Annotated in this window: 67 protein-coding genes, 1 tRNA gene and 1 pseudogene (1 of these 69 cut by a window edge); 2 read left to right on the plus strand and 67 right to left on the minus strand. The window is 50.4% G+C overall.

Annotation, left to right across the window (positions count from 1 at the left end; all coding sequences use genetic code 11):
- The 21 genes from PHH49_03515 to PHH49_03615 form a co-directional block, all read right to left on the minus strand.
- Window positions 1-420, minus strand: a 420-nt coding sequence (locus PHH49_03515; GenBank protein MDD5488017.1) for an FAD-binding protein, incomplete at its 3' end; no start/stop codon positions are given.
- The gene (gene murC, locus PHH49_03520) at window positions 407-1,783 is read right to left on the minus strand and encodes a UDP-N-acetylmuramate--L-alanine ligase (GenBank protein MDD5488018.1); all 1,377 of its coding nucleotides are present in this window, start codon (window positions 1,781-1,783) and stop codon (window positions 407-409) included. The genes murC and PHH49_03515, both read right to left, overlap by 14 nt.
- A complete protein-coding gene (gene murG / locus PHH49_03525; protein ID MDD5488019.1) occupies window positions 1,780-2,904 on the minus strand; it encodes an undecaprenyldiphospho-muramoylpentapeptide beta-N-acetylglucosaminyltransferase in 1,125 nt (374 codons plus the stop codon). Before murG ends, murC begins: the two co-directional genes overlap by 4 nt.
- A gap of 2 nt (window positions 2,905-2,906) precedes the next feature.
- A complete protein-coding gene (gene ftsW, locus PHH49_03530; protein MDD5488020.1) occupies window positions 2,907-3,992 on the minus strand; it encodes a putative lipid II flippase FtsW in 1,086 nt (361 codons plus the stop codon).
- 21 nt (window positions 3,993-4,013) lie between these two features.
- Window positions 4,014-5,381 (minus strand): UDP-N-acetylmuramoyl-L-alanine--D-glutamate ligase, encoded by a 1,368-nt coding sequence (gene murD, locus PHH49_03535; GenBank protein ID MDD5488021.1) that lies wholly within the window; start codon window positions 5,379-5,381, stop codon window positions 4,014-4,016.
- A 17-nt stretch (window positions 5,382-5,398) separates the two neighbouring features.
- Window positions 5,399-6,487, minus strand: coding sequence for a phospho-N-acetylmuramoyl-pentapeptide-transferase (gene mraY, locus PHH49_03540; protein MDD5488022.1), 1,089 nt, complete (start codon window positions 6,485-6,487; stop codon window positions 5,399-5,401).
- Window positions 6,460-7,848, minus strand: a complete 1,389-nt coding sequence (locus PHH49_03545; GenBank protein MDD5488023.1) for a UDP-N-acetylmuramoyl-tripeptide--D-alanyl-D-alanine ligase — start codon at window positions 7,846-7,848, stop codon at window positions 6,460-6,462. The genes mraY and PHH49_03545 overlap by 28 nt, the downstream gene beginning before the upstream one ends.
- Window positions 7,849-7,885: 37 nt before the next feature.
- A complete protein-coding gene (locus PHH49_03550; protein ID MDD5488024.1) occupies window positions 7,886-9,340 on the minus strand; it encodes a UDP-N-acetylmuramoyl-L-alanyl-D-glutamate--2,6-diaminopimelate ligase in 1,455 nt (484 codons plus the stop codon).
- A gap of 14 nt (window positions 9,341-9,354) precedes the next feature.
- Window positions 9,355-11,064 carry a penicillin-binding protein 2 gene (locus PHH49_03555; protein ID MDD5488025.1) on the minus strand — a complete coding sequence of 570 codons (1,710 nt, stop codon included), beginning with the start codon at window positions 11,062-11,064 and terminating at the stop codon, window positions 9,355-9,357.
- A gap of 27 nt (window positions 11,065-11,091) precedes the next feature.
- Entirely contained in the window at window positions 11,092-11,454 is a 363-nt protein-coding gene (locus PHH49_03560) for a hypothetical protein (protein MDD5488026.1), read from the minus strand.
- The gene (gene rsmH / locus PHH49_03565; GenBank protein ID MDD5488027.1) at window positions 11,451-12,362 is read right to left on the minus strand and encodes a 16S rRNA (cytosine(1402)-N(4))-methyltransferase RsmH; all 912 of its coding nucleotides are present in this window, start codon (window positions 12,360-12,362) and stop codon (window positions 11,451-11,453) included. The genes PHH49_03560 and rsmH overlap by 4 nt, the downstream gene beginning before the upstream one ends.
- Window positions 12,359-12,541: a hypothetical protein gene (locus PHH49_03570; protein MDD5488028.1), complete on the minus strand. Its 183-nt coding sequence runs from the start codon at window positions 12,539-12,541 to the stop codon at window positions 12,359-12,361. The genes rsmH and PHH49_03570 overlap by 4 nt, the downstream gene beginning before the upstream one ends.
- Before the next feature lie 34 nt (window positions 12,542-12,575).
- The gene (locus tag PHH49_03575; protein MDD5488029.1) at window positions 12,576-12,767 is read right to left on the minus strand and encodes a hypothetical protein; all 192 of its coding nucleotides are present in this window, start codon (window positions 12,765-12,767) and stop codon (window positions 12,576-12,578) included.
- A 19-nt stretch (window positions 12,768-12,786) separates the two neighbouring features.
- Complete coding sequence (gene mraZ, locus PHH49_03580) at window positions 12,787-13,224, minus strand: division/cell wall cluster transcriptional repressor MraZ (GenBank protein MDD5488030.1); 438 nt, start codon at window positions 13,222-13,224, stop codon at window positions 12,787-12,789.
- 263 nt (window positions 13,225-13,487) lie between these two features.
- Window positions 13,488-13,925, minus strand: a complete 438-nt coding sequence (locus tag PHH49_03585) for a PilZ domain-containing protein (protein ID MDD5488031.1) — start codon at window positions 13,923-13,925, stop codon at window positions 13,488-13,490.
- Between the two features lie 38 nt (window positions 13,926-13,963).
- On the minus strand, window positions 13,964-14,200 hold the full coding sequence (locus tag PHH49_03590) for a transcriptional coactivator p15/PC4 family protein (protein MDD5488032.1): 237 nt from the start codon (window positions 14,198-14,200) through the stop codon (window positions 13,964-13,966).
- A gap of 255 nt (window positions 14,201-14,455) precedes the next feature.
- Window positions 14,456-16,018, minus strand: coding sequence for a sodium-dependent transporter (locus tag PHH49_03595; protein MDD5488033.1), 1,563 nt, complete (start codon window positions 16,016-16,018; stop codon window positions 14,456-14,458).
- Window positions 16,019-16,035: 17 nt separating this feature from the next.
- Entirely contained in the window at window positions 16,036-16,284 is a 249-nt protein-coding gene (locus PHH49_03600) for a Smr/MutS family protein (GenBank protein ID MDD5488034.1), read from the minus strand.
- Window positions 16,285-16,311: 27 nt separating this feature from the next.
- Window positions 16,312-16,722, minus strand: coding sequence for a peptide chain release factor-like protein (locus PHH49_03605; GenBank protein ID MDD5488035.1), 411 nt, complete (start codon window positions 16,720-16,722; stop codon window positions 16,312-16,314).
- An 89-nt stretch (window positions 16,723-16,811) separates the two neighbouring features.
- A complete protein-coding gene (locus PHH49_03610; protein MDD5488036.1) occupies window positions 16,812-17,798 on the minus strand; it encodes a glycoside hydrolase family 130 protein in 987 nt (328 codons plus the stop codon).
- A gap of 140 nt (window positions 17,799-17,938) precedes the next feature.
- The gene (locus PHH49_03615; protein MDD5488037.1) at window positions 17,939-18,982 is read right to left on the minus strand and encodes an AAA family ATPase; all 1,044 of its coding nucleotides are present in this window, start codon (window positions 18,980-18,982) and stop codon (window positions 17,939-17,941) included.
- Window positions 18,983-19,231: 249 nt separating this feature from the next.
- Between PHH49_03615 and PHH49_03620 the strand changes: the two genes are divergently transcribed.
- Window positions 19,232-20,095: a hypothetical protein gene (locus PHH49_03620; protein ID MDD5488038.1), complete on the plus strand. Its 864-nt coding sequence runs from the start codon at window positions 19,232-19,234 to the stop codon at window positions 20,093-20,095.
- A 21-nt stretch (window positions 20,096-20,116) separates the two neighbouring features.
- Here the strand turns inward: PHH49_03620 and PHH49_03625 are convergent, their stop codons facing one another.
- The 17 genes and pseudogenes from PHH49_03625 to PHH49_03705 all read right to left on the minus strand — a co-directional run bounded on the left by PHH49_03625 (window position 20,117) and on the right by PHH49_03705 (window position 36,187).
- Window positions 20,117-21,124: an HD domain-containing protein gene (locus PHH49_03625; protein ID MDD5488039.1), complete on the minus strand. Its 1,008-nt coding sequence runs from the start codon at window positions 21,122-21,124 to the stop codon at window positions 20,117-20,119.
- Window positions 21,125-21,158: 34 nt separating this feature from the next.
- Window positions 21,159-24,347, minus strand: coding sequence for an ATP-dependent DNA helicase (locus PHH49_03630; GenBank protein MDD5488040.1), 3,189 nt, complete (start codon window positions 24,345-24,347; stop codon window positions 21,159-21,161).
- Between the two features lie 25 nt (window positions 24,348-24,372).
- A complete protein-coding gene (metW, locus tag PHH49_03635; protein ID MDD5488041.1) occupies window positions 24,373-24,978 on the minus strand; it encodes a methionine biosynthesis protein MetW in 606 nt (201 codons plus the stop codon).
- A gap of 24 nt (window positions 24,979-25,002) precedes the next feature.
- Window positions 25,003-26,124: pseudogene (locus tag PHH49_03640) on the minus strand (homoserine O-acetyltransferase).
- Between the two features lie 42 nt (window positions 26,125-26,166).
- Window positions 26,167-27,096, minus strand: coding sequence for a cysteine synthase A (gene cysK, locus PHH49_03645; protein ID MDD5488042.1), 930 nt, complete (start codon window positions 27,094-27,096; stop codon window positions 26,167-26,169).
- Between the two features lie 25 nt (window positions 27,097-27,121).
- Window positions 27,122-28,423: an O-acetylhomoserine aminocarboxypropyltransferase/cysteine synthase gene (locus PHH49_03650; GenBank protein MDD5488043.1), complete on the minus strand. Its 1,302-nt coding sequence runs from the start codon at window positions 28,421-28,423 to the stop codon at window positions 27,122-27,124.
- A 25-nt stretch (window positions 28,424-28,448) separates the two neighbouring features.
- Window positions 28,449-28,880 carry an Rrf2 family transcriptional regulator gene (locus PHH49_03655; protein MDD5488044.1) on the minus strand — a complete coding sequence of 144 codons (432 nt, stop codon included), beginning with the start codon at window positions 28,878-28,880 and terminating at the stop codon, window positions 28,449-28,451.
- Between the two features lie 116 nt (window positions 28,881-28,996).
- Window positions 28,997-30,013 (minus strand): metallophosphoesterase family protein, encoded by a 1,017-nt coding sequence (locus PHH49_03660; GenBank protein MDD5488045.1) that lies wholly within the window; start codon window positions 30,011-30,013, stop codon window positions 28,997-28,999.
- 7 nt (window positions 30,014-30,020) lie between these two features.
- Window positions 30,021-30,587, minus strand: coding sequence for a flavin reductase family protein (locus PHH49_03665; GenBank protein ID MDD5488046.1), 567 nt, complete (start codon window positions 30,585-30,587; stop codon window positions 30,021-30,023).
- A complete protein-coding gene (greA, locus tag PHH49_03670; protein ID MDD5488047.1) occupies window positions 30,584-31,060 on the minus strand; it encodes a transcription elongation factor GreA in 477 nt (158 codons plus the stop codon). Before greA ends, PHH49_03665 begins: the two co-directional genes overlap by 4 nt.
- The gene (locus tag PHH49_03675; protein ID MDD5488048.1) at window positions 31,060-31,548 is read right to left on the minus strand and encodes a hypothetical protein; all 489 of its coding nucleotides are present in this window, start codon (window positions 31,546-31,548) and stop codon (window positions 31,060-31,062) included. Before PHH49_03675 ends, greA begins: the two co-directional genes overlap by 1 nt.
- A 48-nt stretch (window positions 31,549-31,596) precedes the next feature.
- Window positions 31,597-31,773, minus strand: a complete 177-nt coding sequence (locus PHH49_03680) for a hypothetical protein (GenBank protein ID MDD5488049.1) — start codon at window positions 31,771-31,773, stop codon at window positions 31,597-31,599.
- Between the two features lie 32 nt (window positions 31,774-31,805).
- Window positions 31,806-33,128: a PhoH family protein gene (locus PHH49_03685; protein MDD5488050.1), complete on the minus strand. Its 1,323-nt coding sequence runs from the start codon at window positions 33,126-33,128 to the stop codon at window positions 31,806-31,808.
- Window positions 33,129-33,177: 49 nt separating this feature from the next.
- Window positions 33,178-33,654, minus strand: a complete 477-nt coding sequence (locus PHH49_03690; protein ID MDD5488051.1) for a flavodoxin domain-containing protein — start codon at window positions 33,652-33,654, stop codon at window positions 33,178-33,180.
- Window positions 33,655-33,761: 107 nt separating this feature from the next.
- Window positions 33,762-34,604: a M48 family metalloprotease gene (locus PHH49_03695; protein MDD5488052.1), complete on the minus strand. Its 843-nt coding sequence runs from the start codon at window positions 34,602-34,604 to the stop codon at window positions 33,762-33,764.
- Window positions 34,579-35,346: an ATP-binding protein gene (locus tag PHH49_03700; GenBank protein ID MDD5488053.1), complete on the minus strand. Its 768-nt coding sequence runs from the start codon at window positions 35,344-35,346 to the stop codon at window positions 34,579-34,581. The genes PHH49_03695 and PHH49_03700 overlap by 26 nt, the downstream gene beginning before the upstream one ends.
- 4 nt (window positions 35,347-35,350) lie before the next feature.
- Window positions 35,351-36,187: a DUF3108 domain-containing protein gene (locus PHH49_03705; GenBank protein MDD5488054.1), complete on the minus strand. Its 837-nt coding sequence runs from the start codon at window positions 36,185-36,187 to the stop codon at window positions 35,351-35,353.
- 60 nt (window positions 36,188-36,247) lie between these two features.
- Between PHH49_03705 and PHH49_03710 the strand changes: the two genes are divergently transcribed.
- Window positions 36,248-36,796 (plus strand): nitroreductase family protein, encoded by a 549-nt coding sequence (locus tag PHH49_03710; GenBank protein ID MDD5488055.1) that lies wholly within the window; start codon window positions 36,248-36,250, stop codon window positions 36,794-36,796.
- A 43-nt stretch (window positions 36,797-36,839) separates the two neighbouring features.
- Here the strand turns inward: PHH49_03710 and PHH49_03715 are convergent, their stop codons facing one another.
- The 29 genes from PHH49_03715 to ppdK form a co-directional block, all read right to left on the minus strand.
- Window positions 36,840-37,133 (minus strand): hypothetical protein, encoded by a 294-nt coding sequence (locus PHH49_03715; GenBank protein MDD5488056.1) that lies wholly within the window; start codon window positions 37,131-37,133, stop codon window positions 36,840-36,842.
- An 88-nt stretch (window positions 37,134-37,221) separates the two neighbouring features.
- Complete coding sequence (locus PHH49_03720; protein ID MDD5488057.1) at window positions 37,222-37,731, minus strand: NUDIX hydrolase; 510 nt, start codon at window positions 37,729-37,731, stop codon at window positions 37,222-37,224.
- A 130-nt stretch (window positions 37,732-37,861) separates the two neighbouring features.
- The gene (locus tag PHH49_03725; GenBank protein MDD5488058.1) at window positions 37,862-38,230 is read right to left on the minus strand and encodes a hypothetical protein; all 369 of its coding nucleotides are present in this window, start codon (window positions 38,228-38,230) and stop codon (window positions 37,862-37,864) included.
- A gap of 245 nt (window positions 38,231-38,475) precedes the next feature.
- Window positions 38,476-39,270, minus strand: coding sequence for an inositol monophosphatase family protein (locus tag PHH49_03730; GenBank protein ID MDD5488059.1), 795 nt, complete (start codon window positions 39,268-39,270; stop codon window positions 38,476-38,478).
- Window positions 39,271-39,933, minus strand: a complete 663-nt coding sequence (locus PHH49_03735; protein ID MDD5488060.1) for an endonuclease III domain-containing protein — start codon at window positions 39,931-39,933, stop codon at window positions 39,271-39,273. It lies immediately after the preceding gene.
- Window positions 39,930-41,060, minus strand: a complete 1,131-nt coding sequence (locus tag PHH49_03740; protein MDD5488061.1) for a M48 family metalloprotease — start codon at window positions 41,058-41,060, stop codon at window positions 39,930-39,932. The genes PHH49_03735 and PHH49_03740 overlap by 4 nt, the downstream gene beginning before the upstream one ends.
- A 64-nt stretch (window positions 41,061-41,124) precedes the next feature.
- The gene (locus PHH49_03745) at window positions 41,125-41,460 is read right to left on the minus strand and encodes a hypothetical protein (protein MDD5488062.1); all 336 of its coding nucleotides are present in this window, start codon (window positions 41,458-41,460) and stop codon (window positions 41,125-41,127) included.
- 53 nt (window positions 41,461-41,513) lie between these two features.
- Window positions 41,514-42,305 carry an acyl-ACP--UDP-N-acetylglucosamine O-acyltransferase gene (gene lpxA / locus PHH49_03750; GenBank protein MDD5488063.1) on the minus strand — a complete coding sequence of 264 codons (792 nt, stop codon included), beginning with the start codon at window positions 42,303-42,305 and terminating at the stop codon, window positions 41,514-41,516.
- Window positions 42,306-42,746 carry a hypothetical protein gene (locus PHH49_03755; protein MDD5488064.1) on the minus strand — a complete coding sequence of 147 codons (441 nt, stop codon included), beginning with the start codon at window positions 42,744-42,746 and terminating at the stop codon, window positions 42,306-42,308.
- Window positions 42,736-43,584 (minus strand): DUF3047 domain-containing protein, encoded by an 849-nt coding sequence (locus tag PHH49_03760; protein ID MDD5488065.1) that lies wholly within the window; start codon window positions 43,582-43,584, stop codon window positions 42,736-42,738. The genes PHH49_03755 and PHH49_03760 overlap by 11 nt, the downstream gene beginning before the upstream one ends.
- Before the next feature lie 20 nt (window positions 43,585-43,604).
- On the minus strand, window positions 43,605-43,940 hold the full coding sequence (locus tag PHH49_03765; GenBank protein ID MDD5488066.1) for a hypothetical protein: 336 nt from the start codon (window positions 43,938-43,940) through the stop codon (window positions 43,605-43,607).
- A 309-nt stretch (window positions 43,941-44,249) separates the two neighbouring features.
- Window positions 44,250-45,677, minus strand: a complete 1,428-nt coding sequence (locus PHH49_03770; protein MDD5488067.1) for an alginate export family protein — start codon at window positions 45,675-45,677, stop codon at window positions 44,250-44,252.
- 361 nt (window positions 45,678-46,038) lie between these two features.
- Window positions 46,039-46,689 carry a histidinol phosphate phosphatase domain-containing protein gene (locus PHH49_03775; protein ID MDD5488068.1) on the minus strand — a complete coding sequence of 217 codons (651 nt, stop codon included), beginning with the start codon at window positions 46,687-46,689 and terminating at the stop codon, window positions 46,039-46,041.
- A complete protein-coding gene (locus PHH49_03780; GenBank protein ID MDD5488069.1) occupies window positions 46,686-47,183 on the minus strand; it encodes a hypothetical protein in 498 nt (165 codons plus the stop codon). The genes PHH49_03775 and PHH49_03780 overlap by 4 nt, the downstream gene beginning before the upstream one ends.
- Window positions 47,184-47,378: 195 nt before the next feature.
- The gene (locus tag PHH49_03785) at window positions 47,379-47,657 is read right to left on the minus strand and encodes a hypothetical protein (protein ID MDD5488070.1); all 279 of its coding nucleotides are present in this window, start codon (window positions 47,655-47,657) and stop codon (window positions 47,379-47,381) included.
- A gap of 19 nt (window positions 47,658-47,676) precedes the next feature.
- Window positions 47,677-48,909, minus strand: a complete 1,233-nt coding sequence (locus PHH49_03790) for a U32 family peptidase (GenBank protein MDD5488071.1) — start codon at window positions 48,907-48,909, stop codon at window positions 47,677-47,679.
- Complete coding sequence (locus PHH49_03795; GenBank protein ID MDD5488072.1) at window positions 48,887-49,147, minus strand: GIY-YIG nuclease family protein; 261 nt, start codon at window positions 49,145-49,147, stop codon at window positions 48,887-48,889. Before PHH49_03795 ends, PHH49_03790 begins: the two co-directional genes overlap by 23 nt.
- A gap of 89 nt (window positions 49,148-49,236) precedes the next feature.
- On the minus strand, window positions 49,237-49,395 hold the full coding sequence (locus tag PHH49_03800; protein ID MDD5488073.1) for an anaerobic ribonucleoside-triphosphate reductase: 159 nt from the start codon (window positions 49,393-49,395) through the stop codon (window positions 49,237-49,239).
- A gap of 80 nt (window positions 49,396-49,475) precedes the next feature.
- The gene (locus PHH49_03805) at window positions 49,476-49,907 is read right to left on the minus strand and encodes a hypothetical protein (GenBank protein ID MDD5488074.1); all 432 of its coding nucleotides are present in this window, start codon (window positions 49,905-49,907) and stop codon (window positions 49,476-49,478) included.
- A gap of 29 nt (window positions 49,908-49,936) precedes the next feature.
- Window positions 49,937-50,416 carry a hypothetical protein gene (locus PHH49_03810; GenBank protein MDD5488075.1) on the minus strand — a complete coding sequence of 160 codons (480 nt, stop codon included), beginning with the start codon at window positions 50,414-50,416 and terminating at the stop codon, window positions 49,937-49,939.
- A 32-nt stretch (window positions 50,417-50,448) separates the two neighbouring features.
- A complete protein-coding gene (locus PHH49_03815) occupies window positions 50,449-50,853 on the minus strand; it encodes a PilZ domain-containing protein (GenBank protein MDD5488076.1) in 405 nt (134 codons plus the stop codon).
- A 48-nt stretch (window positions 50,854-50,901) separates the two neighbouring features.
- Window positions 50,902-51,666 carry a response regulator gene (locus PHH49_03820; GenBank protein ID MDD5488077.1) on the minus strand — a complete coding sequence of 255 codons (765 nt, stop codon included), beginning with the start codon at window positions 51,664-51,666 and terminating at the stop codon, window positions 50,902-50,904.
- 19 nt (window positions 51,667-51,685) lie between these two features.
- Window positions 51,686-51,904: a hypothetical protein gene (locus PHH49_03825; protein MDD5488078.1), complete on the minus strand. Its 219-nt coding sequence runs from the start codon at window positions 51,902-51,904 to the stop codon at window positions 51,686-51,688.
- Window positions 51,885-52,541: a protein-L-isoaspartate(D-aspartate) O-methyltransferase gene (locus PHH49_03830; protein MDD5488079.1), complete on the minus strand. Its 657-nt coding sequence runs from the start codon at window positions 52,539-52,541 to the stop codon at window positions 51,885-51,887. Before PHH49_03830 ends, PHH49_03825 begins: the two co-directional genes overlap by 20 nt.
- Before the next feature lie 56 nt (window positions 52,542-52,597).
- Window positions 52,598-53,035, minus strand: a complete 438-nt coding sequence (locus PHH49_03835; protein MDD5488080.1) for an STAS domain-containing protein — start codon at window positions 53,033-53,035, stop codon at window positions 52,598-52,600.
- A gap of 24 nt (window positions 53,036-53,059) precedes the next feature.
- Window positions 53,060-53,233 carry a hypothetical protein gene (locus tag PHH49_03840; protein ID MDD5488081.1) on the minus strand — a complete coding sequence of 58 codons (174 nt, stop codon included), beginning with the start codon at window positions 53,231-53,233 and terminating at the stop codon, window positions 53,060-53,062.
- Between the two features lie 422 nt (window positions 53,234-53,655).
- Window positions 53,656-53,732 (minus strand) — tRNA-Arg (locus tag PHH49_03845).
- 54 nt (window positions 53,733-53,786) lie between these two features.
- Window positions 53,787-54,644 carry an RNA polymerase sigma factor RpoD/SigA gene (locus tag PHH49_03850; GenBank protein ID MDD5488082.1) on the minus strand — a complete coding sequence of 286 codons (858 nt, stop codon included), beginning with the start codon at window positions 54,642-54,644 and terminating at the stop codon, window positions 53,787-53,789.
- Between the two features lie 135 nt (window positions 54,645-54,779).
- A protein-coding gene (gene ppdK / locus PHH49_03855) for a pyruvate, phosphate dikinase (GenBank protein MDD5488083.1) crosses the window boundary here: on the minus strand, window positions 54,780-56,662 show its 3' portion. 871 nt of this gene lie beyond the right edge of the window; 1,883 of the gene's 2,754 nt are visible here — the last part of the coding sequence; its start codon lies beyond the right edge, outside the window — the gene reads right to left on this strand; the stop codon is at window positions 54,780-54,782.

Raw genomic sequence — 56,662 nt, forward strand, 5'->3', positions numbered from 1 at the left:
AAGCGCCCCGCCTATGGTCCCGGGTATCCCCGCCAACCCCTCGAATCCTGTAAGCCCTTTCCTGCAGGAGAACGACAATAACTCGTTCATCCTGAGCCCGGCACCCGCGCGGACAAGACCGTTCTCCAGACATATGTCCCTGAATGACGGGAAAGAAAGGCTGATAATGGCCTTTTCGACATCTTCATCCGGAAAAAGGATGTTACTACCCATTCCAACGACCTTGTACGGTACTGCGTAAACCGTCAAGGCGCGCCTGATCCCGGCAAGCGCGTCCACGTTCTCCGGGACACACCAGGCCATAGCCTTTCCACCTATACGTATGGTGCTGTTACGTGAAAGTTCGTGCCGCAGATGGACCCCGCCTCCTTCCACACAACAGACATCCTTTATAAAACTTTCCAGATCATGCCCCGGCACTTTTCGCCCCCAGACTTGTCAATATATGCGCGGCCACTTCACGTATGTCCCCGGCTCCCAGTACAAGCACCACATCCCCTTTTCCAGCCATACCGGAGACCACATCCGGGATCTCATCCTTCCTTACGACGACAAGTCCCTTCCTGAATCCGGCCCTCTCGATAGTCTCTTTCAATCTATATACGTTCACATCGGCCAATATATCCTCATCGGCCGAATATATATCCGTAAGCACCAGACCGTCCGCGTCGTCGAAGCAGGTAGAGAACTCATCCATAAGGTCTTTTGTCCGGCTGTACCTGTGCGGCTGAAATACCGCTATGACCCTCCCGGAGGCATATTCCCTGGCGGCCCTTATCACCGACCGTATCTCCGTTGGATGATGCGCGTAATCCTCGTAGATCTCCACACCACACATTTTCCCGACAAGTTCGAACCTTCTCTTGACGCCGCGAAAAGAACCCACGGCATTTATGGCGTCCTCCACAGGTATCCCCATCTCGCAGACCGCCCCCAAGGCCCCCAGGATATTCATCACGTTATAACGTCCCTTGAGAAGGCTTTTCACCTTTCCCGCGCTCTCGCCATGGATAAAAAGCTCGAACTCGATGCCCCTCGCCCACGACGGGGATTTGCATGAATAATCGAAGTCACCTTCTATCCCGAAACTTACCCTGCGAGCCCCGGAATGCCTGGCTATCCCGTCAAGCACACTATCTTCCCCGTTGTATATAAGCGTACCATCCCGGCTGATCCTTGAGATGAATTCGGAATAAGCGTCCACCAGATTGGTAAAAGTCCCGTAAAACTCCAGATGCTCCCTTTCTATGTTCGTAATGACCGCCAGGTCCGTGGATATGTTCCTGAAATAGCCGTCGCTCTCATCAACCTCGGCCACGACCAGCTCTTCCCCTCCATAACCCGCGTTCCCCCCCAGGGACAACACTTCTCCCCCGACTATGAATGTAGGGGACGATCCGGCGACACTGGATATATGCGCTACGAGCGAACTTGTGGTCGTCTTCCCGTGCGTTCCCGTAACGGAAACTGACATACCGGCCGCTGAAAGGAACCTGTTGAGTAATTCCCCCCTGGATATTACCGGTATCCCACACCTCTTTGCCGCTAATATCTCCGGGTTGTCATCCCGTATACAGGTAGACCTGACCACAAGGTCCGTACCTTCCGCCAGGTTCTCATCCTGGTGCCCTTTGGATATCATTGCGCCTTCCCGGGCGAGACGATCCGTTATGCTATTCGGCCTGAGATCCGAGCCGCTTACTTTATCCCCCTTCGACATGGATATCCCCGCCAGAGCACTCATGCCGATACCTCCGATACCTATGAAATGTATGTTCATCATCGATCATTTCCTTTTTTCCCGGGCAAAGACATAACCTCCCTGGCCAGGCTCCTGGCCGAAAAGGGGTTAGCCAGCCTCGTAGCCGCCCTTGCGAGCAGCTCCCTCTTCATGTTGTTCGAGAACAATTCGTATATACATCCAGCCAGATCATCCGCGGATATATCCTTCTCTTCCATACATATCGCGGCGCCTGCCTCACTGAAATAACGCGCGTTATGTCCCTGGCTGTTCCTCGGATTGGGATATGGCACCAGTACCATGGGACGACCGAAACACGCCAATTCGAAAACGGCCGCGGCACCCGCCCTGGAAACGGCCAGATCACATAAAGAATAAGCGTCACTGATCCTTTCCAGGAACGGCATGACCTTACCGGGAATGTCGTTCTCCCGGTAGAACTTCGAGGTCTCTTCTATATCCGACCTTCCCGCCAGATGGAGGAACTGTATGCCGTCACCCTGTGGCATACCCTTTATCATAAGTGCCGCACGGGAAGATATCCGGTTAAGCGACGTCGCCCCCTGGCTACCACCCATTATAAGCACCGTGAACCTGTCCATCCTGAGACCCAGCCTTTCGCAAGCCCCGTTCCTGTCCCCGTAAAGAGAGTCCTTGCGCAAAGGATTGCCGGTATATACCACCTTCTCCTCGCTCCCGGGGAAATACTGCTCCGACCCCTTGAAGCTCACCGCTATAAGCCTCGCGATACGACTGAGCATCTTGTTGGCCCTGCCAGGTACGACATTCTGTTCGTGGATCACCACAGGTGTCCCCATTATATAGGAAGCGATAGAGATCGTCCCGGATGAATATCCGCCGAATCCCACTACTACGTCCGGCCGGAACATAAGTATGGATATGAGCGAGCACACCGAATCACAGGACAGTTTCCAGGCAAAGACCACCCATTTGATGATATTGTGGCCTCTGGGCATGGGATTGGCCGAAAGATGCTCTTTCCTGTACTTGTACCCGCTCAATATATTAACATCCAGTCGTTTCTTGCTGGCCACGATCATGATATCTGTTCCCCGGACTCCTTCACTTTCAAGGGCTTCAGCCAGAGCTATCGCGGGATATATATGCCCGCCGGACCCGCCCGCGGCAAGTATCACCTTCATATTTACTCCGCCTCTCTGGACAAATTGAATATTATCCCCATTACAGCCATATGGCACACCAGGGAACTTCCGCCATAACTGATGAACGGTAGGGGAAGCCCCTTGGTCGGTAACATACCGGTAGACACCCCGATATTAACTATCGTCTCAAAAGCTATCATGAGGGCTATCCCAAGAACTACCCTGGAAGAAAAAACATCATTTATCCTCAAGGCTATCCTGAACATATACAGGACAAGCAGCGCGAAAAGAAGCAGAACGGATAGGGCCCCAACCACTCCCAGTTCCTCCCCGATTATAGCAAAAATGAAGTCGGTATGTGACTGTGGTAAGTAGAATAATTTCTGTTTGGACTGGCCCAGCCCTACTCCCAGGAACCCTCCCGATCCTATGGCGATAAAGGATTGGTAAAGCTGGTATCCGGCTCCTTCCTTATACTGGAAAGGATCAAGAAAAGCCATTATCCTTCGCACACGGTAAGCTTTCAACCTGACAGCCGCGTACAACGCCGGAAGCATACACATGATGAGCGCTCCGATGTGGGTCATCCTGGCGCCGGAAATAAAAAGTAGCACCCCGGAAACGAAAAGCACCGATACCGCGGTCCCCATATCCGGCTCTATGAGTATCATGCCTGCTACGAACCCGGATACAATAAGCGGAGGAAAGAACCCATACATCAGGTCCTTCATAAGATATCTTTTCCTGGACATAAGGTCCGCCAGGTATATGATTATGGCGAATTTAGCGAATTCCGACGGTTGTATACTAAGACCTGCTATCCTAAGCCACCGTTTAGCGCCGCCTCCCGCCACTCCTATGCCCGGGACAAGGACAGCAACCAACAACAATACGGCCAGACACAATATCCATCTGGCGTTATCTTCGAGCCACTTCCGTTGTGTCATCATCATGATCACGCATGCCGCGACACCTCCCGCCAGATACACCAGGTGTCTCTTAACGAAATACATGCTGTCACCATAGTTATCATAAGCATAGACTGCGCTTGAGGAATATATCATGACGATCCCGGTCATAAGAAGGGCCGCAACTATTATCAATACTTTTCTCGCGTCTTTGCTCATTTATTCTTCCGTAAGGTCATCCTATACTCCGCCCTTGGTCACCGGGATACGCGTAACGGTATCAACGGCCTTCCTGAAATCCAGGCCTCTTTCCTTGTAGTTCTTATACATATCAAAACTCGAACACATTGGGGAAAGCATCACCACTTCGCCGGGCCTGGCCAGCGTCGCGGACCTGGAAACCGCGTCGGCCATATCCCGGGCGAAATAACACGGCACCGTTTTTTCGAAAGTACCGGATATACGTTGTGCCGCCTCTCCGATCAGGACAAAAGCGCTGACCTTATCCCCCACAAGTCCTTTTATGGCGGCATAGTCCCCGCCCTTGTCCCTTCCTCCGGCGATAAGCACAACCTTCTTGTCAAGCGATCCGAGCGCCCTGGCGGTCGCGTCTATGTTCGTCGCCTTGGAATCATCGATAAAATCCACACCTCCGTATGTAGCGACCGTCTGGAAACGATGCTCAAGCGGATGGAACGACTTTACCCCCTTAATTATGGCCCCGCTATCCACTCCCAGTATCTGGCACACCATCGCGCTCGAGGCCACATTCTCAAGGTTATGCTCTCCGCTCATGGGCATATCCTCTCCCTTTATGACCGCATCGGCCAATCCTTTGGTCAATATGTGCACGTCCCGTCCGTGGATCGCCACACCGTCTCCCTCCCTGCCGAAAAACCTTACTTTCGCTTTTACTCCGGAAAGGAGAGGGTCCTCCCTCATCGATCCGTTCATAATAGCCCAGTCCGCCCCGGATTGGTTCATGAATATCCTGAATTTCGCGACCCGGTACTGCTCCATATTCACGTGCCTGTCGTAGTGGTCCTCTGTTATATTGAGAAGTAACGCTATATAAGGCTGGAAATCCTTTATGGTCTCAAGCTGGTATGAACTTACCTCTACGACCGCCACGCTCTTATCTCCGAGCTTATCGACCTCCCCACTCAATGGGTTGCCGATATTCCCGCATACTATATTATGCACACCCGCTTCCGTGAGCATGTTCCCTATCAGCCGACAGGTCGTGCTTTTCCCATTAGTACCCGTAACCGCCACTATGGGCGCTTTACAAAACAGGTATCCTAGCTCCAGTTCCCCGATAACGGGGACATCCCGTTCGATCACACCGCGCTCCCGGAGGGCCTTAATATCCACACCCGGGCTTGTCACCACGAGTTCCGCGCCGGCGCAGAAAGCGGACGTATTCGCCCCGATCTCGATGTCGATCCCCAGGTCCTGCAGTTCTTTCTTCTTGAGCTCCATCCCGGGACCGGCTGAGGACTCACTCACGCGCGCGATCGCGCCTGCGGCCCTCAAAAGGGCGGCCGAAGCCTTACCGCTCTCGCCCAGCCCAAGAACAAGTACTTTTTTGCCGCTAAAGTCCGGCATATACATCCTCCCAGAGCCTAACGTACTTTGAGTGTCGCCATGCTGAGCATCGCCAGTATGGCGGCTACTATCCAGAAACGCACGGTTATCTTGGATTCATGCCACCCTTTCATCTGGAAATGATGGTGTATCGGCGTCATGAGGAACATCCGTTTCTTCCTGTATTTACAGGATGCCACCTGCAGCATAACAGATAACGTTTCCACAACAAGTACTCCCCCTACAATGAAAAGCAATACCTCTTTCTTGATGAGAACGCTCACGGTGGCGAGAGCGCCCCCAATGGCGAGAGAACCCGTATCCCCCATGAACACCGTCGCGGGATGGCAATTGAACCAAAGGAACCCCAGACCCGCGCCGGTAAGCGCGGCGCAGAACACCGTGAGCTCGCCCGCCCCGGGCAGGTAGAACACCTGGAGATATTCGCTCATGGCGGCATGGCCGGTTATATAACTCATGACAGAATACGTGATAGATATGAAGATCACGCACCCGATGGCCAGCCCGTCCAGGCCATCCGTAAGATTAACAGCATTGGAGGTCCCCACAATGACAAAGAACACGAATACGATGTAGAATAATCCCAGATTGGCTATCGCGTTCTTCATGAAAGGAATATAAAGTTCCGTACCGATCGCGGCATTCCTGTAGACAAAAAGGCCTACAATAAGAGCGAAAACGGTCTGTCCGAACAGTTTGGTTATAGCCCTTACGCCTTTCGAGCTTTTATTTCGCAATTTAATACCGTCGTCTATCACCCCGATAATACCCAGCCATACCATAGACCCGGCTGCCAGTATAATAAGGTCGTTATCCGGCCTGCACCACAGGAAAGTGGATAAAAGCACAGCCATGATTATGAGCACTCCTCCCATGGTCGGAGTGCCCTCTTTATGTTTGTGATGGTCGTATATGCCATCTACGTGCTCTTTCCTCACATATTGCCCCACCTTAAGTCGACGCAACATATCTATTACATATGGCCCCAGGATAACGCAGATAAGGAAAGATGTGATCGCGGCCATGCTCGCCCTGAAAGTTATGTACCTGAACACATTGAAGCCGAACCATATCTCCCTCAGCGGATACAGTAAGTAGTAAAACATTTGATCACTTCCTCCATTCTGGCGCCACGCGACCCTTTTACGAGAACGATATTCCTGCCGCCCCCGAGCTCCATCAAGGTCCGGGCCGCATCAGCATGTCCGGGAACAGCGAATACCCGATCCGGGGCCATACCTCCCACGCGAGCGCCCTCGGCTATATACCCGGCTTCTTTCCCGACCGTAATAAGAAAATCCACTTTTCTCGCCGCTACGTTCTCTCCCACCTCAGAATGCATCCTGCGGCTACCTTCCCCCAGTTCCAGCATCTGGCCGGCTACTACCCCCTTGAGACATCCCTCGCATTCCGTGTTTTCCAGCACATCCAGGGCTGACATGAAAGAATCCGGGTTGGCGTTATAAGCGTCATTGATGAAAAGAGCCGGGCCGACCCGCATCCTTTCAAGCCGCATACCGGGAAGCCTTACGTCCTTAATGGCCGCCCTGGCCGCCTCGCAGGTAACTCCCAGGCTCATAGCGACACTTATCGCGGCGGCTGCGTTATATATATTGTGACGGCCGAACACGGGAGCGGAAAAATCCATCCCATTAAGTTTGAACATACATCCTTCAGGGGTATGTTCCACGTCTGATATGATAAAGTCGTTATTTTCTTTTTCACCAAAAAAATGCATGGTGATCCCGCCTGTTCGAGAAGGCACTTTGCCCAGAAGATCGTCATCCCCATTAATAAAAGCCTCCCTGCGGCCGGCAAGATGGCGCAGGATAGATATCTTTTCCTCAAAAACACCTTTCCTGTCACCGAACCCCTCGAGGTGCCCCCTCCCGATATTGGTAATGACCGCTATGTCCGGTTCGGCTACGTCCGCCAGGGCGGCGATCTCACCCTTATTATTTGTGCCTATCTCACAGACCAACACCTCGCACCCTTCGTCAAGATCGAACAGGGTACGGGTCACTCCTACGATGTTGTTATATGAAGCTTTGCTTTTTTCCGCGCGGAAAGACGTACTTAAGATCCCATGTATCATATCTTTAACGGAAGTCTTTCCGTTAGTACCGGTGACCGCGATGACCAGCGCCTTTGCCCTGCTTCGTACATAATGAGCAAGCCGGGACATGGCTTCGAGGGTATCATCTACTATTAATATCGGGATAGAGGTCCGGCTTTCACAGGATAACCGTGGTACTTCCTCCGCCATGACACATCCGGCTCCGGAAATAACGGCCTCCCCTATAAAATCATGCCCATCATAGTTCCTGCCGCGAATAGCTATGAACAGGTCCCCGCGTCTTACCGCCCGGGAGTCCGTGGAAACACCTTTTATTGCCAGATCATCCGTTCCGGATAAAATCCGGCCCCCGGCAATACTGGCTGCCTCTTTTAAGGAAATGCCTATCATATGATCGAAGATCTTTCTAAAAAGGTCAGAAAACCCGTCAAAAACCCATTTGTCCCAATATCTTCAGGGCTGTTTCCTTGTCATTGAAATAGCGTACTTCCCGGCCTATTACCTGATAATCCTCGTGCCCTTTACCCGCAATAAGCACAACATCGCCCTGAACGGCCATACCTAAAGCTTTTCTTATGGCCTCTTCCCGCTCCATAATTATACTATAATTACCATGTCCAATCATACCCTTTTCTATATCCATTATTATGTCATGCGGGGCCTCTTCCCTGGGATTATCGTTAGTGAGCAGTGTATGGTCACACATACTGACAGATATCTTTCCCATTAACGGTCTTTTCGCCCGGTCACGGTTCCCCCCGCATCCGAAAACACAGTATACCTTACCCTTATTCAGCCCCTTAAGCGTCCCTATCACTTTTTCCAGGGCGTCAGGCGTATGGGCGTAATCAACAAAAACGGTGAACGGTGCCTTTGACACGACTATGTCGAGCCGCCCGGGGACCGGAGGCATTTCCTCCACAGCTTTTTTAACAAGCGCGAGGTCCAGGTCCTGGTCGGACAAAGCGGCTGTAGCCGCGAGTATGTTATAAATATTATGCCTGCCAATAAGCCTTGTCACAACGTTAACACGCCCAATGGGCTCCACCACTATATCGAACCGGCTACGGTCCGGGTAAAGTTCAATATTTTCCGCCATGATGTCAGCCTTGTTCTCCACCCCGAAGGTCTTGGCCCTGACCGGGCCTAGACCGTTGAATGCCGTCGTGACAAGAGGCGTGTCCATATTGACCACCGCGATGCCATCGGGTTTTAAATATTTGAATATCTTCATCTTCTCTTTCAGGTAATTGTCCATGGATATATGATAATCCAGATGCTCCGGGGTAATGTTGGTAAATACAGCGGCATCGAGATCGATACCACTTAATCTTTTCTGGCTAAGCGCGTGGCTGGACACTTCGATAACAGCGGCCTTTTTTCCGGAATCTATCATTTCGTTAAGTAACCTGTTAAGACTGATCACATCAGGGGTGGTCAGGGAAGAGCGCGTCACTTCGTCGCCCCTGGTCTTGTTAAAGACCGTACTTATGAACCCGGAAGGCATCCCGTGGCACGCGAGTATCCTGTCGACAAGAAATGTGGTCGTCGTCTTTCCATTGGTCCCAGTAATACCGAACGTCCTGAGATAATCGGACGGCTCCCCGAACACGTGCCTCACTATCTGACCAAGCGCTTCCCTGGCATCCTTGACGATAATAAGTTTTTCCATATCACTATCGGACATCCCCAAGGGTACCTTCTCGCAGACAACCCCCGCGGCCCCTTTGGCGAGGGCCTCGCGTATGAAATCATGCCCGCTATTCACGGTCCCGTCTATTGCCACGAACACATCACCATCGGATACCATACGGGAATCCGCTTTGATGTTCCTTTCGGTAACATTAGTTCTGTAAAATAGTATCTCTAATCCCCTGTCCATCCCATTCCTATCTGTTATTTGCCGACCGGACCGGACTGCCCTCCCGCGCGCGAGGCCGGACCCTTATTGGACCATATATACTGCATGGTCCTCTCCGATATGTTCTTGAATACCGGGCCCGCGACACTCCCCCCGAAATGGACCGGTTGCGGGTCCTTGACCACCACCACGATACTTATGACCGGGTCCTCCATCGGAGCGAAGCCGATGAACGTAGCGTTGTATTTATTGTCATAGTACCCTCCCGCCGGGTTCACCATCTGTGCCGTCCCCGTCTTGCCACATGAACTGAAGAATTTCGACGCCGCCTTTTTTCCCGTACCATCCGTGACGACCCGATTAAGTATCTTTTTCATCTCTTTCGAGGTTTCTTCTGATAATACCCTCTTTTTCACCCGCGGAACGTTCTTTCTGACCTCTCCGCCCTCCCAGGTAGTTACCCTGTCCACGATATATGGCTCCATCAACTTACCCCCATTAGCTATAGCGCTTATCGCGCAGGCAAGCTGCATGGGCGTTACGGCTATGCCCTGGCCGATCGGTATGGTGGTTATATCACTTTTCGACCAGGTGGCGGGAGCCCTGTTTATACCTGCCACTTCGCCGGGAAGATCAACTCCCGTATTCTCCCCGAACCCGAACAACCTGGTATAATCATAAAGCTTCTCCTTACCCAGTTCGTGCGCCGCTTTTACGGTACCTATATTACTGGATTTGGCTATCACATCCGAAAAGGACAGTTTTCCGTAAGCGTGGTAATCATGAAGTATACGTCCGCCGACCGCGTATTCCCCGTTCTCACAGTCAAACATATCATCCGGCGAGATCTTTCCTTCGTTCAGCACCGCGCTCGCGGTCACCACCTTGAAAACACTGCCCGGCTCGAACACGCTGGATACAGCGTCATTCTTCATTATGTCGCGCGGGGTCTGGCCGGAAAGATTGAGGTCATATCCGGGATAATTAGCTAACGCCAGGATCCTGCCGCTATACGGATCCATGACAATGACCGTGCCGGATGAGGCTTTAGACCTGTTGACCCCCGACTTAAGCTCCTCTTCAGTTATGTATTGTATGACCGCGTCTATCGTAAGGATGATATTATGCCCGTTCTTCGGCGGGATGGACTCGTCCTCCTTCAAAAGGACCGTATTCCTCCTCGCGTCCTTTATCATGTGGCTATATCCGGGCTCCCCCCTGAGATCAGCGTCAAAAAGCCTTTCTACCCCCTCAAGCCCGGCATTATCCATGCCGGCAAAGCCAAGGACATGGCACGCCATACTGTCGTTCGGGTAGTTCCTTTTACTTTCTATGCATATGTGTATCCCCGGAAGTCCCGCACGCTTTATGTTTTCGGAGACATCTCTATCTACCTTCCTGGAGAGCCAGGAGAACCGTCCAGACCTGGTCACCCGTGACAGTATGGTGCCCTGGTCAAGTCCAAGTATCTCCGAAAGTACACGCGCTGTATGTTCCGGATCCTTGACGAACTTTGGGTCGCAGAAAATACTGGGCGCGTCCAGGTTGATGGCAAGCGGGTCCATATGGCGGTCGAATATAGTACCACGTCGCGGTTCCACTTTTACTATGCGGTTGTGCTGGTTATCCGCGAGTTCCGAGAATTTATCGGTATCGACCACCTGAAGCTGGAAAAGACGCAGCGACAGCGCGGAATAGGTCATTATCAAGAGTAACAGAACGACAAATTGGCGTTTTTTGAGCATTGTTACACATTTTGTGTTTTAATACGGTCATTCCCGGGATTTAGCTTCGGCGTATGGAGCGAGCAGGTCCATCATGCGACCCAAGACCGTGTTACTGCCATATTCTCTCTCCGTACCCGCATAAGCCAACTGGGTCCCCCCATAATGCGAGGTCCTCCGGCTGGCGAACCTCACCTCTTCCGGATCCAGTGAGGCAAGCAAATATCTGGGTGATTCCATTTGTGATAGATTATACATTAACGCGGAATTCTGGTCAATCAGGGTCGAGAGCTCACGATCGTTCTTCTGGAGGGTATAGCCCGCCTTCACTATCTCTACCTGCTGATGCACGTAACCGACGGCCATCACGGTAATAAATACGCCTGTTAACAACATTTTCGACATATTCATATCACCTTCTCCGCCACTCTGAGTTTCGCGCTCCTGGACCGGGGATTGGCGGTTGTTTCTTCGCGTGAAGGCGTTAAAGGTTTTTTCGTAAGCACCTTGAACGACCCTTCTCGCATCCTGGCGCGAAAAATATTCTTAACTATACGGTCCTCAAGAGAATGGAAAGATATTACGGCTATCCTTCCTCCCGGGTTCAAACGCGGCATTATAGCGTCTAATCCCCTCTCAAGTGCCCCCAACTCATCGTTGACATAAATACGCAGGGCCTGGAACGTTCTAGCCGCCGCGTGCAATCTTTGGCCCCTATACTTGCTCCCGATAGCCTTTTTTACGACATCGACCAGTTCGTACGTTGTCTCTATCTTCTTCCGGCCCCTGGCCCTGATTATCTCTTTCGCTACGAGCTTCGCGTGCCTTTCTTCACCATAGGCACGTATGACTTCCTCCAGTTCATGCGTGCTGGACGTGTTCACCACATCCCGGGCAGTGAGCCGCTGGGTTTTATCGAATCGCATGTCCAGCGGCCCGTCTTTGAGAAAACTAAATCCCCTCTCCCCCTCTTCCAGGTGGTATGATGATACCCCCAGGTCCAGTACTGCCCCGTCAATACAAGCATCATGCTGCGCGCCAAGATGGTCCCCGATATTCCTGAAGTCGTCATTTACGAACGTTACCGCTTCCCCGTACCCCTTCAGTCTTGCCTTAACACGTTCTATAGCGTCCCCATCCCTGTCAAACCCTATTAACCTTCCTCCCGGCATTATACGCTTCAATATAGCTTCCGCGTGTCCTCCCGCCCCAAGCGTACCATCCAGCATCGTCTCTCCCGGGACGGGATCCAGATATCCGACCGTCTCCTCTAAAAGGACCGGGATATGCACCTCATCTGTTCGGTGATGGATGCTCATTTATCCCGTTTGAATATCCTCTCCATAGCCGATATCTGGTACCGGTATAGCCTGTCATATTCTGTCATCGCATCTGTCTTGTTATATTTGGTTCCCTTGCGTGGGGTATTATTCTTCGAGGTTTTCTTCTTTCCGTATATCGATCCGCCCATCTCACATGCTTGTAGGAATCTTTTCATGGTCCCCATTTATCCTCCCCTTAGAGGCCGCGAGTTAATCGCAGTTCTTCACGATCACGCATTTCTTGTCGCCGAACCCGGATGTCGACACCACGTACCTGGTAACACCTAAATGAGAAAGCCCTGAAGGCAGCGCCCTTGCCTTCTTTATCCTCTCGACCATGTTCACGCAATTAACGAATTCCCTCTGTTTTTTGTTGAATTTAAGAGCGTATCTTCTGTACATATCCTACCCCCCTCTGTCGCTATAACTCTATAAGACCTTCGGCTATGCCCTCATAATTATCTTTTGAGGTGTCATAGAAATCTTTCCACTTTTTGGCGTCCCATATCTCTATCCTATTGGACACACCTATGATCATTATGTCCCGGCTAAGCCCCGCGTAATCCTTCAGATAATCCGGGACCAATACACGCCACTGCTTATCAGGCTCAACAGGTGTGGCACCAGAGAAGAAAAGCCGGTTGAATTTTCTGGATTCGCTTTTAGTGAAGGACATGTTCCGGAACCTGTTCTCCTGAACCTTCCATTCGCTTTCAGGGAACATAAAAAGACATTCATCGAGCCCCCTGGTCAGATAGAGTTTCTCTATACCGGCGTCCTTTATCGGATCGCGGAAACGCGCCGGTATTATAAGGCGGCTCTTTTTATCAAGGCTATGCTGGTATTCTCCGTAAAACACTCCACTTCCCTCCACTTTAATCCACTATACAATAAAAAGTATACATAAACCGTAACACTTTGTCAAACATTAGTTTAGCAATTAAAAATGGGCGCGTAGGACACATTATGTTGTGCTTAATGGAAAGTGGGCATATACATATTGTGTGTCTTCGGGAATTGAAAAAACAGGCAGGTCCTTTGGATATCAAGGGACCTGCCTGTGTGGGTTCCGGGATAAAAAATAAGTGATATATGACTTGGTCAGACGGGACCTAACGGGCCTTACCAATAAAGTTTCTGGAATCTTTCGGAGTACTTTTTGACCCACTCTTCCGAGGCTTCTTTCAGGGTCATGTCCCTGCCTAGCTGCAGGGAACGCAGGACGCGGTACTCTTCTATGAGGTATATCTGTTCAATGAGTTTAACCTTGAAGGCATCACTGAAATTTACAAAAACAACACCTACCCGGAACAGTCCTGACTCTTCGTCTTTGGTGGAATGTACTACCCTTGCCCGGATCTTGAATACCTTATCATAAAGCGGCATCTGCAGGCTTATCGTGGTCCCGGACGCTACCTCTGTCTTAGAAAGGAACAGAAGCCCGCCTTCACTGGTGTCAAGCGTGTTCGTCTTTTCGTATCCCCTGTCCTCTTCTATCCGGAACTCAACCGGGTTAACGAGAAGATGCCGTATAAAACGTCTTCTTTCCTGATGCTCCATATCAGCCTGTTCTGAAGGATTGTTGGGAAAATTACTACCTATGATAGCATATTAGCGGCTTTCAGTTCCTCCTCAAGTTTATTCACAGCTTCCTTGAGCTTTGAGAAAAGCCTTACATTGATATTGATCCCCTTACCCGTGGGCACTTTCTCATCCCCCTGAGGAGGCTGGGTCCAGATACGTATGTCAATGACGTCATTGCCCTGATATTCGGACAAACGTATTTTGACATCCTGATACTTGTTCTTCTCAAATACGTATACGTCTTTTTCCATGTGCGCCCCCTTTTTGCGCGTATTAATTATATAATATTATTCCTATGTATCCTTATACATATAATATACAATGACAGGCGAAAAAGCAAAATTTTATGTTTTTTATTTATAAAGGGGTCTTTGGGGGAGATGTGCCGGTCGGTCTCGACACCGGTCAATCCACCTCTTTCTTCCGGAATATCCTCACGAAACAAAAGAGAACCAGCGTCAAAATGGCGCTCCATGACAGCAGAAGTAATACCCATCCATAATAGCTCATTTCGTTCTCTCCTGGTATCTTCGTTTTTTCCACGCTATCTTGACCAATACAGCCAACACGGCGAATATGAGCAGCAGGCCTCCCCGTGTAGCCAGGATGACCCCCCTGTCGGCCGCCGCCACCTTATCCATCCGCATTACCGGCAACCACTCCTGGAAAAGCCATGCCCCAAGTACTATTATCAGGAATACCGGTGTGACATATTTCATTATGTATTTATAAGGCAGAGGAATACGCATATCCGCCCCGTGATGTACTTCCTCCCATGCCCTGTTAACACCGAATACCCATGTGAAAAGTATCACCTCCACGGTCGCGAAAAGCACAAGACAGAAAGTGCCTCCCCAGAAGTCCAGTTCATCCACTACGCCACGGCCGAGAAAAAATATCGCGGCGTTACAAAGAAAAAAGGTCACGGCACCGAATATCGCTACCGCGCGCCGGCGGGATATATTGAACTCGTCCTCAAAAAACGCTATCGCGGGCTGCGCCATGGACACCGATGACGTTACTCCCGCGAGGAACAAAAGCCCGAACCACAGGAACCCCAGCACTTCCGAGAAAGGCATCCTGGTAAATATCAGCGGCATAGTGACGAACCCAAGGTTGAAAGCGCCCGCATTAGCGATATCCCCGATAGCCGCCGGGCCGAAAAAAACATAGGCCGCGGGGATCACGATACTCCCGCCCAATATCACTTCCGCCACTTCATTCATGCTCACCGCCGTGAGCCCGGACAAAGCTACGTCATCACCTTTTTTCAGATAACTCGCGTAAGTAAGTATGACCCCCAACCCGACACTCAAGGTAAAAAACACTTGTCCCGTGGCGGATAGCCATATCTTGGCGCTTTTTAACTGGCTGAAATCCGGGTTCCATAGATACCCCATACCGTTCATTACGTTCCACTTCGGGAGTAACGGGTCCGGTGCCCCCAAGGTCAGTACCCTGACGGCCAGGGCTATCCCGAAAACAAAAAGCACGGGTATGGCTACCTTGCAGAACCGCTCTATCCCTCCCTTTATGCCGTGATAAAGGACTATCATGTTGGCCCCGAACGTGATAAGAAAGAACACATAAGCGGTCGCTATACTGGAAAAATATGAATTCTTCTCCAGCCCCTGGAAAGCCCTCAGGAAAGCCTCCATCTGGACCTGGTCGGTTATCCCGGAATACTTCTGCACAAGAGAAAAGAAACTGTACGCCAGTGTCCAGGATTCTATATAAGTGTAATAGATCATGATCACAAGCGGACCGAAGATACCTATAATACCGAAATATTTTATGAACCGGTTCTTTTCCCAGAGAGAATGGAATATGCCTGGCGCGGAAGAATGCCCAAAGCCCCCGCCATACCGTCCGATCGACCATTCTATCCACATAAGCGGTATCCCGACAAGAAGAAGCGCCGTAAAATACGGGATAAGGAACGCCCCGCCGCCGTTCTTGGCCGCTTGAACGGGAAACCTGAGAAAATTACCCAGGCCTACGGCGGACCCAGCGACCGCCATAATGATCCCCAGCCGGGATCCCCAGCTATCCCTTTTTTTCTCCGGCATGGCACACTTTCTTCGGGTCAGGTCTTGAACCTCACAATTATCTTTCCCCAGTTATCGGGCGGCTTTTCCACCCTGTCAAAAAGGGACTTATTCCGTTCCAGGAACTTGAGCACACGCTTTTTGAGCTGCCCCGTCCCTTTCCCTGGGATTATTTCCAGCATACGCGCGTGGATACGACCGGCCTCTTCCAGCGCGCCCTCAAGGGCCCTCTCGATCTCGTTCCCCTTATTGAATATATCGTGCAGGTCCAATACGATCTTTTTCATAGTTCGCTATCCCCGGAGTGAACACGCCTATTCGCCCTCGACACGTCTTCTGGTCCTCTTTTTATCGCTTCTCAGTTTCTTGTCCCGGAGCATCTTCTCTTTGGCCCTCCTGGACCTTTTCCGTTTTTGGCGCCTGATCTTCTCTATTTTCTTTCTGCGTTCCGACAAGACCCCCTGGACACTCTGCTCTATCTTTTCCACCAGAAGCCTGCGGGCCATGAACCTGTTCAGCACCTGCGATCTTTCGATCTCACACTTCACCTCGGTCCCGGTAGGCACATGTTTGAGATAAACACAGGTCGACGTCTTGTTGGCGTGCTGGCCCCCTGGTCCGCCGGACCTTATGAACCTTTCGACGATGTCAGTTTCATCAACGCCCGCGGCTGACATACGCCTTACAAGTTCCTGTTCCTTTTTTTTTGATACGCCAAAGTCCATGACAAGAAATACCGGATTAAAGAACACGCGGCCCCAGATAGGCCCTGGCGACCGTGCGTCCCTGTATATGCGACATGATAAAGCCGTGCTTAACGGTTAAAACAGGCATCGACCAGATCGTCGAGTTTGGCCGTGGCGAGACATTGCACCGTATCCGCCCCCCCGTAGTATATCTTCACCTCTCCGTCATTTTCCAGCACTGCTCCACAAGTGAACACCACCGCGTAAGTAAGCCCGCTGAGCTCATAATCCATCAACGGCGAAAGTATCGGGGCCTTGGCCCTGGCCACTATTTTCGAGGGGTCATTAAGATCCAGCATCATCACGCCGATATGATATACATATTGCGCGGCACACTGCACATTGACCGCGTGATATAGGACCAGCCATCCCTTATCCGTTCTTATCGGCACGGCTCCAGGACCGTTCTTCTTCCATCCCCACTCATCCTGGGCATACGCGACATAACGGGATCGCCCCCAATGGATAAGGTCCGGCGAATAAGAAAGCCACATATAACCCTTGCCGTCACCGGTATTTGGCCGGTCAAGCCGGCAATATGACCCATTTATCTTCTCCGGGAAAAGTACCCCGTTCCTGTTATCCGTCTCGGAGATAAAATCCTTGAACTTGAACTGTTTCATGTCCGGGGACTCAAGAAGACCCAGTCGACATGAATGCCCACTATGACAAGCGAACACCACATAGTACTTACCCTCGATCTCCGTAACGCGCGGATCATAATACATCCCGGTGGTATATTCATTAAAATAGTCCGTTTCCGGCATCTTGATGGGATCCGGGCGAAGCTTGAAATCAATGCCGTTATCCGAATCAGCCGGCCATATGAGCTGTTTCATCGAAGGGGTCTCCACGCGGCATAACATCACATATTTCCCATCACGCGTCTTTATGCACCCTGAGTTATAAACACCCTTAGCGGCGGCGGGGATATCATCCCTGGTAAGTATCGGGTTGCCCGGATAACGCACCACTATATGCTCTTTACTCTTAGGGTAAACTACTGATCGAGACATCTCTATCATCCTTTCCTGGTATCGGTCCTTTATCGACAATGTTATTTGAGAATGTATTAAACAATATTTCCGGCGTTCGTGCAAGGGTTTTTTGCCAAGGACGGATAAAGACAACCACGCGCCCCCCGACGGGTGCTCCCTCCGGGAACGTATGGCCGTAGCGGCGCCTGGTTATCTGTCTATATTTCTATCACGGAATCCGTTGTGCCGAATATGTTGGTCTCGGCGCTCGGGTTACCGGGATCGCCCCACCACTCATCATCCACAAGGAACTTATACCTATAACGCCCTTTTGGCAACGTGAAATGGGTAGACCAGCTCCCGCCTTCCAGTTTCACCAACCGGTTGGCGTCCGTTTTTCGCCAGTCATTGAAATCCCCAAGCACATAGACCGACCCCGCCGACGGAGCGTGAAGCATGAACTCCCTTATTGCTACATCCATGTTCCTTGCCTCCGCGGCAAGGACCTCACTGGTAATATTGTAAAAATCAAGAGCCGCGGAACTCTCCGGGTCATACTCGAATATGGTCTTACCGTATTTAGCCGCTTCACGCAGGCGGACACTTGAACGCACCTTGGTCGGGAGAAGATATGGCCCAAGCCGCTTCCTGGCATCATGTTCGAAATGCTTGGCGAAGTTGGACCTTTTATCATATATGTTCATAGCGAAGAATATAGACGGCTGCCGCCCGGTTTCCGAGTTAAGCAGGCTCGTTACCCTGTACACGCTATTGATCCCATTGAACGAAAAATAGCTCATATCAAGCGGCACTAATATCATATCCGCCGCGTACATGGAATTTAGCGCCAGGAACCCGAAACTCGGGGGAGAATCTATGATAACATACTCGAACTTGTTGAAGAACGGATCGGCCAGGGTCTTCGCCAAAAGGGTAGCCGCGCCGTTTATGTTGCCGAGATTTATTTCCGCGGCGGAAAGTGACATATTGGCCGGCATGAACGCCATCTTATCCCGACCGGTGATTATTATATCCTCAAGAGGTATGCCTTCGTTGTCAAAATACGAGCGGAAAATATCATAAGAAGTCCTTCTTTCCATCGCGTCCTTTTCATACCCAAGCGAGTAGGTAGCATGTGCCTGCGGATCAAGATCGACCAAAAGGGTTTCACTACCCATCCTGGCGAGTGCCGCAGCAACATTGACGGCAAGAGTGGTTTTACCACATCCGCCTTTCTGGTTTGCTACAGAAATGATCTTCATTTGACCTCCCGGTATTTAGTGGTGGTTTTTCCGCACAACATAACATCTTGTGCTATTTGCAGAAAGTATATCATATAGATAATAATTAGTAAATAATAATGGCCTTTTTTTAGCTATTTATCTATCCGGGTCCGGGAATGCCTTGCGATCGCCCGCTTCATCATATTCTTATACCAAAGGGCCCCGGCGTATGATAGAATTATATGGCAAAATATTAGGCATTGGTCTTAACCCTTAAAATATATCGAGATGATGAATAGGCCCACACCAGAAGACAATATAAACAAGGAATTGTCCCGGACATATTTCAATAATGCTTTTTCCGCCAGCGATAAGGCCAAAGCGGAAAGCTGCAGGACCCGCGCGAAAGGTGTCTCACGCAGGACCTTTATCTATAGGGCCCTTTTCGGCCTGGCGATATTGTCCCTGGCGGGGATGTCCTTGTTCTTCCTGCGTCAGGGTAAACTTATTTTGAACATCGACATAAAGGTCGAAAAACCCAACCTGACCGTGGTCAGGAACGTTACGGACAAACCCGGGGCCCCCGCCAAGGCAATGAAGATCTCTTCCCCCGAGAACATGCCTTTCCAGAACGCGTATACGATCTTCGACTTTGAGGGTGATGATGAAGGATGGGAAATACCTTCCTGGGCCATGGACAAACCCGATCATATCGCTACCGATGTTACCCGTATAAAGGATATCTCTACGAACGGTAAATACTCACTTATGATATCCGCCGTTTTCCCGGCTAATGCCTGGTCTGCGGCCCTCGTAGAAATACAGCAATATATGGACCTTTCCGGATACAATATTATCGCGACCGACATCCTCCTGCCTCCCGACGCCCCACAGGGATTACGGGCCAAATTGATCCTTACGGTCGGCGATGACTGGCGGTTCGTCGAAATGGCAAGGTCGTTCAAACTGACCCCTGGGGAATGGACCACGGTCTATGCGGACATCTCTCCCGGCAGCACCGCGTGGAAAAGGGTAAAAGTGGACGAAGTCTTCAGCTCCGACATAAGGAAGATCGCGGTAAGGATAGAATCCAACAAACCGCCTTATTCAGGCGATATTTACGTCGACAATATAAGAGCGGCGGTGGAATGATCCGGTGTCCGCGCGCATCCGTTACCCGAAAAGGTCTTTTCGGGCGGGTCTGGCCGTATCGGATACCGGGGGTATAGGCTCTTGTGCCGGTGTCTTAAGATAGTATTTCCTGTTCTTTATCGAAACGAAGTTACTCCAGGGTCTTCCTTCTTCAGCCTGGGCCGAACGTATCTCCTTAACGGCGTTCGCCTGCGACACCAGTTCATCGACCTGATAGACTATTGTCGCTTCCAGTGTCTTGGGCAATACAGGCGACTGCTGTTCATATTCCCCGTGATGGCTGAGCACAATATGGCAAAGATGCAGTGCCCTGTCATCCGGGAAATCCGTCAGGCTGTCTATCTTACTCTTCAATAGACCGTACCCTATGGCAATATGTCCAAGGAGCCCTCCCTCTTCGGTATATTCCATTTTTCTAGGGTCAAGTTCAAAGACCTTGCCTATGTCGTGAAGGAACGCGCCCATGATCGCCAGGTCCCTGTTCACATCGGGATAAAGTTCGCACATTTTATCCGTTATGAACATCACCTCATACGTATGTTCCGCCAAACCACCGATGTAAGCGTTATGCCAGCTTTTACCTCCTACGCCATCCATGAACGCCTTTATAAGGTCATCATCCGACATAAAAAGGTCCGCCAAAGCCTTCAGGGATGGATCTTTCAAGCCAGCCAGATACGACTTGATCCGGTTGAATATCTCTTCCCTGTTCTCGGCCACACGGACCATGTCCTCGTAAAGATATGCCCTGTCATCCGCGGGCTCCACCATGTCCACTTTAAGTTGTTTATCCTCCTTGAACTTAGACACACTGCCTTTCACGCGGACGATATCTCCTGTCTGTACGGCCTGGTCGAAATCTTCCGCGTTATCCCAGAGCCTTCCCTCTATCTTCCCGGTCTTGTCGGAAAGCCCCAGCTCCATGTAAGGCTTGTCGTATTTGGTGAGTTTCAGGTTCTTTTTGTTGAGCATGAAAAAAGAATCCACCCTGTCATTCACCTTAAGGTCCTGGATATACTGTTTGGCCATATATTTCCCTTTCCAGTTCTTGGTCCGCGTACCGTTAGTCCGGCCAGCAGATACCGTCAAAATCACAATGTAAACACCGGTCTTTCCCGTCCCTTTCGGGAAGTTTCTCAAAACGCAGTTCTTTGATCTCTTCCCATAGCCCCATGATCACCTTTTCCAGGTCATCCACCATATCGTCCGTGACCTCTATATCGATATCGCGATATTTCCCCTTCTCCAATCCGTCTATCTTCGTGTCCACTCCGGCCGGTTTGAGGAATTGTATAAGCGCCCTGGTAACCGGTCGTCCTCCCATAGAACCACGGTTCCTGTCAAATATCATCTTATACGCGATGACCTGTCGATAATAATCATCGCATTCATACATCGCCAGATCCCGGCATTTTCGTATCTTCTTAACATGGCCGTCCGGTTTACCCGTCTTATAATCCACCACCCGTACATTACCATCTGGCAGCATTTCGATCTTGTCGAAAGTCCCCGTGAAGACCGGTCCATCCGGCAGGAAGATGCTGAGTTCGGTCTCCAGGTACAAGGGTCTCACCGGCGACCGGGATTCCCTCTCATACCAGACCTTAAGACCTTCCATTTCCGAAAGGCATATCCTGCGCAACTCGTCACCCGGCCCCTGGAACGCGAGTTCCCTCAAGAATGCCCTCGAAAAGAATTCGAACAGAGGGAATTCACCTTTTTCCATGAAATAAGAATACACTTCTTCAAGGGCCTTGTGGGCGCAGTTCCCGAATACCAGATGTTGCGTCTTTTTTCCCGGCAGACGAAGCACATAATTATAGAAGAATTTCCTTTTGCAGCCTATATACGTGTTAAGCTTAGTAGGCGTAAGTTTCATGGTATTTATCTGCTCGCGAAGGATCCCCGGGACATCCCATTTTACCTCCCTTTCGGGAGACCCGGAAAGGAACGCGCCGTTGAAAACGCTTTCGTCCTCGGGCCCGCAAGACCGCGGGTCAAGGTCCACATCGCTCAAGAACCGGCTTATCGTATCTTTATCCTCCGGCGCGGCCGTATATATAAGATCGGCCTTTGCCCTTGTCGTCGCGACGTAAAAAAGACGAAGTTCATCATAGAAGTTCAAAAGCTTTAATTTCTTTTTCTCGTCAACCCTCTCCTTGCTCTTATAGATATCGGGTGGCAGTGGCACCACATCGGATTTACTCCTCACCGGCCAGCTTTTCTGCTCCAGGCAAAAGGGGATAAAGACCGTGTTGAACTCCAGTCCCTTGGAGCTATGGGCGGTATACACCCTGACCCCATCCTGGTTCATCGTAGCAAGCTCACCCTCCAGCGGCATACCATGTGTTTCCCTGACCTCCAGCTCATCCATGAGCTCTTTAAGCCGTAATCCGGGTCGGGCAAGAGTAGACTGCTTTATCATGTTCACAAAGGCGACCAAAGCGCGGAGATCCCGTACTTTCCATACAGGTTTATCGTCAAATTCCTCGAGTATGAAACTATAAAGTCCCATATCGGATATATACCCAAGCAGCACATCATGCACCGGACGCGTCCCCGCATCCTGAAGAAGCCTTCTTATCGCCCACGCGACCTTATGAAGCTTGTTGGGGGACGAAAGCTCAAGCTGTTTTGAAACGGCCAGGGAAGCCGAATCCTTTTCTGTGGGCGGAACATCCTTCTCCCACAGAAAGGCCCCGAGGAACTCCTGGTACAGGTTATGCCGCTTGCGAACGTCCGGGTCCTTGCGGGCGGCCTGTATGGCAAGGTCATTGGCGTACCCGACGACCTTAAGTATGTCACTTTGGTCGGCTCGCGCATAATCCGAGAACAATATGCTGTACAGCACCCTGGACTTCTCTTCCATGTCCTTAGGGTCAACATGCGCTAAGGACAACACATCCAGCATCTGCCTGGGCCTCTTCTCGGACCTTATATCTTCCTTCCCGTTGGGATTGCCGTCCGAAGCATACGGTATGCCCGCTTTCAGAAAGGCCTCTATCACTTTCTGACGTTGCCGGCGCCGTCTCACCAGGACAGCGATATTGTTGAATGGTCGGGACCTCTCTTCCTCCGATAAGGACATGTCCTCCCGCATGAAAGCCGCACGGGCCTTTATCTCGGTGGTCAGATAGGCCAGTTCCTCCTCCTCGGTGGAGAACTTGATAAAATCCACCTTAGTATCGTCGCGCTCCACAGCCGGCACAAGGTCCTTTACCTCCACCCTTTCCTCTCCTGGAAGCTTGGAGATGACCCTGGCGGCATGCTCAAGTATCCGTGATGAAGACCGGTAATTCTTCCTGAGTGTCACGGTCCTAAGGAACGGGAACCTGTCAGCAAGAACACGGAAATTCGAAAGGGTGGCTCCTTGAAAACGATAGATAGACTGGTCATCATCGCCCACACAACAGACATTGGGCTTCCCCCGCCCCGCGATGGAGAACAAAAGCTCCAGCTGAGCCCCATTCGTATCCTGATACTCATCCACCATTATATACCGGTACTGCCCGGAAAATTGTTCCCTGAGCTCCCTCTCGTTCCTCAAGGCGTCCAGGGCTATAAGTATCATATCGTCATAATCCTTGCGACCACGCTCGTCGAAAAGCACCTGACTTTCTTCGTTCTTCAATCTCTCGTATTTATCATATATTATCGAAAGGGCGCGTAACCTGCTTATATGTTTTTCCTCCAGGTTCACACCATCCGGCTTGAGGTCGGATATATGCGCCATTATATCCGCGGGTAGGATCCCTTCATTCTTGAGTTCGCTTATGCGGCTCCCGATCTCTCCCGCGTGTATATACGGTGCCCCGAACGGCCTCAGGGCCTCCACCCCATCGCTGTTATCGAGTATATATTGTATGGCCCGAACCCGCTCTATGTCGCTTATATCTATCTTGTCTTTTACGTACTTTATGGCATGTTCTGATTCCAGCACTATGGAATTCGCGAAGCTATGGAAGGTCTCCACCTCGACATTATATCCTTCATGCCCGATTATCGACACGAGCCGGTCCCTCATGGCCCTGGCGGCGGCGTTCGTGAATGTCAGTATAAGGATGTTCTCCGGGTCGGCTTTCTGGTCCAGTATGATCTTGGACGCGCGCACGGAAAGAAGCTGGGTCTTCCCGGTACCCGGTCCGGCAAGGACAAGAAGTACGCCTTCGGTCGAATCAACGGCCTCTTTCTGCTCGTCGTTCAACCTGGCGTAATGCGCGTTGAAAATGTCTGTTACGTTGTTTGAAGGCATGTCGGGACTATAACAATGTGCTTTTTTAGCCGTTCGCCAGTTGAAAAACGCCGTTCAGGGCGAACAAATTAGGCATAAACCTGACTATCCCATTATCCGAAAGGAACACTTGTTTCTCTATTTTGATGTTCCTTTCCCGGCAGAACCGTATGAAATCCTTAATGCTAAGAAAATGAAGGTTAGGCGTATCGTGCCAGGAATACGGCAGCGAAGGAGTAACAGGCACATGCCCTCCAAAGAATATCTGCAACCTTGCCCTGTAATAACAGAAATTCGGGAACCCGATGATCACCCTTTTCCCTATGCGCAAGGCCTCGGAGATCGCCTCTTTGGGCCTATGGACCTGTTGCATGCTCTGGTTGAAGATAACATAATCGAACATCTTGTCCGGGTATTCCCTGAGGCCGGTATCAATATCACCGTGCGAAACGCTCAGGCCTTTTTCGACACACTTATATATCGCCTCTTCGCTTATTTCAACACCGCTGCCACGTACTCCCTTGCTCTCGACAAGGTATTCCAACAGGTCCCCGTCACCACAGCCCATATCCAGCACCATGGCCCCCGCCCCGATCATCTCGCCGATCACCTTGTGGTCGAGCCTTAGGTCTTCTTTTCTCTTGCTTATCATATCCTATTCCTTGACCTTCTTGAACGTGTTATCGAGAAAATGGCTTATCAGCTTGCTCTCCTCGTTGAATGTAAGCAGGAACGAATCGTGCCCATATTCGCTGGTCACCTCACAATATGTGACATCTATGCCGTTCATCTTGAGCGCACGGACTATCTCTTTGGATTGCACTGGCGGATATAACCAGTCTGAACTGAACGCTATGACCAGGAATCTCGACCCAACGCCCTTGAACGCCTGGGGCAGGGCTCCCCCCTTACCAAGGTCGAAATAATCCATGGCTTTCGTCAAATACAGATAACTATTAGCATCGAACCTTTTGACAAAACTGTCGCCACGGTACCTGAGATAGCCCTCTACCTCGAACTCGGTGGAGAACTCATACCCGAGCTCTCCCTTTTTCAGCATCCTGCCGAATTTCTTTTCCATGGAATCACAGCTCATATATGTTATATGCCCTACCATACGCGCCACCGCAAGCCCCGCCGACGGGTGCTCCCCCTGGTAATAATCCCCGCCTTTCCAGGCAGGATCGGACATGATGGCCTGCCGGCCGACCTCGTCAAAAGCGATCTGTTGGGCGGAATGTTTATAGGTCGTTGCTATCGGCATACATGAAACTACTCTCTCCGGATAGGATATAGCCCACTGCAAAGCCTGCATGCCCCCCATGGACCCTCCGCATACCGCCAAAAGCCTTTCTATCCCCAGATGGTCCACGAGCGTCCTCTGGGCGTTCACCATATCCTTCATAGATACGATGGGAAAGCTCAACCCGTATGGTTTCCCTGTCGCGGGATCTATGCTGTTAGGCCCACTGGACCCCTTACATCCCCCGATAACATTCGAGCATATTATGAAATATCTATCCGTATCGAACGCTTTACCTGGCCCGATCATCTCATCCCACCATCCGGGCTTCTTGTCTCCCTTATGGTATCCGGCCGCATGGGCGTCCCCCGAAAGCGCATGACATATCAGCACCGCGTTAGACCTGGAAGCGTTAAGCTTACCATAGGTCTCATACGCGATCTTCAGTTCTTTTAATTTTAACCCGCTTTCCAGACGAAAGGTCTCTTTATCGGGCAAATTGTAGTATACGGTCTCGACAGTACCTGATCCGTCGGCCCTTTTTTTTTCCGGCATATCGTCCTTTTTATCGTTGTGGCGGGACCCTTTAGTCCCGGCCTATACTCCGTCATTGAAAAGCCATGTGCTAAGATATCTCTCGCCCGTATCACAAAGTATGGTAACTATTGTCTTTCCTCTGTTCTCTTCGGTCGCCGCCAGTTTTACACTCGCGGCCACATTGGCCCCCGAGGATATCCCCACGAGAATGCCTTCCTCTTTCGCCAATCTGCGGGCATGATCACCGGCCTCCTCATCTTGAATCGTTATTATCTCATCTATCAATTCTTTTTTCAAGACCTTAGGCACGAACCCTGCTCCAATACCCTGTATCTTGTGCGGCCCCGGCATCCCTCCGGAAAGTACCGGCGATGTGGCAGGTTCTACCCCTATTATCCGTATAAGCGGGTTATTTTCCTTAAGCACGCTACCAATACCTGTTATTGTGCCTCCCGTACCTATCCCCGCGACCAGTATATCGACCTTGCCTTCGGTATCCTCCAGTATCTCCAGGGCCGTGGTCCTTCTGTGGGCTTCGGGATTAGCGGGGTTCTCGAACTGCTGCGGCATGAACGCGCCAGTAGTCTGGGAGACCAGTTCCTCCGCCCTTTCAACCGCCCCTTTCATGCCTTTTTCTCCCGGCGTAAGGATGACCTCGGCCCCGAATATGCGCAGGAGCGCCCGTCTTTCCGCGCTCATCGTATCAGGCATGGTCAATATGAGCTTATATCCCTTGGCGGCACACACGAAAGCCAGGGCAATACCCGTATTCCCACTTGTGGGTTCGATTATCACGGCGCCCTTCTTCAGCCTACCATCTTTTTCCGCCGCTTCTATCATGGCCAGCCCGATCCTGTCCTTTACGCTTCCCAGGGGGTTAAAGAACTCCGCCTTGGCCAGTATCTCCGCCGGGAGCCCGGCACATATCCTTTTGAGCCTTAGAAGCGGTGTTCTCCCTATCGTCCTGGTGATATCATCGTATATGTTCATTTGAACCTCCGTATACGTTGCCCGTTCATACCTTTTCAAGGGCCTGTTCCAGGTCCGCCACAAGGTCCGCGACATCCTCTATCCCTATGGATAATCTGATAAAATCATCGGACACACCCGCGGCTTTACGTTCCTGGTCGGTTAACTGCTGGTGAGTAGTGGACGCGGGATGTATCGCCAGGCTTTTAGCGTCACCTATATTGGCCAGATGGCTGAAAAGCCTGAGCGAATTGATGAACTTCTTTCCCGCCTCAAGTCCGCCTTTTATCCCGAAGCCCAGAAGCCCTGAATACCAACCGTTCCGGAAGTATTTACTGGCTACGGCATGCTGCGGATGGTCTTCCAGCCCGGGGTAATTCACCCATGTCACTTTCTCATGCCCTTTCAGGAATCGCGCTATCCCCATGGCGTTCTCGCTGTGTCTCGGCATCCTGAGATGCAATGTCTCCAACCCCTGCAGGAACAGGAAAGCGTTGAAAGGGCTCATACAAGCGCCTATATCCCGAAGAAGGCTTAATCTCGCTTTAATAGCGAACACGATATTCCCCATACCGGGGACATCCCCGAAAGCCTCGGTGAACTTTATACCGTGATAACTGGGATCGGGTTCGGTGAACTGCGGGAACTTCCCTCCGGTCCAATCGAACCTGCCGGCATCAACGATCGCGCCGCCTATGGATGTCCCGTGCCCTCCTATATACTTCGTTGTTGAGTGTACGATTATATCCGCGCCATGCTCTATCGGATTGACCAGGAAAGGTGTACCGACAGTGTTATCGATGATAAGGGGGATACCGTTAGAATGGGCTATATCGGCGACCTTCCTTATGTCGAGCGCGTCAAGCCTGGGGTTCCCAAGCGTTTCGGAATACAGGGCCTTCGTACGCGATGTTATGGCTTTCCTGAAGTTCTCGGGATCCGTCGGGTCTACGAACTTGAATTTTATACCCAACTTCTGCAATGTATAATGGAACAACGTATATGTGCCTCCGTAAAGACTGCTGGAGGAGACCACTTCATCCCCCTCGGAAGCCAGGTTCAAAATACTTATCGTTATTGCGGATTGTCCGGATGCGGTAGCCAGACCAGCTACTCCTCCTTCAAGAGCCGCCAGCCGTTTCTCCAGCGCGTCGACCGTTGGGTTCATGATACGGGAATATATGTTCCCGAACTGTTTAAGTTCGAAGAGCTCAGCCGCGTGCGTAGTATCCTTGAAAACATAAGAAGCCGTCTGGTATAACGGCACGGCCCTGGCCCCGGTCACGGGATCGGGTTCATATCCCGCGTGTATACCTAAAGTACCTTTTCCCTTTTTGATATCTACCATGATCCCCTCCTGTACTGTTATCCTTTCATATTATATATGTCAAACCGTTCTCCGTCGCCCTGGCTTTCATCCCGGCCACCAGATCCTTTATCAGCTTGCGCGAAAGCAATTCCTTAAGTTCACCCTCAACCGCGCCAAGGATATCGACCATCACGTTGTCTATGATATTCCTGCCGGGTTCCGCAAGGGCCGGCAATATCCTTATCTCTTTTCCCGTCAAACTTAATACATCCATGATCGACATATTTGATACGTCCTTGATCAGCCGGTATCCCCCTCCCGGACCCCTCTTACTGCCAAGGATGCCTTTATTCTTCAACGCCAACAGCACCTGCTCAAGCACCTTTATGGATATGCCCGTTCTCCTGGCTACTTCTTTTATGGAAAAATCCTTCTGCCCGCTGAAAGCGAACAGCGTGATGATCTTCAAAAAATAATATACTTTTTTTTCGAGCATAATAATTCTCCTATTTCCATATAGACATTTAGAGAATACCATGTTTCCGATCTTCTGTCAACAAAAAAACGGCCCGGCATTCAACCGGGCCGCAAAAAACCATGTCATCGAACAGCCTATTCAGGGAACCAGTATTTTTCGTCATTGACCCGATCTTCCCTTATGGGAAGTATCCTGGAATTCCTGCCGAAAATATACCCCGTACCATAAAAGTCCCTGAACTTGTAGAGCAGTTCCTTCCACATATAATAGGTCAATATTTCCCAGAAAGGCGGTGTTACTTTACGCACTTCATACGTAACATAGTCATTATTGACCATTACCCTCACATAATGCAGATAGCCTCCGTCAGACTCCGGGATCTCTATTAGCATGCCCCCGCCCCCAGAAACGATATAATCCACACCATCGAACTCCGCGTGCTTGAACATATGCTTATGTCCGGAAAAGACCATATCGACCCCGTAAGCCGCGCATAATTTCCTGAACCGATACGCCCAGGGAGAATTGTCCTCATTATACCATTCCTGCTGGTAAGGATCGAACGGCGGCTTATGTAATGTTACAAAAATATGGTCGTACGACTGTCCCTTCTTCAGTTCTTCCTCGAACCATTCGAACCGTTCCTCGGCAGGGTCTCCCCGACTGTTATTGAGGAGGATAAAATAAGAGTTCCTGTTGACAAAAGAAACATCAGCTTCGCCGCAATACTCCCTGAATAGTTTTTCATCGTCATGGTTGCCTATAGCCGATATAACAGGGTATTTGATGAGCGCCTGCATCTTCTTGTAGGCCTTAAAATGCCTCTCATTACCATCGAGGCTCACGTCCCCGGCATCAAGCACGAAATCGATAGGCACCTTCCGGAACCTGTCCTCCCGGTTCATCTGCCATATAAGCTTGAGCGTGGCCGAATCGTTGAACACCATGCCGTTATGGTTATCACCAAGAACAATGAAGGAAAAATACACGCCCTTGTTCCCTCCGAGTTCCCGTATGGCGGCCTGGTTGTTCTCTTCAGCCGGGGCGCCCTTGACGAACAGGAACGATATCATGGGTAGAAATGAGTACACGACAAGGGCCAACACCACGTAAACTATTATACGGACCATGTTAACGCGCCCCGTTTTCATACCAGTATCACTTATCCTTCCTGAGGTCCATAAGTTCTTCCCGCGGCACGCAAAACATCCTGCCTCCCAGATGATGCAGGGTAGACCCCGCGGATCCGGAGAACCTCCAATGCCCGTCGAATAGATCAGGACACGCGGCGGCATACAATACTTTCCCTATGATAATGTCATATGTGGCCCTGGTATGCTCGTCACGCACAAGAGAGCACTCAAGCCTCCCCAGGGCTCCCTCTACATACGGGGACGTGACCTTGCTTGCCTCGGACAAGCTCACGCCCGCTATCTTCGTCTTGTCGGTATCCTTCGCCGAGCAGGAACCACATTCCACCACGATCCCAGCCATATCCGGGGACGGTATGTTTATCACGAAATCACCGTTCTCAAGTATACATTTATGTATATAATGTCCCTCGCCCACCGTAAGCGCCACCATGGGCGGGTCCTTTGATATAGGCATATGCCACGCGACGGGAGTTATCCCCACATGGCCATCATTCACCGATGAGACCAGCACCACAGGCCCGTGATTAACAAGCCTCGTCGCCTGCGGTAAGGGTACTTCTTTCATCCTCATCTCGTTATCTCCACTATCTCGTATTCAATAACACCAGCAGGGACCTTCACCTGCACCACACCCCCGACCTTATGCCCAAGAAGCGCCTTCCCCACAGGAGAGGATATGGATATTTTATTCTCATCGAAATCTGACTCTTCTTCGGATACCAGCATATAGGTGTATTCATCCCCGCTCTTAAGGTCCCTGACCTTTACCGTGGCCCCTATAAGCGCCTCATCCCTGGCCATATTACTATCGTCGATTATTTCCGCGTGTATGAGCGTGTCTTCCAGCTCAGCTACTTTTTTTTCATTCATGGCCTGTGCCTCTTTCGCGGCATCATATTCAGCATTTTCGCTCAGATCACCATGGGAACGGGCTTCCGCAAGGTCTCTGGCTATCTGCCTCCGCCTCTCCCCCTTAAGATATTCAAGCTCCCTGCAGAGCCTGTCCCTTCCGTCCCTCGTAAGCCTTACACGATCCAACCCCATTACTCCTCCTCATTCTGCTTTTTTTCGGCATCCCATCCGGATAGCAGCCCTTCCTCGTCAATGTACAGGTAGATCTTGTCACCCTTGAAATAATCATCTTCGGAAGGCTTATACACCCACTTATCCGGGCCGGTCCCCCTGCCCTCAAGCACTATGACCGGCAAGCCATACTCACGCGAGATGTCCTCGCCTTTCTCTCCTGTCTTCAACTCCCCCGACATTATGGCCTTGTTTATGCGTTCAAAGCTTTTCGTTTCCTCTTTCAGCTCTTTCGCGAGCTCCGCGTTGCTTTGCGCGACCTTGATAAGCGTATCCAACCCGCCTTTGACCTTAACATACCTGATCTTTTCCGTTCGCTCCTTTTTCTTCGTCCTGTCCCGGACCTTGCGTTCCCTTGGCCCGCCATCAAGGTCCAGCCCGAACGCCATGGACGCGCACAGGAAGATCGAACACATCCCCACAACGATATGCATGACTTTACTTTTCATACTGTTCCACCATCTTATCCCGTCAACCCGCCCCCGAACACGCCCGGGTCAATCCTTGTCCTCTCCCTTACCCTTTTTCCGGGACTCCAGTAGCGCTTTCTCGAGTATGGTCCTCAGGTTATTGAGTTCGGCCCTCGAAAGGAGGAAATGCGACCGGACCTTTTTCTCGACCGCCTGTATCTCGAAAATGTCGTTCTCACGTATGTATCTGATGTTGATCCTCATCGAACCACTCATCCTTTGTTCTACTTATCTGCTCACAACAATTGGACCGCAAGGGATGCCAGAGAACTCCTCTCGCTTCTGGAGAACGTAACATGCCCGTACATGTTCTGTCCCTTCATCTTTTCAACACAGTAAGTAAGACCGTTGCTTGACGAATCAAGGTAAGGGCTGTCTATCTGGTAGGGATCCCCTGTAAGCACCATTTTCGTCCCCTCCCCGGCCCTGGAAAGTACGGTCTTGACCTCGTGCGGGGTCATGTTCTGTGCCTCATCGATTATGATGAACCTGTCCGGGATGCTTCTGCCACGCATGAACGTCATAGCTTCCAGTTCGATTATATCCTCTCTCATGTATTTCTCGACCTGCGCCTTGGTCTTGAGCTTATCCTCTTTATCCTTTTTCTCGGCGTTGCAGATATATTCCAGGTTGTCGAATATCGGGCCCATCCAGCTTTCCAGTTTTTCCTCTTTTGTTCCCGGTAGATATCCTATATCCCTGCCTAACGGCATTACGGGCCGCGAGACCAAAAGTCCCGCATATGACTTGTCCCTGACGACCTTCTGTAACCCGGCGGCTATGGCAAGCAGGGTTTTCCCCGTACCGGCCGGCCCGACAAGCGTGACAAGTTTTATGTCACTGTTAAGAAGGAGTTCAAGCGCCATGACCTGCTCCCTGTTCCGGGGACGTATGGACATAACGTTCATCTTGTTGAAAATCAGCGGCATGAGTATCCCGAACTCGCGTTTATAGCGGCCTATGGCCGTATGTTTCGGATCGTCCTTATCCACAAGAAGGGCGAACTCATTCTCCAGGAACTCATCTTCCGGCACCTTCAATTCCTTGTTCCGGAAAAAGGCGTCTATATCCTCGCGTGATACGTCAAAAGAATGCCACCCGCTGTACAACCTGTCCAGATCGACCTTTTCTTTCTCGAAATCTACGCTTTGCACTCCCAGCGCATCGGCTTTTATCCTCGCATTGATATCCTTGGAAACAAAAATAACGTTCTCGCCTTTTTGTTTTTCGGCATATGCCGTGATGATTATCCTGTTATCCACGATATCCGTGGACAGCCCAAGTTTAATGGCATCTTCCCTGCCCTGGAACATAAGCACCTTGAGAAGCCCCCCGTTGCTGAGAGGGAATCCCTTCCCCGGCTCACCTTTTCTGCGAAAACCGTCGAGCATACGTATGGCGATCCTGGCGTTCCGGCCCTTTTCATCATGGCTGCTCTTGAACGTATCCAGCTCCTCCAGCACTTCTATCGGTAGAACGACCGTATTGTCAGCGAAAGAAACAAGAGAACTAGGGTTATGAAGTATGACATTGGTATCAAGGACAAAAGTTTTTTTCAAGATGTATCCTTCCTTTCTGGTTTATTACGCGTCCGTCCGGACCTTACGATCAACGTACTTTCTGGACAAGCTCAGCGACCCTCCTGCCTAACTCGCGGCACTGTTCCTCGGCCCGCTTGTCCGGCCTGCCTATTGCCACCGTACCGTAATGACCGCCTTTTTCCATACCCTGCACGACCATGCCATGTATGAGCATCGCCGATAGGATGCTCAATATGGTGGTCTCGTTACCGCCCCCTATGTTGGCGGATGAAGAGAACGCCGCCCCCGCTCTTCCGACGAGCCTGCCATGGAGCACAACGGAATCGTCCAGTAGTTTCTTGATCTGATATGCCATGGTCCCGTAATATGTCGGGGAGCCTATTATCATACCATCAAAAGCCTCAAGCTCTTCCACCCGGAAGTCTTCCACCGAACGGACATCCACATCAGTGCCGGGGACATCCTTCGCTCCTTCAGAGACATATTCCGCCATTCGCTTCGTATTACCTGTACCGGAAAAATAAAGCACGATGATCTTTTTCATTGATCCTCCTCGTTTATTATTATAACTTTAAAATAATAATAATCAAATATATTAACGTCCGCCCTGATGCCCCGGCCGGAACCGCATGATCGCTGCCCATGCTCCCATTATCTTTCCTGTGACACTATGTTTATGTAAGCGTCAAAATCCATATGCCCTTTTATCTGCTTCTCGATGTAAGAGATGCGTTCCGAGTAATATGGATGGGTCCTATATGACGAATATTTCCGGCGTGGGCCTTTTTTACGTAGTTCCTGCATCTTTTTGAGCGCGTTCACCGCCTCTTCCGGGTCAAACCCGGATGCTTTCATGTATTTTACGGCCAGGAGGTCGGCCTGTTCCTCATCACTCCTGGAATACTCGGACATAAGCTGTCCTAAAGCCCTGTTGGCCTTCTGGAAATCTCCGGTCTCCTTGTTCATGTTCATACCCAGGAGCATCAAAAGGGTCGCGCCTATATCGCCCTGGAAACGCTTTATCGCGTGTTTGGCCTCAATATGGCCCATCTCATGGGCAAGCACGGACGCGATCTGTCCCTCATCCTCAAGAGCGTTCACCAGGTCGTCAAATATGTACACATATCCGCCCGGCGCGGCGAAAGCGTTATAAAAACGGTCTTTATCATGATTCAGGACCGTGAACGTATATATGATCTCTTTCCTGTCCGAAACTTCCGCCAGTTCCTCCCCGATGCCCTTCACCTTTTCCTCAAGCAAGGGATCTACAGGCATATCAAAATGTTTCAGCACTCGTCCGTGGAAACGCTTACCCATGGCCCTCTCTTTTTCCGGGGATATGAATATCACCTCCCTTTCATCCGTCGCCGGGTTCACTGTGGTGAACCCGGTCAAAAGGGGCAAAAGGACCGATAGCGTCAAGGCGAACGCGCCGACGTTCACAGGAAAACGACCCTCCCTCCGTACTTTATCCCGGGACATCATCAAGATCATCCTGCCCGCCCATTGGCGTTATGTAATCGAGTTTTATCCTGGAAAGCGCGTTCAATATATTGCTTTTAACATCCTGCTTCGGGCCTGACCTGTGCAGCTCGCTCAATATATTCTTTACGAGCTTTCTTTTTGAATCCCTGTTCCTGGCGCACTTCGACGAAATGACCGGAAGGGCGTTATCTCGGGCATACACCGCGAGCTCTTTTTCCTCCAGCAATATCAATGGCCTTATGATCGTTATCCGCCCATCAAAGAGTTCCTGTACCGGATTGATGCTGGATATCTCTCCGTTAAAGAACAGGTTCATCAATATGGTCTCGACAACATCATCTTTATGATGCCCTAAGGCCACTTTTTTAAACCCGATCTCTTCAGCTGTCTGGAATATCGCCTTCCGCCTGTTCCAGGCGCACCAGAAACAATCTTCGCGCTTTAATTTATTGTTTTCGGCTATCTTGATGCGTTTTATCACATATTCACACCCCAAGGACGTGAAGAACTTCTTAAGCTCATCCTCCTTGCCCTCCGGGTCCGGGTCATAATCCGTCAAGACATGGATAGCCTTGACCTCATAATCGATAGGGACCCACTTTTTCCTCATTTGCAAGATCCTCAAAAGCGACGAGCTGTCCTTCCCGCCGGATACCGCAACGAGTATCTTGTCCCCATCCCCTATCATATTGTATCGCGTTATCGCTTTACCCGCTCTTTTTTCCGTAAAATATCCTCGTCTGGGGCACATGCCTTTATCTCCGTATGTTATTTGTTGCTACATCCTCTACACTTACAAGCGAGGCGGTGACCTTGCCGAAAGGGATCTTGACGATCCCGTACAAGGGATATCGCCTGCTATCGGCGCTTACATACCCCCATGCCCGGCCCTTTTCATATCGTTTGCCGTCAAGTTCGACATATGGGCGTATCCGGAAAGCCGGTACCGCTTCCCCGTGAGGCAAAGTGACCACCTCTATCTTCTCGACCTCTGCCAATACATCATAGTTCTTCTCGTTCAGGTTCAGGGAAAAGGACACCTTTTCCCCCGCTTGAACGGGTCTTGTCATGAAATAACAGATCAGGCTGAGCGGATCCTGCACTTTTTCCCTTATCGGGCATTCCTTTACGGACCCATCCGTCAAGTTAGTGTATACCGCCGTCAAGGCCTTCATATCATACTCTACGATCACATGCTTTCGATAGCTGCCTTCTTTACGGTCCGCTTCGTATCTCGCGCTGATGAAGTCGGTCTTGTCCACATACGATATATAGACATCTTCGACCCTGTATATCTTCGACAAGAACTCATTGGACTCCGTAACGAGCTTTATCACCAGCACTTCACGGTCCATATAGGTCATGACCCCTTCCGTCCAGGCCATGACCCTGCCTACAGGTATCCCGTTCCAGGCCACAAGATAAGTGAACTTCTTGTCGACGGGGAAAGGGGTCTCAACGCTGATATCTGAAAACGCCTGTTTCTCGGAGATCCCTTTGTGCCTGTTGATACCGCTTATACCACCGGTACTCACACAGCCCGCCAACAAGGCGACCACGAGCATATAAGTTATCAGTTGAAATCTTCTCATATTATGCTATATATTATAGTAGAAGGAACACCATATGCCAATCCATATGGCAGTTAAACAATGGATCCGCTGATAAACAGTATCACCAACAGAAGAAGTGTACGCGAGTTCAACGGCGACCCGGTAGAGCGGCATAAGCTACTACTTTGCGCGGAAGCCGGCCGGATCGCCCCCTCCGCCTGCAATTCCCAACCATGGAAGTTCGTCATAGTCGACGACCCGGCAAAAAAGAGCTCATTGGCCCGCGTGGCCTTTGCCGGCGCGTACGGAATGAACTCTTTCGCCGCCAGGGCCGGAGCTTTTATCGTGATCGTATCCGAACCCCTTAAGATGGCCGCGAGTATAGGGCAATTGTTCAGGGGAACAGATTTCAGGCTTATGGACACCGGCATAGCCTGTGCCCACATAACGCTACAGGCCACGGAACTCGGGATAGATTCCTGCATATTGGGATGGTTCGACGAAAAAAAGACAAAAAAGATATTGCACATTCCCCCCACACGGAACGTACCCCTCATGATCGCGCTTGGATACGGAGTGACGGGACCGCGAGGCGAAAGATCCCTCAAGCCGAGGGAAGATACTATGTCCCTCAATACATATAAATAAAAAAGCCCTGTTCTTTACGAACAGGGCTTTTTTACAACGAACATCAATCCTTATCCGTAGGATACCAGAACGTGGCTATCTGCCACACTCCTCCGACGAACCTGGCTATTCCCCGTCCCACATCGTCGTTGGTCTTAGCGGTGCATTCGGGGTATGCCGGAGACCCCTTTGAATTAGTCTCGTTTATGTTGTTCGGAACTTCCACGTCACCGTAAACGATATCATCGAGACCTTTTCCCAGGTTCTTCAAGGGCTGGTTCGTCGAAGCCTGCGCACACGCGCACGCACCGAATATCATCGCCAGCACTATCACCGGTATCAGCAGTTTTTTACACATACTTCCCCCCTTTGTACGTTTGGCTGAAGTATATCCCATAGAAAAAACATTGTCAAGGCTCCCAGCCCCGTTGCTCATATTCTCTGGCTTATATCACACCCGCGAAAGCCAGAGCGGCAATGGTCTTGGCGTCACTTATCTTGCCGTTGCGGAACATATCCTTGACCCTGGACACAGGTAATTCCACTACCCTTATTAATTCGTCCCGGTCCTTCTCGACCTTCACCCTTGAAACACACCTGGCTTTATACACATGTATCTTTTCATCGGTAAAGCCGGGCGTAGTGTATATATATCCTATCTTCCGCAGGTCTTTTACCTCATAGCCGGTCTCCTCTGCGGCTTCCCTCATAGCACACACCCTTGGGGTCTCACCCGGGTCTATTTTCCCCGCCGGCAATTCCCATATGAACTTGTCGATAACACCTCGATACTGGCGGATAAAAACTATTTTCCCGTTACGGTATGGTAATACTATTGCGGCACCAGGATGCCCAACCTCCTCGAGCTCAACGGTAACCCCGTTAGGCATCCTGCGTTTTGTTCTATATACTTTCAATATCTTACCTGAATACATCTTTTCCCTGGATATAAGCATTTATCCTCACTTTCTTAAGGGTTTTGGCATGTACCGGAAAGGGGCCATGAACATATTATACACAAGGAGATAAAAGAAAAAAGGGGTGAGCCTAAAAAAGCCCACCCCTTCCAAGAATATCCTTTATCTATCAATTTTTGATGAAATCCAATATCGCTTCGTCCTTTTTCTTTTCCCATTCTTTCCTGAAATCGGACCTGTGCTTTGTTTTCAGCTCAGGCATCATCGTGTAAGAATCGCTCAGCCTCAGCTGTTTTGTCCCGGTTCCCGCGTTATCCTGAAGCTGCGGCGCTCCTATGAACATAAAACCGACGACCATGACCGTCAATACGGAGGCAAGCGTATATTTTCTCAGGCGATGCCTGTATAGCGGCGCGGAACCACATTTCATCGTCACCCCACCATCAACCTCGCCACGCAGATAATCCCCAGCAAGATTTATCGCCTCGTCTTTGCTGGAAGCGTCGCATACTATTTCTATCAACGTCCTGTATCTCATGCGTCCTCCATATTATATGTCACTATTTGTAAATTAACATGTATATATTTATTTCAAGTCTACACCTCTGGGCAGAAATTGTCAACTAGCTTTTTTATATATTACAGCATTTAGCCTGTTTTTACCAGATCCTTGATCAATAAGACTATTGAAGGATAAAAAAATATTTTAACTTTTTTTTGTTACAACTATGGGCATACCATATAATTGTCGGACAGATCAAGAGCGAGGAAACTATAGACACTTTATGCTCTAATAGAGGATAAGACTTCTCTCATTTCAGCGTAAATGCCAGTGTTCGCCGCGAGTATCTCTTTATCATAAATATCAAAATCCTTGCCATCCAATGTTGAGACCAACCCTCCTGCTTCCCTTACGATAAGCTGTCCGGCGGCCGTATCCCACGGCGATAGGTTGAACTCCCAGTACCCGTCGAACCTTCCGCATGCCACATAACACAGGTCAAGCGCCGCAGAACCGGCTCTTCTGACCGCCTGCGCTTTTTTTAGCATAATGTCGAAATATTTGACGTTCGAAGACTTTTCCGACAGGTCATACGCGAACCCTGTTGCCATAAGCGCGTCCGTCATGCGGGAAATATGTGAAACTCCTATCTTTTTACCGTTAAGGAACGCCCCGCCCTTATCCAGCGCGGTGAATAACTCTTTCCGGCACGGATCATACACCGCTCCGACTTTTACGCTTTTCCCGTATATTACCCCGATGGAAACACAGAAGAACGGGAACCCATGAGCATAGTTCGTGGTCCCGTCTATAGGATCTATGACCCACTTGAAAGAGGACCCATCCGCCCCTACTTCTCCACCCTCTTCTGCCAATATCGAGTGCTCGGGATGCCTCTGCCTGATCATATCCGTTATCATCTTTTCAGAAGCCCTGTCAACATCCGTAACAAGGTTATTGAACGCGCCCTTATGCGATATCTGCTTATTTGTATCGACCCTTTCAAATATCATTCGCCCGGCTTCGGTCGCGGCCATTACGGCCGTTTCCAGTATATTCTTGTATTCTCCGTCCATTTAGCTCCTTTTGCCCCCGCGTCCATGGCCTAGCGGACAACCATCACACCGTGGGTTCGTCCTGCAAAATATTTTCGCTGTCTCCACGATAAGGGCATGATACTGGTTGAACCGGCGTACTCGGCCTTCCAGGGCCCTCATAACAACAACCTGTATTGTATCATATGTGTCCCTTTCGTCAACAATACCGTGCCGGGTAAATATCCTCCGAGTATACGCGTCAACCACGAAGATCGGCTTGTTCAACGCGTATAGCAATATCGAGTCAGCCGTCTCCGGGCCGATACCCTTGATCGCGAGAAGCTTCTCGCGCAGTCCCTTTAAAGGCTTCCTCCGGAGCTTTCCGATATCCCCCCCGCACTCCTCCCGCAGAAAGGCACACAGGCTCTTTAGCCTTTCCGCCTTAACACGAAAGAACCCCGAACATTGTATGGCCTTTTCGAGCTTACGTCTGTCCACGTTAAGTACTGCCATCGGATCCATCAACTTTTCTTTCTTCAGCCTAGATATGGCCCTTTCAACGTTCCTCCATGATGTGTTCTGGGTAAGCACCGCGCCGACCATGACCTCAAAACTGGTTTCCGCTGGCCACCACCCAAGGTCCCCGAAATGATCATCCATACGCTCGTACATGGCCCTTATCTGCCGGGGATCATCCTTCATTTGGACAGCTCCGGCATATCCCCGGACAACGATATCGCGTACTTCCGCGCGTTCTCTATACGCTCCGATATCGGAGGATGGTTATAAAATACGGCCTTTTGCAGCCGGGAAGGATCTGTTACGGAAAGATTGATCTCCGCGAGCTTTTCCATCATACCGATGAACGCTTCCGGATCACGCGTGATCCGGAGAGAAATATCATCCGCCTCTTTCTCGAGAGCGCATGAGAACAGGTTATATAGCGGCATTACGAGAAATCCGGCCACACTGGAAATGATGTATAAGAAAGGCAAGAGCCGCATGTCATATGCGGCACTGACCCCGGCAAGCTTAGTAATATAGGGAAAAATCACGGATAGCGCCCCGAAAGCCGCGAGGGTAAGTCCTCCCGAGAACGCTATAAGCTTCCATATATGGCCACGCATATGGTGCCCGAACTCATGGGCGACGACCGCCAGGACCTCCTCCCGGCCAAGATCATTTACGAGATTATCCGCCAGTATGACACGCCGGGTCGTGCCGATCCCCACAAGCGCCGCGTTCACCTTTACGGTCTTCCTGCTAAGATCGATCTTTGACACCGCGACCGTGCCTACTCCGGCCCTGAGGGCCATGGACTTGATCTCTCTCTCCAGAATAGGGTCGTCCAGCGGAACATATTTGAAGAATATAGGTATTACATATACAGGGAATATCCCGGCCATCAGTACGGAGAACCCCACCCACGATCCGGCAGATATGAGCCACCAGGCTCGGGGAAAACACCTCAAAACATAAAAAAATACCGTGGCACACCCTACAGACAGGAACAAGGACAACAAGGATGAACTTGCCTCATCCTTCATCCAGCCCAGGTATCCCTCACGGGAAAGCCCGAACCTGTGTTCCACCCGGAACGAGGAATAATAACGTATGGGAAGCTTTCCCATACGAACGAACAGAAAGAATATGAAGGAGAACACCAGATAAGAAAAAACCATTCCGGAACGGCCTGCCGTGATGACCCTACCCACCCGTTCCGCCAGAAAAATATGGAAGCAAAGAGCCAGTACCACCGAGGCAGCCAGGTCCACAAAGAACATTTTCGTCCGCACCGCGAAATACGCCCTGGCTTTTCCCTTGTCCATCTCTCCCGCCATTGTCCTCAATAAAAACCCAAGCCTTCAGGCTCCGATACCACGCCTCAAAGTATCACTTCTTTTTTTTCGGCCTGTTGATAGCGTCTATCCGCCTTTTAACCTTGTCTCCGTCATCGGCCAGTTTGGTAAGCCTTGTCTTGAACGGTTCCAGCCCGTCTATCTGCATTTCGCCACTGGATATCTTGCCAGCGACATATTTACCCAGCTCATGGTAAAGTTTCTCTTTTTCCAGGTTCTTCATCTGTAGCTCGATATGAGCCTGGGCCACTTTGTACATCTTTACCATATCCTTCTCAGCGGCTTTCATAGCCTTTGAAAGCTGGTTCCCGGTCTTCTGCATTACCGGTTGATACTTTTTGATCAGCTCGTTAACCTCATCCTTTTTCATCCCTGTCTCCTTTTTTGAGATATTTTACATCGCGTCGACCGGCCCCTACACCATCAAAAGAACTCTTCTTTACTGAAACGTACTTTACATATCTTCCTCTTCGAGGTCTCCACAAAAGAGACAAAATGTTCTATCTCAGGGGAATGCGACCCGCTCTTTATCCGGGCCAGGGCATCGTCCACTGACAGCCCCGAGAGAAACATGGCCTTATAGGCTTCCTTGACCTCCCGTATCACGTCAGCCGTGAATCCGGCCCTCCGGAGCCCCACAAGATTTATCCCGCGTATGACCGAGGGACCTCTGACCAGAAGATATGGAGGAACATCTTTATTAACCCCGGTAAAACCGCCTATCATGGCGTATCTACCCACACGACAGAACTGGTGGAATACCACGTTCCCAGAAATGAACGCCCCCTTTTCCACCTTCACATGGCCCGCCAATAACGCTCCATTAGCTATTATGACATTGTCCTCTATTTCGCAATTATGGCCAAGATGCGACTGGACCATCAGCATATTATCGTCACCGACCACGGTAGCCGAGCCTTCGGCCGTGCCTCTATGTATGGTCACGTATTCCCTTATGACATTGTTCTTTCCTATCCGCGTAAATGTCGGACCGCCTTTATAGGCATGGTCCTGCGGGTCATTGCCTATCACGGCACCGGTATAAATAACGGTGTTCTCCCCGATCTCGGTACCTCCGCATATATAAGCGTTAGCCATGATACGCACCCCGGAGGCGATCTTTACACCCGCTTCTATGATCACTCCCGGACCTATTTCCACCGTGTCGGCTATTTCCGCGTCACGCGATATCATCGCCGTGCCATGAGCTTTCATTTACCTGTCCTCTTTTCTTTTATCAAGTTTAGCAACAAGGTCATTTATGACATCCGCTACGGGCTTAAGGTCGTGGTCTTCGCTTATTTCCAGCCTTATGGAATAATCCCCTTCATCTATCCTCCGGATATCATATTCCAGTCTTTCCAGGGGCGCTATAAAACGATATGACAGTACGGACGCCCATGTCAAGAGAAGCGCGAACACACCGGGAAGCCCTATAAGCAGCATCGCGTTTATCCTGGTTATCACAGGTATCAGGTCCCTTGCCACGACATCCGGCAAAAGTATCTGGTCCGCCAGGAGCGTGAATATAAGATAATACAGGCATCCTCCCACGAGCACGGTCGGTACCACCATGGATAAAGCCAGTATAATAAGATATCTGGACTGTAGTGACCTGTTCAGGTATTTTTTCCGCGGCTTATTTTTATCGCTCATTTTCCCCAACCTCCGGTTCTTCTTGAACGGCAATGGCTGCCTCTCCGGCGTCCGACGCCGATAGAGGCTTCTGGTCCATATATCCGAAAGTCACGTTATCGTAATATGCCTGCGCTATAGTACCGGTGCTATCCGCATCCGTCATGAAAGCTATCGCCAGCACATCATATTTAAGTTCGCGACCAAAAAGCTCCCTGTAATCCGCCGCTATATCCCTGAATTCGCGTTTCCACTCCCCGGCGGCACCGGACTCAAGCACCTTTATCATGACGTTCTTCGTATAAGGGCTCGCCGTCACCGTACCGGCCGGGATATGTTCGGTCCAGACATACTGTATGGCTTTAGTGTTAAGGAAAAACCCGGCGTGGAACACCACGTACATCTGCGCGGCAAAATCGAACTCTTTTTTCTTGCCCAGCGTTTCGTCCTCTTTGCGCCCGGGGAATTCGCCGATCTTCCAGTCCCAGGAAACGAACGGCCTCCTCTCGCGGTCCAGGCTGTATCTCAGTATAATGGCTGACGCTCCACCCTGGCTTTCAGCCTTCACCATGCTGCCAGTGGTCTCCGCCGGGAATATTGAATAATCCGTACTTTTTGGCGCCAGGGCCTGCTGCTCCCATTCGTCCAGCCCCGAAGAAGAGTCAAAATCAAAGCTCCGTTCTATATCATACTCCTCCATGCCGGGCAAAGCCGGCAGTTCCTCCTTTTGGACGCGGATATGATGGAACAACGCCGCGATAACCGAGGAGACACGGTCTTTCAATGTGCCGGACAAGACGGCAAAGATAACGACCGCGACAAGAAATACGAGCAATAATATAGGTCTTTTTTTACGCATAAAACGTCGTGACTACACGATCATATGTTGATCTTTTCAGCCCACTCTCCCAGATAAGGTATTTTCCAGTCATTACCTAATAATACCTGTAAGATGCAGAAAAGGGACAGAAGACTGCAAAGTATCATCCCCAGAAGATTAACGAGCTGGCCCAACACCGGAAGTATCCCTATTATACCTAAGGCGATCTCCAGTATGAACAGGAGAAGCCCCTGCCTCGCGTGGAACCTTACCGGGTCCCCGGCTTTTTTCATGGCCACCAGGATGACCGGTACTATGCATAAGAACGAAATGTATGACAGGATAGAATACACGCTGTTCTGCGAGAACTGGACGGTACGGTCGTTATCTCCCATAGATCGCCTCCTTGTTTTAAACACCGCCGCGAAAAGGTCTTGCCCCTTTCGCTCGCGTAAATATATATAAGTTTAATATATTTTATTATGATACCGCCAAAAGTCAACGTTTTACTTCCGGCGCCAGAAAAGCATAGCGACAACAAGCGGATACTATCCCTGGAAAAGATTATAAAAATATGGGGACTGGTTTTCCGGAACCGTTCTCTCCCCGTTTAAACCTGTACCCTATTGGTCGAGAAATACTCCATAAAATAAAAGACCCGGTCCACCTAAGTGGACCGGGTCTTTTGTGTAACTTGTGTTTACTTAGAAGCTGAGTTTTACTGTGCCGACGAGATCGGTAGCGATGTCATCGTTACCATCGACAAAGTGGGAACCCGGGAAGAACCATCCGGCCAGAAGACCGAATGTCACGTCTTCCGTGTAATCCCATGTCAACTGCAGGTCAAGTTCGTCACCTATGTTCTTTTTGGTGTTCGAAGCCGAAAGATCCTCAACAAGCCAGAAATGTCCATAAGTAGCGTTGAACATAAGGCTGTCGGTCGGCTGCAAAGAACCTCTTAAGAGCACCTGGTGCTGGTTGGTGTATGACGGGGTGCTTGACTGCGCCGTCGTGTAATATACGTTCTGGAATTCCCTTATGGCCGTATCGAACTTGCCTCTGAACATCGGGTCCCAGCCTTCGTAGTCGCCGCCTGTGTTCACACCTTCGTCGCCGATCTTTGACTGACCGGAATAGAAGATGTATTCAGCGCTAAGAACCGGCTTCCACGCGAACTGGTCCTGCCAGTAACGGCATTCGACCATAGCGTCGATCGCGAAAGCGCTTCTGTCCCTCTCGCTCACCTGGTTCGATATCATGTACTGACCGAACTGGTAAGCACCTTCAAGAGCGACTGTCCAGTCCTCTATCGGGTCCATGCTGCCACGGGCGCCTATAACATGAACGCTGTTATCAAGAGTACCGTTCACGCTTGTAAGAGCTGTGCCCTGACCGGCCGGACCGGGGTTCCTGGACTGCTTGAACCACCAGTAAGCTTCCGCTTCGGCGTTGTAAGAATCAAACACGTAACCTACGTTCACGCCCCACAGGTTGATGTCGTCATCGGCCTGTATCGCGTTCTCGGATATCGTCGCGAACACCGCGTCGATGGTCCAAGGATCGTAATCAAGAGTCGCCCTGATCGCGTCGAAAGATTCTATAGCTGTGTATTCCTGGGCGTATATCGCGCTATTCGGTACCTGCTGGTTGCGGCCGATTATGAAGCCCTTGCCGAACCAAAGGTCCTGACGACCTATCTTCAGCGTCAGCGGTGAATAAAGGAACTCTTTGAGTTCTATGTACGCAAGGTCGACCAGAACATCAAAGGAATGCGTGCCGCTCGGTGAATAAGAATTGACCGTGCCGTTCGCATCGATACGCCTGAGGTCCGCCGGACCGTCGTACTGGTCATCGCCCCATACTCTCTGGTTCACAAGGCGGATAACACCAGCTACGTTGTCCGTGAGGTCCGCGTCGAACTGTACTTCGGCGGTGCTCATAAGAGAGTTCGCCCAATCAGTCGTCGCGTCCACACCGGCTTCTGACGTATTGTTGTTAAGGTCGTAGTTGTCTCTCGCCAAAGCGCGCATGGTGATGTCGCCGCTTACTTTCACGCTCTGCGTTTCAGCATAGGCAGCCGCGGAGAACGCGAATACCAGCGCTATAACGCATAATACTTTAACTAATCTCATTTTACCTCCTTAAAGGTGAAATTTCGGATATTTCTTGAACTCTTGTATCAGTGAATAGATCTCTCTATTCTTTTCGTTTCTATGTTAGTATCGCCCTCAAGTTGACAGTTCCAGGCTTAATTTTCCCCGGTTTGATTTCTTCCCCCCTTTCTTTGCCAGAATCGAAACTGCCCAAGGCGGTACATGCGTCAATGATCCGTCACATGGATTTCACGGATATTTAACTTTCTATATTACGACATTTCTAACAAAGAACAATACCATATATGTAGGGAGTATAGCATGATTTCAGCCTAAGTCAAGATGTCAAAGGCCAAAATTCTATGTGTTAAGTTAATGTAAACTTATGTAGACTTTTCTCTTATGTACGCGCCTTTCGTACTAATTCTTCGGAATTACACAGTATCTCCCGGGTAACGGTGTCGTCACATCCTATCCCCTTCAGGATCGCGTCCCTCAACTCAATGGTCAAAAGATCCCCGGGAGCATGCGTATCAGTGTTAAGCACAAGTCCTGCGCCTACAGATCTGGCTATCTCCAGAACATACGCGTTGGTACCCGAATGCCCCTTACGTGCGGTTATTTCCAGCATCACTCCTTTATCCGACGCTGCCTGCGCGTCTTCAAGGGTTATTTTGCCTGGATGGGCCAATATATCCACCCCAGCGGAGATCGCGGCGGCGTTGGTACCCGGGATAACCGGCTCGACAGGCGACTCTCCATGGCCTACGACCATTCGCGCCCCTTTCTCCCTGGCATACCTTACCAGGTCCGCGAATACCTCTATTGGCACATGCGTTATCTCCACTCCGGGAATAACGGTGATATCCCAACACCGATTAAGGACCCCGGCCACCGCTACCACACCTTCCAACACGCGGTCGATATTGGAGTGGTCCACATGGTCGGTTATAGCAATAGCTGTATATCCGGCAACATGCGCCCTCCTGACCAGTTCACTGGGGATGAGCTCCCCATCGCTCAAAATAGTATGTGTATGCAGGTCTATCATTCCTTCCCCCTCCCGGATCGGTCAATACATCGTTCCTTACCTGAGCGCACATCATCAAGCCATTTGTTCAAAGCCATGGAAAACCTTGAAAGCGCCAGCTTTTCCGGCAATGAATATGACGACATCTTCTGGTTGAATATATCTTCCCGCATGCACATATCATCATGTATGACCTCGTCGGCATGTTTTACCGCAAGCAAGGTGTCGGACTCACCATCCCAGTTCTTGTTCACCGGGAACCCCGCTAACGCTAAAGGGCTATCCCATGTCGCGTCAACAAGCGCCCACCTCCCGTTTATCCGTGCCTTACATGCCAGGTGATATGTCACCGGCAGGTCGTCCGCCAGGCTTTTTACGCCGGAAGGCATTACCGCCTGGATATCCTTCCACTTGAAAGCATACGTGCAATATCTTACATCAACCCCCAACATACCGAACATGACCCCTAAAAGATAATGTTTGGGTACGCAAAACCCTTTATTCAACAACAGCATACCTTCCGGCCCTTTATGAGCGTCAAAAAATTCCGGGACTACACAGAAAGGGATATCTCTTATTGAAGTATATATATCTACAATATTATTCCCGGTTCTTCGACCGCTTGTCCATTCCCTGAATTTTGCCGAAATAATATCATTCATGTATTTTTTGCCTGAATATTGTGGAATTATCGTGTTTTTACTCCACTTTTACCCTTTATACAACATACGTTCTACAATGTTACTCCAAACATGTCCACCAGCTGACATAAGAAAGTAAACAATAATACCCACAAAAAGGAACATAGTAATAAATACAAGCACAACACGCGACAAAACTACCCGTGATCCGGCATTTTCAGGAGTATCCCCTTCCAACCGGCAGACCTCATCACATTTTTCTCCCCGTGACAGTTCATCTCCGCAAAAAAGGCACACGCCCCAGGTATCATCGTATTGAGTCATACATTTATCACATTTCATCCCCATACAGTTCCTCCCTCATTCCTTACACCGGACTGCGCCACAGGAACACCTTGTCTCCCGCCCGGACCGGGAACGGCATTTTGATCGCCACGGTGATACCTTTTTCCGCCAAAGATATTTTTTTATGTTCTATTTCCATTTCTTCCGCCGTGAAATAGAATGCCGGGGTCTTTTTCCCGCTTACAAGCAAAGTATCCCCGTTCCCTATGGGACATCCTTTTATCCTGACCTCGGCTACGCTTATCTTTTTGTAATATTTTACCACATCCCCCGCGAATATCTTCTCATAAATACGTTCTGAGAGAGCCCCTGAACTCTCGGGGATACCAAGATAGAAACCACTCGAGAACCCTCGATTGAAGGTGTTGTTCAATTCTCCCAGGAGCTCCCCTTTCATACCGCTATCCAGCCTGCCTTCGGAAAACGCGTCAAGCGCCTTCCTGTAAACAGAGGTGACCACCTTGACATATTCAGGAGGCCTTGCCCTTCCCTCGATCTTAAAAGCCTTTACGCCCGCCCTGATAAGCCTGTCCAGGAGGTCCAGCGCGCAGAGGTCCCTGGGACTGAGCACGTAGCCTTCCCCGAGCACATACTCACATTCTCCGGACATATCTTTTATCATGAATTCACGACGACACGGCTGCAGGCAATCCCCCCTGTTGGCGGACCTGCCGAACGCTTGATGTGAAAGATGACACCTGCCTGAAACACTTACACACATAGCTCCATGCACGAACGTTTCCACGGAACAATCTATATCGCGTTCCTTTAATGTCCTGATTATGCTCTTTATGTCCCTCAAACTGCATTCTCTCGCCAGGACAGCCCTTTTCACTCCCAACTTGGCGTATTTCGCCAGGGCTTCCGCGTTAGAAACACTTGCCTGTGTGGAAAGATGGACCGTAAGCCCCATCTCCTTAGCCAATGAGAGCGCCGCCATATCCCATAATATGACCGCATCCACACCCGCACTCCTGGCACGGGACAGGATCTTCCTTAATTTATCCAATTCGTTCTGATATATGATAACGTTGATCGCAAGATAGCCCTTCCTGCCGGCGGAATGGAGCGTGTCCATGACCGCGGGCAGTTCCAGCAGGTCGAAATTCGCCGACTGAAGCCGCATGTTGAGTCCTTTTACTCCGAAATACACCGCGTCCGCGCCGGACATGACAGCACTCGCCAACGAGCTCCAATCCCCTGCCGGGGATACAAGCTCAGGTATCTGTATTTTACGCGATCTTAAGGGGGTCATGAGAGATCATCGTTTCTTTCTCGTGTCTTCGCATTTTCTTTATCAGGGCTTCTCTTTTTTGGGCTTCGGACCTTGTTGAAGACGGTTCGACATATACCAGTTCCACCGGCAGCCGGCTCCTTGTATACCGTGCTCCAATTGTCGAAAGGTTATGTTCTTGTACGCGTCTGGCGGGATCCTTTGAAATGCCGGTATACAGCGTTCCATCGCCGCACTTGAGTATATATACATACCACATGTAGCGATTATACCAGAAAAAACAGCGCAAGTCGAATTCAGCGATACCGACGTATTTTGCCATATCCCCGGAACGCACCGGCAGATATATTATTCATTCACGCATAGAACGGTCTTTTCAACGCGCGTGATATCGTATCTCTCCCTGTCCCTGAACTCTTCCAGTTTGCCGAGATTCCAGGCGCCTGTGGGCCTGAAAAAACCGGTTATCCTGGCGAACACTTCTGTCTTGCAGTTCTTCTCGTCCATTTTATCTCCTTCCGGTTGTCATACTTGGATGCATTAATGATACATTATCGGTATCATTATGTCAAGGAGCACATGCTTTTTTACGACTCCCCTGAGACGCTCTGCCCTTTTCCGGCCATTTTGTTCACAAAAAAAGACTTCTGCCCGCATATCTCTTCGTTAGCATAAATACGGAACTCATATTTACCGGGATGCGCGAAACGTAATGCGGCAAGATTGAAAACGATATCATGTGTTTCCAGCGGGTTCTCGATCTTTATCGGGTCCGGGATACAGCCTTCCCCGACCACTTTACCCGACTCTAGGTCGACCAGTTCAAGCCTGAAGTCGTAAGGCCCCTTAGCATCAGTGAACTTGATGTATACCGCCAGGAATGGATGCACGCAGGGAAATTTATACGCGTTAATATTACCGAAGATGCCTATCAGGCTTTTTTTGTTGGTACCGGCCTCCGTGATCACCCTGTCACAAATAAGCATCGCGTTTATCAATGGGCGTGTAGCTTTTATCATCGTCCTCTCCGACTACCCGTAAAGATCATCTACCGGGTCACGACTCCGTTAAGTATGTTGAACCTGACCATCTTTTTCTTTTTTTCGACCGAAAGATCATATAGTTTTGCCTGTCTCGGGTCAAGCGGCCTCGCGCTGCCTTTAGCCACCATATACACGATCTCTGCCATATCGATAACCATGCCCTCGGCCTTCGCCCCCACTCCGGGCGTGAACTCTTTATAGGGGAGCTTGATCACTTCGCTGGCATGGGGCAAGAGCGTAAGGTAATTAAGCTGGTCGACCCTGTGGTCAAAATGTTCTTCATAATCTTCGCTGGGAATTATCACGGTATAAGGTATATTCTCCGTCCTGAGCACCTCGGCAAAGATCTGCGCGGCGCCCGCTGAAAGACACGCTACCCCCGCGGTCACACCATCCGCGCTTATCGCCTCACAGAACGAATCATAAAGCCACGCGCTTATATCCGCGCTTTCGGCCTCCCCGCCGTTGATCATTCCCGCTATCATCTGCGCTTCTCCGGGTCGATGGAAAGACCGGCCTAAGACTCGACCTTTCCATATGTGTAATTAAAAAGACGCAACCATTGTTCATCGTTCTGTTCCGTAAGACACACACCTATGTCAAAGCTCCCTCCCGCGACGAACTCCACACGAACAACGGTCCCGGAAGTTATTATAGGGGCATTGTATGGGGGCATCTCTTTTTCATAGAAAACAGGGCGGCATTCCCCTTCAGGAAAGTCTATCTCTATTTCCAGCATATCCCCGATCTCATATTTTCTTTCACTACGGAACAAGAGACCGTTTATGGATATATTCTCAGCGACCGCATCGATCTTCTCCCGGCTCTCTGAACTTGTCACAGTATGCCTGCGGCATTTTACGATAATACGCGATTCGATCCGAAGGTACTTGCGTTTTTCGGAACCGGTATCCCCGGACATCTCTCCTCCTTAGTCCTTTGGCAAAGACCTTACCCTCTCAGGCAAATATCATGCCCCGCCCACCCAGCTCTTGAACAGGGACATGAACGACGGCCCCGTAAGCCTGGCGTCGAAAAAAGCCTCTATACCCGCCTTTTTCCATTTAACACGTATCTCATCGATCACAACGGTATCATTGGTCTCGGTCCCCTTAACGTCCGAGTCACAGTAGATGAACACCTGAGGCGATCTATACCTTAATCCCGACAAAGCCTGGACGAACTGGTCCGGGTCCATGCTGATGAACGGCAAATGTACGACAATGACCTTGAACCTTGTCTTACTGCCCTTCTCCGACATTTCGGCCTCGTTCTTCACCATATGCACTTCATACCCGGCTTTTTCCAAAGACGGAGAGACCTTATCTATGACGAACCCGTTATCACTCACGATCATGGCCTTGTCCTGCAGAAGCTGTCCGACCTTTTCAAGAATGGCACCCATGTTTATAGGTTTTGTCTCGAACCCGTCAACGTTGAAAGCCTCGAACGTATCTTTCATCGCGGCCCTGGCCGTAAGCATCAGTATGGGGATATCCGGGATAGAAGGGTCATTCCTCAACGTCTTCAAAAAAAGAAACCCGTCTGTCCGTGGCATAAGCACATCCAGTATGATAAGATCGATCTTCTCGTCCCTTACTATCTCCAGACCCTTCTCTCCATCCTCCGCCGTAAAGACATCAAACCCCTTCCCCTTAAGATTGATCTCGAGTATCTTGCGTACGTCCGGGGCATCATCAATAACGACCACCTGTTTCGCTTTTTTCCGGTCCATATGTATCAGCTCTCCTCCATCACTGTTTCAGGGCTTTCCTTGCAGGTATCGCGGATAATATGACCCCCAGCAACATGACAGCTATCCCCAAAGGCATTATAACGGTCCATCTGCCGTACTCAATAAGATATGCCCCCAGCAAAAGCCCCAACCCGGCACCCAGGACCACCTTGGAAATAACGAACAGAACAAAAAAACCGGTATCAAGTTTTTTAACCTTATCGACCAGACCTTTCATCGTCGCCTCCCAACCCGGCGTGCACCATCGGTACGAACCTCACCGGCATGATATCCTTCTCATGGAATGATCTTTCAGCGGTTCTTTCCACTACATAAAGTTCCTGCTCACCCGTACCCACGGGCACGACCATCTTTCCGCCGTTCTTAAGTTGTTTTTTCAGAAACCCGGGCATTTCAGGCGGAGCGGCCGTCACGACAATAGCGTCGAACGGGACTTTTTCGGGCCATCCTGCGTACCCGTCACCATGCCGGAAATATATGTTCCCGTACCCCTGCGAAATAAGACGCTCACGCGCGGCGCGATATAATTCCGCGACTATTTCAATAGTATATACCTCACTGGCTATTTCCGCAAGAACCGCTGTCTGGTACCCTGATCCCGTACCTATCTCCAGCACCCGTTCTCCTCCCGTGAGGCCAAGCGCTTCCGTCATGAACGCGACCATATACGGCTGCGATATCGTTTGTCCGCACCCGATCGGGAGAGGGGCGTCAACATACGCCATATCCCTTGTCGCCCGAGACACATATTCGTGTCTCCTGACCTTTCTCATGGCCTTGAGAACGAGATCGTCCCCCACTCCCCGAGATACGATCTGGGTCCGGACCATGTCCTCCCTCTCCTGATCACACATGGGTCCTCCACGGCACTCATCCATCCCAGGCCTTATGCCATCACCCGAACAGACGGTCATTTCCCGTCATCCGACACACCGTCATGTTGCGAGTGCCACTCTTTATCCTCGCGAGCAAGTTCTTCCAGAGCTTTTTCCTCGGAATCGAACACGTCGAAAAGCCTGCTTATCCTGGCGATCTTCAGCATTCCCTTAAGCTTATCAGATATGTTGATCAAGACCAGCCGATGATGCACGTGTTTAAGCTCCGAAAGTGACTGCACAAGAAGAGCGCATGTCGCGCTGTCCACATGCTCGACATTTTTGAAATCAAGTAATATATTCTTGCGAAGCGATCCCCTTAAGGCCCTGTGCCTCAACTTGTCGACCTCGGGTATGGTATACATATCGATCCTACCCTTAAGACGCACTATATGCACATCGCCTTTCGCTTCTATCTGCTTGACATACGGCGCCATCCCCTTTCGCCCCTTGGTGAAGAACTCAAAAAGCATCTGCGCCTCTTTTCGGTACTGAGATCATTTTTCCTTCTTTAATTGGCTGAACATGAACCCTGCCAGAAAACATATGAATGCCGCGAACATAAGGGTATTCTGGAGCATTATATCCAAGTCGAAAAGAACAAGCCCCGCGAATATCACGCCCATGCCTATCAAAACTACAGTTATGGTCTCGGTCCTGTCGGTACTCATGCTGGATGACACTCCTGTGCCGACGTATATCCTATCGGCTAACTTGATATTGTCCCCTGTTCCGGTCTAAGGATCTTTCTCCAGGCCGATCCTTATTTCCCACCCATATCTGCGGACATCGGTAAGGCCAGTTCCCCAGCTCTCTATCTTCGCCCCAAGACCGGTTACCCGGTATAATGTTTATCTCGATCGACCACGTGAATGGAAGGACCCTGTCTAGATATCTACGCCTGCGTGTATCGTCCTCCCTTCAGGGCAATTGCTCATTGGGTCTTTTCTCTCCCCGAGAAGTATATCCTGTAATACATATTTTATATATTAATTTGGTGAAACGCAAATTTTGTTTCATACGCACGGAAGGTTTGTGGACATCGAGCTCGTTAATGACGGACCTCTTTTCGGTCTGGGTGGGGTGGAAAAAATGGTGCGCCCGGCGCGATTCGAACGCACGGCCTACTGCTTAGGAGGCAGTCGCTCTATCCTACTGAGCTACGGGCGCACTTGGGAAAACAGACCCGTAAATTATAAAAAAGATACAGGATATTTGCAAGCCCTATTTTTTCCCGGGCCTTCTGCCCCGGCTTTTCATCCTGGCTTCCGCGACCTGTTCCTGCTCTTCCATCATCTTACGGAGTTTTTCCATGCAGGCTGCCTCGATCTGCCGGACCCTTTCGCGGGTTATCCCAAAATGTTTGGCAGTATCCCTTAGCGTATGCGACACCCCATCGGGTCCGAGACCGAAGCGAAGCCTTAATATTTTCTGCTCTCGCTCGGTCATTTTGCCTAAAAGCCCTTCGATCCTCTCGTGGAGAAGGAACTTGCTCAGTTCATCCACTGAGCTAACGATACTTTCGTCCTCGATAAGGTCCATGAATTCTGAATCGCCCGATTCTCCTATAGGCGCGTTCAGACTGGATATGTTGGAAGCCATATGGTTCAGCTGCCTGACCCGGGTCAAAGGGAGTTTCATTTTTTTGGAGATATCATTAAGCTGTGGCGTTTTTTTCATCTTTTGCAGAAGCTGCTTCTTCACTTTCTGAAAACGCATCAGCATCTCCATCACGTACACGGGTATCCGCACGGTCTTTCCCTGGTTAGCGACGGCCCTTGTAATGAATTGTTTTATCCACCACGCGGCGTAAGTACTGAACCTGTATCCTTTCTCAGGATCGTACTTGCTTACCGCTTTCATCAGGCCCAGGTTCCCTTCCTCGATCAGGTCCAGCATCGGCACCCCAAGATAACTGTATTTCTTCGCGATGTTTATCACAAGACGAAGGTTGCTCTTGACCATTTCCTGCCGGGCTTTCTTGTTCCCCTTCTTGACCTTGCGGGCCAGCTCTTTCTCTTTTTCCGGCGACAATAGTGGGAGATCCCTTATATCCTTGAGATAAAGTTTTATTGCATCCATTTTCCCGCCATCCTTGATCGGTAATTTATATCTACAGAAAACCTATCGCCACAAAAACAGGACCTTTACCGGCTTTTACCCGCGACAGTACCGGACGGTCGGCACGCGTGCCGACCGTCCGGTATCCGCCATATCCTAGTTCTGCACCGTCGCCTGGGCTGCCGCCAATCTGGCTATCGGCACCCTGAAGGGCGAACAACTTACGTAATCCATACCCGCCTTATAGCAGAACTCTACTGAAGCAGGATCTCCTCCATGCTCGCCGCAGATACCCACTTTAAGGTTGGGTTTGGTCTTTCTCCCTCTTTCGATACCCATCTTTATGAGCTGCCCCACTCCCTCCTCGTCTATTGACTGGAAGGGGTCCTTTGGCAGTATGCCTTTTTCCAGATAAGGCACAAGGAAGTTCCCCATATCGTCCCTGGAGAACCCGAATGACATCTGGGTCAGGTCATTGGTCCCGAACGAGAAGAACTCGGCTTCTTCCGCGATCTTATCCGCCGTAAGAGCCGCGCGCGGGATCTCTATCATCGTACCGATCATCACCGGGAGCTTTTTCATGTTGTATTTGCCCAGCACTTCTTTCATGACCTTCGCGATCACGGCTTTCTGCTCGATTATCTCGCTGACACTGCTGACAACCGGTATCATTATCTCCGGAGCCACTTTCTTCTTGGCCTTTACCAACTCAGCCGTCGACTCGAGTATGGCCCTTACCTGCATCTCGGTCACCTCAGGATAGGTCACACCCAAACGCACCCCGCGGTGTCCCATCATCGGGTTATTCTCCTTGAGCGCCGCGATCCTTCTTTCCATGGTCCCCATATCTATGCCGAGCTGTCCGGCAAGTTCTTCCTGCTGTTTCCTCTCATGCGGCACGAACTCGTGAAGGGGAGGATCAAGCAGCCTTATGGTGACCGGCAGACCCGCCATAGCCTCAAGCGTGCCCTTTATATCCTTTTTCACATGCGGGAAAAGCTCGTTAAGAGCGGCTTTGCGCTCTTCCACGCTGCCTGAAAGTATCATCTTGCGTAATTTGGAAAGAGGCACTTCCGCCCCTTCCCCGTAGAACATGTGCTCGGTCCTGAAAAGACCTATGCCCTCGGCCCCAAAAGCCCTGGCCTTCCTGGCATCCTCTGGGGTATCGGCATTTGTCCTGACCTTCATCTTACGCACAGCATCGCATATCTTGAGGAAGTCATTCAGTACCTTGTTCTCTTTTGTTGCGTCGATCATCGGCACCTGACCGGCGTAGACAACGCCCTTGGTCCCGTTCAGCGTTATCCAGTCGCCTTCCTTAAGGGTGACTTTCCCCGTCGTAGCGGTCTTCGAGTGATAATCCACTTCAAGATCACCACACCCCACTATACAGCATTTTCCCCAGCCTCTCGCGACAAGAGCGGCATGCGATGTCATACCCCCACGCGATGTGAGTATAGCGCTGGCCGCCCTCATGCCTTCGACATCCTCAGGATTGGTCTCCTCACGGACCAGTATGACCTTTTTACCGTTCTTCGCCCATTCGACCGCGTCATCGGAACTGAAAACGACCATTCCCGCGGCTCCGCCCGGACCGGCCGGAAGACCTTTCGCTATCGGGGTTATCTTTTTCTCTTCCATCGGGTCTATTATCGGGTGAAGAAGCTCATCGAGCTGCGACGGTTTTACCCTCATGACAGCCGTTCTCTTGTCGATAAGACCTTCCTTGACCATATCTACCGCCATCTTGACAGCCGCCGGACCGTTACGCTTACCGTTCCTGGTCTGGAGCATATAAAGTTTCCCTTTTTCAATGGTGAACTCCATATCCTGCATATCGCGGTAATGTTTTTCCAACTTCCTCTGTATCTGGAAAAGCTGCTTGTAGAGCTTCGCGTTCCATTTTTCCAGTATTTTCTCGTGTTTATTGTGCTCACTCTGCGAGTTCGTGTTTATCGGAGCCGGCGTACGTGTCCCGGCCACAACATCCTCTCCCTGGGCGTTCACAAGATATTCGCCGTAGAACTTGTTCTCTCCGT

The sequence above is a fragment of the Candidatus Omnitrophota bacterium genome (assembly GCA_028715965.1).
Lineage (GTDB): Bacteria > Omnitrophota > Gorgyraeia > Tantalellales > Tantalellaceae > JAQUQS01.

Coding starts and splice junctions, on each gene's coding strand:
- murC (MDD5488018.1), bottom strand. CDS start 1,783: ATGATGAACATACATTTCATAGGTATCGGAGGTATCGGCATGAGTGCT.
- murG (MDD5488019.1), bottom strand. CDS start 2,904: ATGAAGGTGATACTTGCCGCGGGCGGGTCCGGCGGGCATATATATCCC.
- ftsW (MDD5488020.1), bottom strand. CDS start 3,992: ATGAGCAAAGACGCGAGAAAAGTATTGATAATAGTTGCGGCCCTTCTT.
- murD (MDD5488021.1), bottom strand. CDS start 5,381: ATGCCGGACTTTAGCGGCAAAAAAGTACTTGTTCTTGGGCTGGGCGAG.
- mraY (MDD5488022.1), bottom strand. CDS start 6,487: ATGTTTTACTACTTACTGTATCCGCTGAGGGAGATATGGTTCGGCTTC.
- PHH49_03545 (MDD5488023.1), bottom strand. CDS start 7,848: ATGATAGGCATTTCCTTAAAAGAGGCAGCCAGTATTGCCGGGGGCCGG.
- PHH49_03550 (MDD5488024.1), bottom strand. CDS start 9,340: ATGGACAGGGGATTAGAGATACTATTTTACAGAACTAATGTTACCGAA.
- PHH49_03555 (MDD5488025.1), bottom strand. CDS start 11,064: ATGCTCAAAAAACGCCAATTTGTCGTTCTGTTACTCTTGATAATGACC.
- PHH49_03560 (MDD5488026.1), bottom strand. CDS start 11,454: ATGAATATGTCGAAAATGTTGTTAACAGGCGTATTTATTACCGTGATG.
- rsmH (MDD5488027.1), bottom strand. CDS start 12,362: ATGAGCATCCATCACCGAACAGATGAGGTGCATATCCCGGTCCTTTTA.
- PHH49_03570 (MDD5488028.1), bottom strand. CDS start 12,541: ATGAAAAGATTCCTACAAGCATGTGAGATGGGCGGATCGATATACGGA.
- PHH49_03575 (MDD5488029.1), bottom strand. CDS start 12,767: ATGTACAGAAGATACGCTCTTAAATTCAACAAAAAACAGAGGGAATTC.
- PHH49_03585 (MDD5488031.1), bottom strand. CDS start 13,925: ATGGAGCATCAGGAAAGAAGACGTTTTATACGGCATCTTCTCGTTAAC.
- PHH49_03590 (MDD5488032.1), bottom strand. CDS start 14,200: ATGGAAAAAGACGTATACGTATTTGAGAAGAACAAGTATCAGGATGTC.
- PHH49_03595 (MDD5488033.1), bottom strand. CDS start 16,018: ATGCCGGAGAAAAAAAGGGATAGCTGGGGATCCCGGCTGGGGATCATT.
- PHH49_03600 (MDD5488034.1), bottom strand. CDS start 16,284: ATGAAAAAGATCGTATTGGACCTGCACGATATATTCAATAAGGGGAAC.
- PHH49_03605 (MDD5488035.1), bottom strand. CDS start 16,722: ATGGACTTTGGCGTATCAAAAAAAAAGGAACAGGAACTTGTAAGGCGT.
- PHH49_03615 (MDD5488037.1), bottom strand. CDS start 18,982: ATGAAGATCATTTCTGTAGCAAACCAGAAAGGCGGATGTGGTAAAACC.
- PHH49_03620 (MDD5488038.1), top strand. CDS start 19,232: ATGATGAATAGGCCCACACCAGAAGACAATATAAACAAGGAATTGTCC.
- PHH49_03625 (MDD5488039.1), bottom strand. CDS start 21,124: ATGGCCAAACAGTATATCCAGGACCTTAAGGTGAATGACAGGGTGGAT.
- PHH49_03630 (MDD5488040.1), bottom strand. CDS start 24,347: ATGCCTTCAAACAACGTAACAGACATTTTCAACGCGCATTACGCCAGG.
- metW (MDD5488041.1), bottom strand. CDS start 24,978: ATGATAAGCAAGAGAAAAGAAGACCTAAGGCTCGACCACAAGGTGATC.
- cysK (MDD5488042.1), bottom strand. CDS start 27,096: ATGAACATATACGATGATATCACCAGGACGATAGGGAGAACACCGCTT.
- PHH49_03650 (MDD5488043.1), bottom strand. CDS start 28,423: ATGGTAGATATCAAAAAGGGAAAAGGTACTTTAGGTATACACGCGGGA.
- PHH49_03655 (MDD5488044.1), bottom strand. CDS start 28,880: ATGCTCGAAAAAAAAGTATATTATTTTTTGAAGATCATCACGCTGTTC.
- PHH49_03660 (MDD5488045.1), bottom strand. CDS start 30,013: ATGAAAACGGGGCGCGTTAACATGGTCCGTATAATAGTTTACGTGGTG.
- PHH49_03665 (MDD5488046.1), bottom strand. CDS start 30,587: ATGAGGATGAAAGAAGTACCCTTACCGCAGGCGACGAGGCTTGTTAAT.
- greA (MDD5488047.1), bottom strand. CDS start 31,060: ATGGGGTTGGATCGTGTAAGGCTTACGAGGGACGGAAGGGACAGGCTC.
- PHH49_03675 (MDD5488048.1), bottom strand. CDS start 31,548: ATGAAAAGTAAAGTCATGCATATCGTTGTGGGGATGTGTTCGATCTTC.
- PHH49_03680 (MDD5488049.1), bottom strand. CDS start 31,773: ATGAGGATCAACATCAGATACATACGTGAGAACGACATTTTCGAGATA.
- PHH49_03690 (MDD5488051.1), bottom strand. CDS start 33,654: ATGAAAAAGATCATCGTGCTTTATTTTTCCGGTACAGGTAATACGAAG.
- PHH49_03695 (MDD5488052.1), bottom strand. CDS start 34,604: ATGATCTTGATGATGTCCCGGGATAAAGTACGGAGGGAGGGTCGTTTT.
- PHH49_03700 (MDD5488053.1), bottom strand. CDS start 35,346: ATGTGCCCCAGACGAGGATATTTTACGGAAAAAAGAGCGGGTAAAGCG.
- PHH49_03705 (MDD5488054.1), bottom strand. CDS start 36,187: ATGAGAAGATTTCAACTGATAACTTATATGCTCGTGGTCGCCTTGTTG.
- PHH49_03710 (MDD5488055.1), top strand. CDS start 36,248: ATGGATCCGCTGATAAACAGTATCACCAACAGAAGAAGTGTACGCGAG.
- PHH49_03715 (MDD5488056.1), bottom strand. CDS start 37,133: ATGTGTAAAAAACTGCTGATACCGGTGATAGTGCTGGCGATGATATTC.
- PHH49_03720 (MDD5488057.1), bottom strand. CDS start 37,731: ATGCTTATATCCAGGGAAAAGATGTATTCAGGTAAGATATTGAAAGTA.
- PHH49_03725 (MDD5488058.1), bottom strand. CDS start 38,230: ATGAGATACAGGACGTTGATAGAAATAGTATGCGACGCTTCCAGCAAA.
- PHH49_03730 (MDD5488059.1), bottom strand. CDS start 39,270: ATGGACGGAGAATACAAGAATATACTGGAAACGGCCGTAATGGCCGCG.
- PHH49_03735 (MDD5488060.1), bottom strand. CDS start 39,933: ATGAAGGATGATCCCCGGCAGATAAGGGCCATGTACGAGCGTATGGAT.
- PHH49_03740 (MDD5488061.1), bottom strand. CDS start 41,060: ATGGACAAGGGAAAAGCCAGGGCGTATTTCGCGGTGCGGACGAAAATG.
- PHH49_03745 (MDD5488062.1), bottom strand. CDS start 41,460: ATGAAAAAGGATGAGGTTAACGAGCTGATCAAAAAGTATCAACCGGTA.
- lpxA (MDD5488063.1), bottom strand. CDS start 42,305: ATGAAAGCTCATGGCACGGCGATGATATCGCGTGACGCGGAAATAGCC.
- PHH49_03755 (MDD5488064.1), bottom strand. CDS start 42,746: ATGAGCGATAAAAATAAGCCGCGGAAAAAATACCTGAACAGGTCACTA.
- PHH49_03760 (MDD5488065.1), bottom strand. CDS start 43,584: ATGCGTAAAAAAAGACCTATATTATTGCTCGTATTTCTTGTCGCGGTC.
- PHH49_03765 (MDD5488066.1), bottom strand. CDS start 43,940: ATGGGAGATAACGACCGTACCGTCCAGTTCTCGCAGAACAGCGTGTAT.
- PHH49_03770 (MDD5488067.1), bottom strand. CDS start 45,677: ATGAGATTAGTTAAAGTATTATGCGTTATAGCGCTGGTATTCGCGTTC.
- PHH49_03775 (MDD5488068.1), bottom strand. CDS start 46,689: ATGATAGACCTGCATACACATACTATTTTGAGCGATGGGGAGCTCATC.
- PHH49_03780 (MDD5488069.1), bottom strand. CDS start 47,183: ATGCTGTTGTTGAATAAAGGGTTTTGCGTACCCAAACATTATCTTTTA.
- PHH49_03785 (MDD5488070.1), bottom strand. CDS start 47,657: ATGGGGATGAAATGTGATAAATGTATGACTCAATACGATGATACCTGG.
- PHH49_03790 (MDD5488071.1), bottom strand. CDS start 48,909: ATGACCCCCTTAAGATCGCGTAAAATACAGATACCTGAGCTTGTATCC.
- PHH49_03795 (MDD5488072.1), bottom strand. CDS start 49,147: ATGTGGTATGTATATATACTCAAGTGCGGCGATGGAACGCTGTATACC.
- PHH49_03800 (MDD5488073.1), bottom strand. CDS start 49,395: ATGGACGAGAAGAACTGCAAGACAGAAGTGTTCGCCAGGATAACCGGT.
- PHH49_03805 (MDD5488074.1), bottom strand. CDS start 49,907: ATGATAAAAGCTACACGCCCATTGATAAACGCGATGCTTATTTGTGAC.
- PHH49_03810 (MDD5488075.1), bottom strand. CDS start 50,416: ATGATAGCGGGAATGATCAACGGCGGGGAGGCCGAAAGCGCGGATATA.
- PHH49_03815 (MDD5488076.1), bottom strand. CDS start 50,853: ATGTCCGGGGATACCGGTTCCGAAAAACGCAAGTACCTTCGGATCGAA.
- PHH49_03820 (MDD5488077.1), bottom strand. CDS start 51,666: ATGGACCGGAAAAAAGCGAAACAGGTGGTCGTTATTGATGATGCCCCG.
- PHH49_03825 (MDD5488078.1), bottom strand. CDS start 51,904: ATGAAAGGTCTGGTCGATAAGGTTAAAAAACTTGATACCGGTTTTTTT.
- PHH49_03830 (MDD5488079.1), bottom strand. CDS start 52,541: ATGTGTGATCAGGAGAGGGAGGACATGGTCCGGACCCAGATCGTATCT.
- PHH49_03835 (MDD5488080.1), bottom strand. CDS start 53,035: ATGCTTTTTGAGTTCTTCACCAAGGGGCGAAAGGGGATGGCGCCGTAT.
- PHH49_03840 (MDD5488081.1), bottom strand. CDS start 53,233: ATGAGTACCGACAGGACCGAGACCATAACTGTAGTTTTGATAGGCATG.
- PHH49_03850 (MDD5488082.1), bottom strand. CDS start 54,644: ATGGATGCAATAAAACTTTATCTCAAGGATATAAGGGATCTCCCACTA.